Below are 49,030 nucleotides of genomic sequence, written 5' to 3'. Positions count from 1 at the left end.
ACGTCACTCGCATACAGGCGGTGTTTCACCTGCTAAGTTTGAGGAAGCGTATTTTTCTGAGTTAGAAACTGTCTAGTGAAAGCTGGGAAGTCCAAAGTAAGAAAAATTTAAGTCTGTTAAGGTAGCCGATAAAAGGAACTTTTTCTAATCCCCTTTCTATCAATAATAGATATTTCTTCAATTGAATTCCCATTTCTAAACAAAACTCTATTCATACTATCTAAATAACGACTCTATTGTCATTTAAAAAATAGTGGTTTAGTAAATAAGTATCTGACACATAGGATATGTATATTTAATTCAATTGGTATAAAGAGATAATTATCGTTTTAAGAAGGAAATGGATCCGTATATGATCCAAAGAAAAAGGCAAGTCAACCTAAATGATTGACTTGCCTCTATTTAATGTGGCGGTGAGATAGAGATTTGAACTCTAGAAGGGCTACAAACCCTTGCCGGTTTTCAAGACCGGTGCTTTCGACCACTCAGCCATCTCACCTGAACTCTAAAGCGTTGCTGCTTCAGAACGAGGCGAATATTAAAGGCTCGATATTGTCTTGTAAAGCATTTATTCTATAAAAAAGTTTGTTTGCTAAAAAAATCAACAATTTGCCAATTATTTAAACAAATAAAGGCGATTTTTATATTTAAGGAAAGTTTGTGAGTGAAGAAAAAACTTGCCGTTGCCCATGGCTTGATACATCAAAACCAGATTATGTTGCTTACCATGATAACGAATGGGGCGTTCCCGTTCTTGATGATAATAAATTATTTGAATATTTAGTGCTTGAATCTGCACAAGCGGGATTAAGTTGGTACACAATTTTAAAAAGACGCGATGGCTATCGAAAAGCATTTGCTAATTTTGAGGTTGATAAAGTAGCAAAGCTGACTTTTGAAGATGAAGCGCGTTTAGTTTTAGACGCTGCCATTATTCGCCATAAAGGTAAAATTGCCGCAACAGTCAATAATGCAAAGTGCTTTATCGCAATTCAACAGGAGTTTGGCAGTTTTTCTCGCTACCTTTGGTCATTCGTTGACAATAAAGTACAAGTTAATCGTATTAAAGAGACAGAGCTCTCCCCTGCTACATCAGCAATTTCTGATGCTTTAAGTAAAGATTTAAAGCTACGCGGCTTTAAATTTGTCGGTTCAACGATTATTTATGCATATTTACAAGCGGCAGGACTAGTGAATGACCATAGTAGTAATTGCTTTAGAAAGAAGGAAGTTATAGATAGCTATAAAAAGCTTGGACTTGCCTGGCAACAACGCTGATGAACACTATTTGAAAGGTTAACTGTTCGATTATTGCCGCTGTCATCAAACTTGAACATATATTTGCTATATAACATTGGCTGTTACAAACTTTGACAATTAATTGATCAATATCAGCTATGTTAAAGATAGTAATTAAAAATATAGCATGCCATAATATGTCAATATGGTTTGTGGTTAGTTTTAACTGACTGATCAATTTCAAGGTTAAATATTTGATTTACCCTTGAACTTTTGACATTCGACCATATCTAAAAAATATAATTAGCATACTTAGAGGAAATTTTATGCAATCAAATATTAGTTTAAATGCTAGTAGAAGTTCAGCGATTGAAATTAACAAGGTATTGAAAAATACTTATATGTTACTTTCGATGACTTTGGCGTTTAGTGCCGTAACTGCTGGTGTTTCTATGGCGATGGGCTTGTCTCATATGGCTGCCTTAGTGATGACCTTAGTTTCATTCGGTTTATTATTTGTTGTTAATAAGAATGCCGATAAAGCGAGTGGTATTTTTTGGATTTTTGCCTTCACTGGTTTAATGGGTGCCTCTTTAGGCCCAATGCTTAACCATTATGCGGCAATGCCTGGCGGTCCATCATTAATCATGCAAGCATTAGGTGGTACAGCGTTAATTTTCTTTGCACTTTCTGGCTACGCATTAACCAGTAAAAAAGACTTCTCATTTATGGGTGGCTTTTTAATGGTTGGTTTAATCGTTGCTGTAATTGCAATGGTAGCGAACATTTTCTTCCAAATTCCAGCGCTATCTTTAGCAATTAGTGCTGCAATTATCATGATTATGTCTGGTTTGATTTTGTTTGATACAAGCCGCATAATTCACGGTGGAGAAACAAACTACATTCGTGCAACCGTTTCTTTATACTTGAATATTTACAACATCTTCGTTCACTTACTAAGCTTGTTAGGTGTTTTCGGTGGTGATGATTAATTAACAGTTAAAAATCATTAAATGTGATTAGTAATTGTTTATACTCTACGTATAAAATATAAAGCCTCAATATTGAGGCTTTTTTATTACCTGTTTTCAAGTAAGGCAATTATGCAGAACACTTTAGCTTTGGTGGTAACTACTCCACCAAATAGTAACTTAACCACAAGCGCAATTAACCTTGTACATACGGCAGTTGAAAATAACATCAAAGTTATTGGGGTATTTTTTTATCAAGATGGCGTGTTAAATGCTGCTAAGCACTTATCAATACCTAGCGATGAGTTTCAAACCCTAGCGCGATGGCAACAACTGCGAAAAGACTTTGGTGTACCACTTTATTTATGTATTACAGCCGCAGAAAAACGAGGGTTGAGTGACGAATTAAGCCGCGATGATTGTTCCAATATTGATACGGCTTTTACGGTATCAGGTTTAGGTGAGTTAGTTGAGCTAACCAGTAACGCCGAGCGCGTGGTGCAATTATAATGACAGAGCTAACACAAACGACTAAATCCATTGCTATTGTTAATACACAAGCGCCCTTTTCAAGTGCTACCGGTAAAGAAGCACTTGATGCGGCATTAATATTTGGCTCATTTGAACAAGCTATATCATTATTTTTTATCGGTGATGGTGTATTTCAGGTGATCGGAAACCAAAATGCCAGCTCACTTGAAACGAAAGATTATTTAAAAACATTTTCAGCACTTACATTTTATGACATTGAAAATATTTATGTTTGCCAACAGTCATTAACCGAACGAAACTTACCAGCTAATTTTCATGTTGATAATATTCAAGTATTAACAACAGCAGAGTTCAGCCAACGCTTACATTCACATCAAGTGATTTACAGGTTTTAACATGGCAATGTTACATATAATTAGAAATTCAGGCTTTACCAGTAATACTTTATCGCAATGCTTAACTATGTGCTTGCCAGAAGATGCTATTTTATTGATGGACGACGGTTGTTATAATTTACAACATCCGTTACTACTCGAAGCACTAACAAAGCAAACAGCAATTGCGGTATACTACGTCAGCCTGCACGCAAGTGCCCGAGCACTTCACAATGAACACCCATCATTAACTGCAATTAACTTTGATGAAGTGCTTAAACTCATTTTTACGTTCGACAACTCAATTACTTGGTCATGACAATACTATATAACAACGCTGAATTAGCGACTGATAAACAAGGTTATTTACTCGATTTTACCCAATGGAATGAAGAGGTTGCCATTCTATTGGCTGAAACTGATGAGGTTGAGCTTTTACAAGCGCACTGGGAAGTGATCCGTTTTGTGAGAGAATTCTACTTAACGTACAACACATCTCCGGCTATTCGCGCGTTAACCAAAGCAATGAAAGCTGAGTTTGGCGAAGAAAAAGCCAGCAGCCGCTATTTATACCGCTTATTTAAAGAAGGCCCTGCAAAGCAAGCAACTAAATATGCCGGGCTACCTAAACCGGCGCGCTGTATTTAATAACATTACCGATCGATTATTATACAAACCACCTGAGTTTTTCGACTAAGCCCAGGTGTTATTATTTATACTTTTATATTGATATTTTGACCACTGTTACCCGTTGTTGGCAAGGTTGGAGTTGTAATTGCAGCAGTAGCAATGAGGTCTAACGCCATTTGCCCTTCCAGCTCAGTTTGAGACTTTGCTAAGTTAGCTGTTTTAACCGCGACCGACGTATCAGTGTGCTGCGTGATGGGATTATTTGCATTTATCTCTAATGACATTGTTCACCTCTCAATTGATTACCTAAACTACAAATCTATCTCGACCTGACACTATATCGACAGAAACCAAGTTAACTTAAGGGCGATCAAAAAATAAGCATAAAAAAAGCGCTTACCTCGTTGGTAAACGCTTTTAAAATTGGCCCAGTTTAAAAACTAGTCCTGTTTAATACCATGAAATTATAATGGTAGGGTTGGTACGTTGATATCAGCCATCGCTAACATAACACGCACAACCTGACAGCTGTAACCAAATTCATTGTCATACCATACGTAAAGTACAGCGCGATCGCCGTCTACAATAGTAGCTTGTGAATCAACAACACCAGCATATCGAGAGCCTACTAGATCAGTAGAAACAATTTCAGTTGACGCTGTGTAATCTACTTGGTTTTGAAGCTTAGAGTTTAAAGAAATATGACGTAAGTAATCATTTAAGGCTTCTTTGTCTGTTGCTTTTTTCAAGTTCAAGTTCATGATCGCCATTGAAACGTTTGGTGTAGGAACACGAATCGCGTTACCTGTTAATAAACCTTTCAATTCTGGTAGTGCTTTAGCTACCGCTTTAGCAGCACCTGTTGTACTGATAACCATGTTTAATGGTGCACTACGACCGCGACGAGGCGCAGGATGGTAGTTATCAATTAAGTTTTGATCATTGGTATAAGAATGCACTGTTTCAACGTGACCATTACGAATACCAAACTCGTCGTTAAGTGCTTTAAGTACTGGTGTAATAGCGTTTGTTGTACAACTTGCGGCAGAAACAATTTTATCTTCTGATAAAATCATGTCTTCGTTTACACCGTAAACGATGTTTTTGATGTCACCTTTAGCTGGTGCTGTAAGAAGCACTTTAGCAACACCTTTTGATTGTAGATGTTGGCCTAAACCATCTTCATCACTCCAAATACCTGTATTATCAACAACAAGTGCATTGTTTATACCGTATGCAGTGTAATCAATTTCTGAAGGTGATTTAGCGTAAATGATCTTAATAAAAGCACCATTGGCTTTAATAACGTTATTTTCTTTGTCAATCGTAATACTACCGTTAAAGGCACCATGTACTGAATCGCGACGAAGTAAGCTAGCGCGCTTTTCTAGGTCGTCTGCTTTACCTGGACGAATAACAATAGCACGTAAATTTAATTTAGCGTTTGGACCGGCACGTTCAATAAGTAAGCGTGCTAATAAACGACCAATACGACCAAAACCGTAAAGTACAACATCTTTAGATTCTTGTAGGTCAGTATCTTTGGCAATAGAGCTTAATTCTTTCTCTAAAAATTGTTCAATTGACAGGCCATTTGCTTCACCTTTAAATAAATAACGATAAGCTAACTTACCCACGTCAATGCGCGCAGGCGCCAATGACATGCTAGCTAATGCTTGCACAAATGGGAAACTTTCACGTAAGCGTAATTTATTTTCTTCGTGTAAAGCCACTGATTTATGTGCTTTAATAATGTCGATAGCAGAAGCATTAACTAGTGGGCGGCCATAAATAGAAATTTCAATTCCGTTATTTCTAAATAGTTGTCCGATGATCGGCTGCATGTTTTCAGCGAATGTTTGACGTTCTTGCCAACTAGTTTGATATTGTTCCTCAAGATGAGAAGTCATTGCGTAAACCTTTTATTTCAGTCAATTGAACGATGGGCTATTATTAATTTACATTAATTATAAGTAATAACTAAATGCGGCGCATATTGTAATCTAACACGAATTATTTCGCTACCAGTTACAGACGTTTTCCAGGGGATAATTAAGAAAAGTATGAAATTTTATAAAATTGCCAGTTTTTTACCTTTGTGCGCATTAATGGCTTGTGAAAAAGGTCCTAATTTTGCTGAATTGTGCGATCAAAACCCAGAAATTTGCCAAGAATTTCAAGAAGACACTTGGTGCAAGCGAGAGCGAATTGCAGTTGGTTTTGCCAATTTAGACCATAAAATAGAAGCAAGTGATGGCAATAAATTTCAACAACTTATTGCTTATGAAGGCTATGAAAAGTGTATGGCACATGCTTCAAAAATTGAGCACATTAAATTAAAGGTAAAAAAAACTAGGCGCATTAACAATGTTATGAAAGCGCAAGAACGGATCAAAGAAATATCGCTGGCAACTCAACACTCTGAACACCCTGACCTACTATATTTTCATTGGTCGCGTTATTTAAATGAGCAGGCTTTAAGTAAGTTTGTCGCTTTAGAAGGTAATGAATTACTTGAAAGGCCAAATAGACAAGTGAACTTAGCGAGTTATTACGCTAAACGTGATCCTAAAAAAACCTTAAATTTGCTTTATCATGCCCTTGAGTTGTATGAAAGCGATGACACACTTGATACTGAAATATTTAAATCAATCGCCAGTATCTTTGCCGATAAAAAAGAGTATAAACAAGCTTACATTTGGTCAAAAATATTGCACTCATATAATCCAGAAGATACAACTATCAGCGAAAAAAGCCTCGACAGTTATGCAAAAGCTAGTGGTTTAGATCGTGAGTTTTTAGACAAAGTAGCCAGCTCTACATTAGACAAAATTATTGCTGGTCGTTTTACCTCACCCCATACTTAATTTTATCATTCGAGTGTCGGTCTGGATTTGAATTTGGCTTCAAAAACAACCAGCAAAATAAAAACGCCACCTAAGCATATTACTTTTTTAGGTGGCGAATATACTTAATAGCAAATTTATATCTCTTGTTACATCCACTCAATCAAACCTACCCTATCTTGAAATGAATACAACACTGCACTGATAACAGTAAAAATAACTACCAAATAAAGCCTGCACAATGAAAGTAGCACATTAAAAGTGCACAGATTGACGATATTTGTCATACCTACCAACAAAAAATGTAATAAAACAAGAAATACTATAATAACACCTACTAAAATCAATATATCACTTGTAATTTTCTTTAAATGATGTAATTTTACTACATAAATAATTTTAAGGTATCATTATGACAATTAAAGTAGGTATCAACGGCTTTGGTCGTATCGGAAGATTCGTTTTTAGAGAAGCATTTGCCAGAGCAGATGTTGAAATAGTCGCAATTAACGACTTAATTGACGTTGATTACATTGCCTATATGCTTAAGTATGACTCTACTCACGGTCGCTTTAATGGCACTGTTGACGTAGTGAACGGCCAATTAGTTGTCAATGGCAAAAATGTTCGTGTAACGGCAGAACGTGACCCTTTGAATCTAAAATGGGACGAAGTCGATGTAGACGTTGTTGTTGAGTCTACCGGCTTATTTTTAACTGACGATACCGCCCGTAAACATATCACAGCCGGTGCGAAAAAAGTGGTTCTTTCAGCGCCATCTAAAGATGATACCCCCATGTTTGTTATGGGCGTTAACCACGCTGAGTATAATGGTCAAGATATCGTTTCTAACGCTTCATGTACCACAAATTGTTTAGCGCCTATTGCAAAGGTGCTTAATGACAATTGGGGCATTAAAGATGGTTTAATGACAACTGTGCATGCGACAACAGCAACACAAAAAACTGTTGATAGCCCTTCTGCAAAAGACTGGCGTGGTGGTCGCGGTGCAGGACAAAATATTATTCCGTCTTCTACTGGGGCAGCCAAAGCAGTTGGTAAAGTTATTCCGGCACTAAATGGTAAATTAACCGGTATGGCATTCCGTGTTCCTACGCCTAATGTATCCGTGGTGGATTTGACGGTAAATCTCAATAAACCAGCAAGTTATCAAGAAATTTGTGCCGCAATGAAAGCTGCATCACAAGGCGAACTCAAAGGTATTTTAGGTTATACCGAAGATGCTGTTGTCTCAAACGACTTTATTGGCGAGCAATGTACCTCAGTTTTTGATGCAACAGCAGGTATCGCATTAACTGATACTTTCGTCAAAGTGGTTTCTTGGTACGATAATGAAATTGGCTATTCTAATAAAATATTAGATTTAGCAAGTTACGTTTCAAGACAGTAAACTTTATTTATCCAGAGTTCAGGTTATTTAAATTTTAAATGAAAAGCAGTGTTGTGAGAAAGTCAGAATTTATTCTGACTTTTTTTGTTTTTGTATTTGTTTACGGGGTATTTTGTGCGAGCTTGTGTAATTACTTCAATCAGCCAATGAGTGACTCACTATTTCAATAATATTTTATCAATACTTCCTGTGCTTAGCGTTACATAACTAGTTAGACTTCTCTGCTTAGCTAGCTATTTAAAAATAACTCAGCTTGTAGCAATGGGTTTTTAATCGTCAGTAGCGTCATTCAGGCAATAAAAAACCAGATAGTTATCTGGCTTTTATGATCTATTTACTCGATTGAATGTTACGCGTTAAACAAGTGGTAAGGTTTACGCTGTTTTGTCATTTACTTTACATGTGCTAGTGCTTGTTTAGCTAAGCGGGTAATTTCTTGCCAATTACGTTGTTTGATAATTTCATCAGAGACTAGCCAAGAGCCGCCACAACATGCCACATTAGGTAATGCTAAGTAATCTCTAACATTGTTTAAATTGATGCCACCCGTTGGACAAAATTTAATATCAGGAAATGGCCCACCAATTGATTGTAACGCTTTTACGCCGCCAGAAGCCTCAGCAGGGAAAAACTTCAAATGGTCATAGCCACAGTCAATGCCGGTCATTAATTCTGAAATTGAAGAAATACCAGGGATCAGGGCTAGCTCATTTTCCTTACCTGCTTGTAATAAATCGGTAGTTAAGCCTGGGCTGATTGCAAATTTAGCTCCCGCATCAGCTGAACGTTGTAATAACTCTCTATTGGTGACTGTACCAGCCCCAACAACAGCTTCGGGTAAATGCTTCGCGATTGTACTGATCACCTCTAAAGCCGCCGGTGTGCGCAAAGTCACTTCCAAAACTTTAACATCTGCTGCTAAGAGTGCTTCTGCAATAGGTAGTGCATCTTCAACATTTTTTATCACCAACACAGGAACTATTGGGCCCATGGCAAAGAGATCCGCTGGCTGCATTTGCCAATTATTTGATAACGTCATAATTCCTCTTAATTTTTAATCATGTTAATTTGAGCAACTCGGCATTTTTCATAGAAAAATATATGCCGTGTTGCTGAGTATACTTAAGTAGCACAAAGGTGGTTTTCATCAAATAGTGAGCATGCACCGGTTTCAGCTGAACTTAAATTACGACGCATAAAGCCAAACAATTCACGCCCCATACCTTGATGATGACCATTGACTTTAAAGGTAGCGCTTTCGCGTTGTAGGAGTTCAGCTTCATCAACTAGTAACGTTAACTGCCCTGTTTCACCATCGAGTAATATCATATCGCCGGTGTTAATTTTCGCGATCAAACCGCCGTCTAAAGCTTCAGGGCATAAATGAATTGCCGCAGGTACTTTACCTGACGCACCTGACATACGACCGTCAGTAACTAACGCGACTTTATAGCCTTTATCTTGTAATACGCCTAACGGCGGTGTCAGTTTATGTAGCTCAGGCATACCACGGGCTTTTGGCCCTTGAAAACGTACCACAGCAATAAAGTCTTTATCTAATTCACCTGCATTAAAAGCGATATCAAGTTCATGTTGATCCTCAAATACCACGGCTGGTGCTTTAATAACAAAACTACCGGCTTGCAGTGACGATGTTTTTAATACCGAAACGCCTAAGTTGCCTTTCATAACTTTTAAGCCACCATCGGCTTTAAAGGGTTTTTCAGCCGTTGCTATGACTTCTGGATCGCCTGATGATTTAGCTCCGTCAATCCATTTTAATTGGCCATTTTCAAGAATAGGCTGTTGGGTATATCGCGTTAAACCACGTCCGCAAATTGTTTCAACATCTTCATGAACAAGACCCGCTTCAATCAGCTCTTTAAAAAGTAGCGCCATGCCACCGGCTTGTTGGAAGTGGTTAATGTCGGCGTGACCATTTGGGTATATACGGGTTAGTAACGGCACCGCATCAGACAAGTCATTAAAATCTTGGAAGTTGATAATAATACCAGCGGCTTTCGCAAATGCGATGATGTGCATAGTTAAGTTTGTCGAACCACCTGTTGCTAATAAAGCAACAATCGCATTCACAATCGAGCGCTCATCAATCATTCGCCCTACTGGCATATAATTGCCTGATTGTTGGGTCAAACGTGTAACTTGTCGCGCTGCAGCTTTAGTTAATTCTTCACGTAACGGGGTGTTAGGAGCAACAAATGATGCCCCCGGTAAATGCAGCCCCATGACTTCTACAACCAATTGATTTGAGTTTGCTGTCCCAAAGAAAGTACAAGTACCTGCACTATGATATGAAGCAGATTCTGCTGCTAGTAACTCTTCTTTGCCCACTTCGCCTTGAGCGTATTGTTGGCGAACACGGGCTTTTTCTTTATTCGGAATTCCTGATGGCATTGGACCTGCAGGTACAAATACGGTTGGCAGATGGCCAAAGGTCATACTAGCGATCATCAAGCCTGGGACTATTTTATCGCATATGCCAAGCATCAAAGCGCCGTCGAACATATTGTGTGAAAGCGCTACCGCCGATGACATAGCAATAACATCACGACTCATTAAGCTCAAATCCATACCAGGCTGACCTTGGGTTACACCATCACACATGGCAGGTACACCACCAGCGAATTGTGCCACGCCACCCGTTTCTTTAATTGCAGCTTTGATAATCTCAGGATAGGTTTGATAAGGTTGATGTGCAGAAAGCATGTCATTATAGGCGGAAATGATAGCAACATCAGAGTGATTAACACCGCGTAATGTTGCTTTATCATCTTTACCACAGGCGGCGAAGCCATGAGCTAAGTTACCACACGATAAGCTTGCACGATGTACCGTTGTTGATTTTTCAGCCGCTATCTTTTCAAGATAAGCACGACGAGTTGCTGCACTTCTGTCAATGATACGCTGTGTGATTTGTACAATATTTTTGTTCATAACATTTTTATTCATTATTATTCCGCCCAATAAACTTGTGTATTAACGTCTGGCGTTTGTAGAAAAGCCCTAATTGGCATTTCTGTTGGTTCTTGTCCGGCGACCGCTGTAGCTAACACCTGCTTTTTGCTAAAGCCGGTAATATGTAAGAAAGTATGCTTGCTTTTTACTAAAGCAGCGAAACTAAAGCTAATGCGCTGATGCGGCGCAGTTTTCGGTGTAACCTTTAACAATGTAGGGCTATCTGGCGCTAAACATTGCGCTATTTCATCACTACACGGAAATAGCGAGGCGGTGTGGCCATCTTCACCCATTCCTAAAATAAGTACATCTAAAGGTAAAAGTTGCTGATCAGCGGCCAGGTTTAAATCCGCTAAAGTCTCATCAGTAAGAAGCGCACCTTGTTTTAAATGAAAGAATTTGCCTTTCACGGCTTCGTTTTGTAATAAATGTTCGTGTACTAGCTTAGTGTTACTGTCTGCTGAGTCAATATCAACCCAACGTTCATCGGCTAAGGTAATAGTAATGGCATGCCAAGCCAGTTTTTTCTTCGATAAGGCGTGAAAAAAGCCTTTTGGCGTAGAGCCACCAGAAACAGCTAAACTTGCTTTGCCGTTGCTTTTTAATGCCTTAGTAAGTAAGTCGGCAACTTTATCTGCCAGTGCGTTATCCAGAAGCTCGCGTTGTTTAAATTCATTAAATTTATACATTATTCCACCCACTGACGATCATCACGTGCAATTAAAGAAATCGATGAAACCGGTCCCCAAGAGCCTGCTGCGTAAGGTTTAGGTGCATCATGAGTTGCTTTCCAGGCGGCAATAATGCTATCAGCCCATTGCCAAGCGGCTTCAACCTCATCACGCCTTACAAATAATGACTGATTGCCATTAATAACTTCCAAGATCAAACGTTCATATGCATCAACAACCCGTTGGTTATCGTAAGCTTGTGAAAAACTTAAATCCAATTTGTTTTCATGAATTTGCATTTGTGAAGAAATACCCGGAATTTTATTCATCATTTCAAGCTCAACGCCTTCGTCAGGTTGCAAACGAATAGTCAATTTATTTGATGGTAAATCGGTATAGCTTTCGCTAAAGATATTATGTGCTTGTTGCTTAAAGTGCACGACAATTTCACTGTGCTTTTGCGGCATACGCTTACCCGTACGAAGGTAAAATGGCACACCAGCCCAGCGCCAATTATCAATTTCAGCTTTAATTGCCACGAAAGTTTCTGTCGAGCTGTTAGTTTTCGCCCCTTCTTCATTTAAATAGCCCGGCACAGCTACACCATTTAAATAACCATCAGCATACTGTCCTCTGACCGTTTTTTCTTTTACGTTTTGACGCGTAATAGGTTTAAGCGCTTTAATGACTTTTAACTTTTCATCACGAATACTATCAGCACTTAAATCAGCCGGTGGCTCCATGGCTAATAGCGATAACACTTGTAGCAAATGGTTTTGTACCATATCTCGCATTTGCCCTGCTTCGTCATAAAACCCCCAACGACCTTCGATGCCAACACTTTCTGCAACGGTGATTTGCACATGGTCAATACAGTTTCGGTCCCAGTTGTTGGTAAACAGTGTATTGGCAAAACGCAATACTAATAAATTTAATACGGTTTCTTTACCTAAATAATGATCTATTCGATAAATTTGTTGCTCTTTAAAATAGCGAGACACTTGATCATTAATCACTTTTGATGACTCTAAACAATGACCGATAGGCTTTTCCATCACGACTCTGTCGCTAGCGTGAATTAATTTTGCTGACTTTAAACCTTCACTGATATCGCCATAAATGGCCGGTGGTGTAGAAAAATAATAAACACGGGCGCTTTGGCTTTCGGCTAAGGTTTTTGCTAATTTGTCGTAAGATTTAATATCTTTAAAATCAAGCTGTTGATATACCAGTTTAGCTAAAAACTTTGTCACTGTACTGTTATCTAATGCTTCAGTGATAAATTCATTTAAACTCTGATCAACTTGTTGGCAAAATTCTTCAAGACTGAGTTCGTCTCGTGCAACAGCGATTATACGTGCATCGTCGTTTAGCAAACCTGCTAACTCTAATTGATATAAAGAAGGCAGAAGCTTACGGCGAGATAAATCTCCAAGTGCTCCAAAAATAACAATTTCGTTTGCTAACGGGCAATCTATGTTTTTCATCGCATCTGTTCTCAATTATTTTTTATATTAGTTTCATTGTAACTAAACTACATTTACAGTTAATCTAACGACTATATCATCAGTAGTAAAGTGATTTTATGTAATTTTACTACATTAAAGAGGTTTTCCTCACTATGTAGCCAAACCAACTCTATTAAACACTCTTATTTGATTAAGTATTTGCTAATTTTATCTCTTTAACCTTATATTAGGCATAATTATGAAATAAATTTACATAATTTCTGTTATTAAAGCAGAAAATAAATTACAGTTATAGAATATTTGGTCAGTATAGTACCAGTTAAGTAATCCGTTAAGGCTCAATCGCAATGAATATATTAGAAAAGATCGCCAACGAGTTAGATACTTTCAGTAAATCTGAGCGTAAGGTGGCTGAAGTTATATTATCATCGCCCAGTACTGTCATTCATGCCAGTATCGCTGCGTTGGCAAAACAAGCTAATATCAGTGAACCAACAGTAAATCGCTTTTGTCGACGTTTAGATACTAAAGGTTATCCAGATTTTAAGCTACATTTAGCGCAAAGCCTAGCCAATGGCACCCCTTATGTTAATCGTCATGTTGATGAAAATGATTCGGCGGAAGAATATACCTCAAAGATTTTCGAATCGACTATGGCCAATCTTGAACTTGCCCGTAAAAGTCTTGATACCTCAACAATCAATCGCTCCGTTGACCTACTAACACAAGCAAACAAAATTTCATTCTTTGGTTTAGGTGCTTCAGCGGTTGTTGCCCACGACGCACAAAATAAATTTTTTCGTTTCAATGTGCCTGTGGTTTATTTTGATGACATATTAATGCAACGTATGAGTGCTATAAATAGTCGTCAAGGTGATGTAGTTGTGGTTATTTCCCACACGGGAAGAACAAAGTCGTTGGTAGATGTTGCCAGCTTAGCTCGGGAAAATGATGCCACCGTTATAGGTATAACCACAGCGGGTACGCCATTAGCAAAAGAATGTAATATCGTATTATCAGTTGATGTTGCCGAAGATACGGATTTATATATGCCGATGGCATCACGAATTGCTCAGCTTACCTTAATCGATTGTTTGGCTACCGGTTTTACTTTACGCCGCGGCACAAAATTTAGAGATAATTTAAAGAAAGTTAAAGACAGTTTACGTAGTTCACGTTTTGAACGTAAAGATTAGTTACCTGCTATTGATAGCTTATCCATAGTGGTTTTAAAGTAAAACATTGCATAAATTTAAGGATTATCATGCCTAGAAGAACCAAAATTGTCGCAACCTTAGGTCCGGCAACTGACGAAAGAGCTGTACTCAAACAAGTACTTGCTGCAGGTGTAAATGTTGTTAGATTAAACTTCTCTCACGGCATTCCACAAGATCATATCGACCGTGCAAATACCGTGCGTGAATTAGCGAAAGAGCTTGGTATTTATGTTGGTATTTTAGGTGATTTACAAGGCCCTAAAATTCGAGTTTCAACCTTTAAAGATGGCCCAATAAAACTAGCTATTGGTGATAAGTTTGAATTAGACGCCACCTTAGCTAAAGGCGAAGGTAACCAAGAAAAAGTCGGTATTGATTACAAAAAACTGCCACAAGATGTAACACCAGGCGATATTTTATTGCTCGACGATGGTCGTGTTCAGTTACGTGTACTAGAAACTAAAGGTCAGTCTGTTTTTACTGAAGTCACTGTTGGTGGCCCTTTATCGAATAATAAAGGCATTAACCGCCAAGGTGGTGGCCTTACAGCCCCGGCTTTAACTGACAAAGATAAAGAAGATATTAAACTAGCCGCAAAAATCAATGTTGATTTTCTTGCTGTTTCATTTCCTCGTGATGCTGCCGACATGCGTGAAGCGCGTTTGTTAGCACAAGAAGCCGGTTGCGATGCTCGTTTAGTTTCAAAAATTGAACGTGCAGAAGCCGTTAATGATGACAAGATTTTGGATGGTATTATTTTAGCTTCTGATGTCGTTATGGTTGCCCGTGGTGATTTAGGTGTTGAAATTGGTGATGCAGCCCTCGTAGGAAAGCAAAAACATATTATTGCCCGTAGCCGCCAGTTAAACCGTGTAGTTATTACAGCGACACAAATGATGGAAACTATGATTGAACAGCCTATGCCAACACGTGCTGAAGTCATGGATGTTGCTAATGCCGTTCTTGATGGCACTGATGCTGTCATGCTTTCAGCTGAGACAGCAGCCGGTAAATACCCTGTTGAAACAGTTAAGGCGATGGCCGCTGTATGTATTGGCGCTGAACAAGAAAATTCAATTACCACCTCTAAGCATCGTGTTGAAATGATTTTTGCTGAAGTTTCTGAAACTATTGCTATGTCGGCGATGTATGCGGCGAATCACTTAGATGGTGTTAAAGCTATTATTGCCTTAACTGAATCAGGTCAGACGAGTAAGATCATGTCACGTATTTCATCTGGCTTACCTATTTACTCTTTATCACGCCATAGTAAAACGCTAACAAAAACGGCGATTTATCGAGGTGTTTATCCAGTATCTTATGATTCAACCCGTTGTGATAATGATGATAAGTTAGCCCAAGACGTGTTAGCGCTTGTAGCTAAAGGCTCTGAATTGAAAGTGGGCGATAAAGTGATTTTAACCCATGGTGACTTAATGGAAACGGTTGGCGCAACCAATACTTTGAAGATATTAACATTAGCGAAAAAGCATTTCGCTTAATCGGCTAATACCAAGCCGTTCTATACCGAGTAAGGTAAGTAAAAAGGTAGCATTTATGCTACCTTTTTAATTTTTCGTTTTTCATTTTTCGTTTTTCAACGTTAGTACTTCAGCAGTAACACTATACAGCAGACACTTTACTACTGACTAAGTCAGTCATTAGCAATCAAGTACTTTAAATCACCTACAAGCTTATTAATTTTTTTATTAATACGTTTACGTTGCTTGTCTGTTGCTGAGGTGGCCATGTAAACAAAAATGCGGGCAAATACCTGATTATTATTTTTAGTAATAGCATTTAAATTATCATCTCGTAAACTGCGACCATTTACGAACAAGCGATAGAATTCAAACTTGAATTGGTGCTCTGGTAGCTCCGCATTTAGCAGTTCAGCAAATTGATTAGTCCAATGTTGGCGATAGTTCATTCTAGGTTCGAACGAACGCTGATAAGATTGACTTAGCAAATTAACTTGTTGTTTTTGTTTTGTGCTTAACCTACCAAACCAGGCTTTAAGTTGATCTGTTTGCTGCTCAGCTCGTACTTCGAACCATTGTTGTTGAGTCAGTATTTCATTATCGTCGATTTGCTCTTGCTGGGCGGCTTTTAATGCCAAAAGTAATTGTTGTTTTTGTTTAGCTGATAAACTAAAAGCTAAAGGTTGTAGTTTAGGTTCAACAGCCATTAAAATATTTTGCCAATGTTCAAGTAATTGAGTTAAGTTTTCTGTAACTTGCTGATCACCTAGATCATTATTGATCGAAAATTGTAGTGCCTTTAGCTGTTTAACATAAAGAGGTAGTTGTGTTGTACGATGCCAGTCGTGTAACGCTTCGAAAGACCTATCAAAAGCTTGCTGTTGTGATTCAGTCAAGGTGACATAGTCATCAAGATACCAATTCGCCCACCAATCTAAATGATTATAAATAAAACGAAAACCACAACCAGAGACAAAAATTGCCAATATACATGCCAATAAATGAGTTCTGAAATTATTCATCAAAGTCCTATATGGTAAATTTTACCCACTTTATGTCGCTTAATTATATAAAATGATAAATCGGTTATTGACTTACATTAAGATAAGCGCGCTTTAAAAGAAAACTATTTTTACTTTTGCTCAACAATTGTTAGTTTAGATAAACTTGTTAAATTTTAGTTATCGGTTCAGTCATCAGCAGGAAGTTATGCAAAAAAATATTCAAACTGTTAAGAAAATTGCCATTTTAACCAGTGGTGGTGATGCACCAGGCATGAACGCGGCCATTCGAGCTATTGTTATTGCTGCGCAGCATTATCACTTAGAGGTTGTAGGATTTTATGCCGGTTATAATGGTTTAATTGACGATGTTTCAACACCATTAGGGCTTACTGATGTTAGTCATATTATTCACCGAGGTGGCACAATATTAAAAAGTGCCCGCTGCCCTGCCATGGAAACAACTTTAGGTATAGAGCAGGCGACTAGTACCTTACTAAAAGCACAAGTAGATGCCTTAATTGTTATTGGTGGCGATGGATCATTTGCGGGGCTTATGGCACTGCAAAAACAGTGGTCTGGGCAAGTCATTGGCATCCCCGGTACAATAGATAACGATATCGATGGTACTGATTTCACGATTGGCTTTTCTACGGCTATTAACACAGCAATTGAGGCAATTGATAAAATACGTGACACGGCAGAAGCTTTCGAGCGAATTTTTATTATTGAGTTAATGGGCCGACACAGCGGCCATATCGCCTTCAATGTTGGTATTGCTTGTGCTGCTGAGCAAATCATTTCATTCGAAAACTTTGTATCTAACAGAAATACTAACCATCATGAAGCTGATAAATTAAAAACGCTTGCGAAAGAAATTAAGCAAGCACAAGCTAATCGTCATGCGAGTTATATCATCGTACTTGCTGAAAATTTATGGCGTGGTGGCGCTTCTGCACTAGCTCAACAATTACAGACTATCGCTGAAATAGACTGTACGCCATGTATTCTTGGCCACATACAGCGTGGTGGCTCTCCAGTCGCTAAGGATAGGATTTTAGCAACCAAGATGGGGGTTGCTGCTGTGCAGGCCATCATTTCAGGGCAATCCAATATTATGATCGCTGAGCAAAGCAATAACATTGTCCATGTAGCTTTATCTACCGCCATTATGCATCAGCAAGGTGTCAGTGAGAGTTTAGTGCAAGCACAAGATAATATTTTAGCCTTAACAGCACAGCATTTATCTTAACAAGTTTTAAAAAAATGATTGATAACGCCAGCTCTAACCGAGAAAAAACTTACTTAACAACGCTAAGCTCAGCACATCAAATTGTTGCTAAATTTGCCTGTTGCTGAGTAAAAAACTGGCTAAGAAAGTCGATTAATAATCTCAACCTTTTTGAGTTAGCAGCACCAGGTGGAAAAACACCATAAACATCAATTGCTTTTAATTGATAATCGGTTAGTACAGATTGTAAACGCCCTGCTTTTATTTTCTCAACAGCATCATACAGTGGAATGCGCCCTAAACCCTGCCCACCCACAACAAAAGCGGTACGTGCTGCGGCATTATTAGTGGCAATAGAGCCCTTAACATCAACAGTATAAGTTCGTCCTGCCTTTTCTAAGCTGATCTTATTACTGGTTAATTTATAAATAACCCAGGTGTGATGTTTTAATTCTTCAGGTGTGATCGGTTTACCATAGCGTTCGAAATATTCTGGTGAGCCACATAAACAGGTTTCTAATACTGCAAGTTTGCGCGCTTGTAGGCCAGAATCAATTAAAGGAGCACCACGAATCGCTAGGTCAATACCCTCTTTGACAATATTTACCACTTCATCGGTCAACATAAGATCGAGTTCAATTTTCGGGTAAATTTTACGAAATTTATCTAAGGCTGGTACTATGGTATGAAGGCCAACACTGACGGGGCAAGTAATTTTCAATAAGCCTTCCGGTTCATGCTTAACATTCTCTATTTGTTGATTAGCCGCACTGGCTTGCTGCGCAATAATACGGCAGCGTCGATAATAGTCCTTTCCAGCTTGTGTTAGTGCTATAGAACGCGTCGAGCGATTTAGTAGTATAACTCCGTGTTGCTGCTCCAATTTTTTTATGTGATAACTTACAACCGCTCTTGAAAGCCCAATATGCTTGGCCGCTGCACTAAAGCTGCCTTGTTCAACAACATGTGAAAAAACCACCATACTTTTTAATTGCTCAAAGGAAATATCCACCTGATCACCTTGGTATATTGACGCTCAACAATAATTGTATCAATTATTTGAACAAAGATATCAATTTTATCTGCATTGTATTAACAATGACTAAGCATATACTTGATGTCATAGGCACAAAGTAAGAATATATATTTTCATCAATGGAAGCATTCACTTAGGATTATTAAAATGACGACAACAAATGTAAATCAAGCAGCAAACAATAAACAAGTTTTGATGGTATTAACTTCACATGATCAATTAGGCGATACTGGCGAAAAAACGGGCTTTTGGCTTGAAGAGTTCGCCGCTCCTTATTATCAGTTAATTGACGCAGGCTTTACCGTAACGTTAGCTTCTCCTTTAGGTGGACAACCGCCTTTAGATCCAAAAAGTGCTGAAGCAGATTTTCAAACTGATGCTACACGACGCTTCGAGCAAGATACGGCAAGTCAGAAAATATTGGCAACAACCACTGAGTTATCGTTAATTAATGCCAGTGAGTATGCTGCAGTATTTTACCCTGGTGGTCACGGACCGCTATGGGATCTAACCAATAACCCTAAATCAATTGATTTGATCGCTAGCTTTATTGAACAAAACAAACCTGTTGCAGTGGTCTGTCATGCCACAGCTGTGCTATTAAACGTCAAAGATAAGGCTGGGAATGCCTTAGTTAAAGGTAAAAAAATTGCTGGATTCACTAACAGCGAAGAAGCAGCTGTGCAATTAACGAATATTGTGCCTTTTTTATTAGAAGATGAGCTGATCAAACAAGGAGCCGATTATCAAAAATCTGACGATTGGTCATCATTTGTCGTTGAAGATGGCAATATTATCAGTGGTCAAAATCCAGCTAGTTCAAGTGAAGCCGCTAGCCGACTCATCAAACGTTTACGCTAAAATATTAGTACATAATGCGCTAAAACTTTCGGTTAGCGCATTAAATAGCTCATTAGGGTGATAATTCTCCCCCACTAAAGATAAGCAAAATTCAAGTTTGGAATAAAATGACATTACCCTCAAAAAACAAGGCCGACAATAGCGTAGCTTTGCAGCAAAATTGGCAAGTAAACCGTCAAATTACCTTAGCTTCACGACCCGTTGGTGCGCCAAGCATGGAAAATTTTAACCTGACGGAAACACAAATACCGACCCCCAACCAAGGAGAAGTGTTACTACGAACGATTTACCTTTCATTAGATCCATACATGCGTGGCCGTATGAACGACGCTAAGTCGTATGCTGAGCCAGTCGCTATTGATGAGGTTATGGTCGGTGGTGCAGTATGCCGTGTTGAAAAATCACTAAACGATAAATTTAAAGTCGGTGATTTAGTGGTTGCTTATACCGGCTGGCAAGACTATGCAGTGACCAACGGGGAAGAATTATTAGCGTTACCCAAAACGTTAACAACCCCCTCTTATGCTCTTGGAGTGCTTGGAATGCCGGGTTTAACGGCTTATATGGGATTACTCGACATAGCACAACCAAAAGCCGGTGAAACGGTCGTCGTGGCTGCGGCAAGTGGCGCTGTCGGCAGTTTAGTTGGGCAAATTGCTAAGTTACGAGGTTGTCGTGTTATTGGCATTGCCGGTACTGAAGATAAATGTCGTTATGTGATCGATACCTTAGGCTTTGATGCTTGTATTAACCATAAACATCCAGATTTAACACCACAACTTGCTGAACAATGTCCCAATGGTATTGATGTTTATTTTGAAAATGTTGGCGGCGCGGTATTTGACGTTGTCATGCCATTACTTAACCCTTGTGCTCGTGTGCCCTTATGTGGTTTGATTTCACAATACAATGCCACGGCTTTACCTGATGGCCCAGATAGACTGGCACAACTTATGGGGCTGCTTCTTGTTAAACGTATTAAAATGCAAGGTTTTATCGTTTTTGACGACTATGGCCACCGTTACAATGAATTTAGTCAAGCGATGGGACAATGGCTTGTTGAAGGAAAAATTCATTACCGTGAAGATAAAGTCATCGGGTTAGCACAAGCTGCTAAAGCATTTATGGGTTTATTAGAAGGTGAAAATTTTGGTAAATTGGTGGTTGAAGTGGGTCCACTGACTTTAGCAAACTAGTTTAACTTATCTTTCTAGGTAAGCAGTCTTATCAGTTGTTTGTTTGAAACCGTTTAAAGCAAAAGAGGTAAATAAAGTAATATTTACCTCTTTATCATGTTTATTTCATGAGATTTAATATCATAGTAATACCTGCGTGTTGTGATCAGCAGACGATATTATTTAATGACCCAGCTGCAACGTATAGCTCAAGTTCAAACTCAAGTATGAAAACATGAAACAATCACACACTAAGCAAGCCAATAAAGAAGCCAGTTAAAGCGTGTTAAAACGGTCTAACCAAGCACTAAAAGTATCAGCAACTTGAGTAACCGTACCTAAGTTATGATTAAAAAAATACACTGGAAGGTCTTTTTTCTGGCTTTGACAATCACTGAGTTTAAAACAAAACATATTACCTTTACAATCTGAGGCAAACAAAATATGGCCTTTGGGCATCCCTGTCATTTCATAAAGTTTAGATAATGAATAAACATCTTCAAGGCTCAAAAAGTCTTGAACTTCGCTGATATCAACACCCAAGTCACATATTTTAGTGAGCACGTTTGGTGAATGAACTAAACCATAATGTAATAATAAATATTTATAAGATTCTGGTAATGTTGCTGTTAATTTTGATTCAAGTGTTAAAATATCGGCAGACGCTATTGGGCTCATCACTTGTTTACTTGCCCAGTTTTTTACAAAGAGATCAATACTGTTCATTCAAAAAACTCCAGGCGATAACTTCAAGGTAGACAAAACCACCCTGGTAAATTTATTGATAGGGTAATCTTTTTAAGCCACTACTGCCTTTTTGACTTTTTCTTTATAACTGCGGCTAACTTTCAATTCTTTACCATTTGACATGACAAGGTAATATTCGCCATTGAGTTGACTACAAAACTTGTCAATGTAACTTTTGTTGACGATAGTTGAACGATGGCTACGTAAAAAGCGTCGAGGATCTAAAATTTCTTCTAACTGCTTCATGGTTTTTCGCAGGATATGCGTATTATCGTGGGTGTGCACACACATGTAATCACCCGCAGCGTCAATCCATAAAATATCTTTAACTGGCACTCTACTAACTTCACCAGCATCTTTTATCGCTAACACATCAGAATAACTTGAGAGACTAACGGGTTCATTATTCTCTAATTCCTGCAAAATTTTATCGCAGTCATTACCAGTAACATCACTGACTAAGCGTATCAGTTTAGATTTATGTATCGCATTGACTTCACTGTTGATGCTTAAGCGAATTTTATCTAAGGTTTGTGCTAGGCGTTGCTCGTCGGCAGGTTTAAGCAAATAGTCTTGTGCATGTACTTCAAACGCTTGCATAGCATATTGGTCGAAAGCAGTAACAAATACCACCATAGGTAACGACAATCCTTGCTCGATAATGGCCTCAACGACTTCAAAACCGTTTAGACCTGGCATTTGTATATCAAGAAACATCAAATCAGGTTGATAAGCCCTAACGGCTTCAACCGCTTCTCGGCCATTAGTGCACTGCGCAATAATGTCGATATCTTTATGATCTTCCAAACGAACCGCAAGGCCTTTTCTTGCCAGGGGTTCATCATCAACAATAATGGTAGAGAGCTGCTTGCTCATACTTGATGGCCAACTTCATAGGGAATTCGTATACTGATTTTAACACCAGTTGGTATATTGTTGGCAACCACTAAAGAAAAATCATTCTGATATAATGCTTGTAGCCGCTCACGGGTATTAACTAAACCGACACCATTCTCACGAAATAAGTTACCATTTTTAATTTCTGCGCCAGGGCCATTATCTGATAATTCAATCAGTAAATCATTGGCAAAACGATAAACAGAAACCTTTATTTCTCCGCCTTGTTCTTGAACGGCTACAGCATGCTTAATGGCATTTTCTGCCAACGGCTGCAATATCATGCTTGGCACTAATGCCAATTTACAATCGCCAGCAATATCAAAATTGACTTGAAGACGCTCTTCAAAGCGAACTTGTTCAATATCTAAATAAAGTCGTAATGCCTGTAGCTCACTATTTAGAGATACACGTTTCATTGGATCTTTATCTAAAGAGTAACGTAAAAATTCGCTTAGTTTAGTTACCATAGCGTTCGCAGTTTTATTCTCTTTAACCAAAATCAAAGTAGAAATAGCATTTAAGGTATTAAATAAAAAGTGTGGATTAAGCTGATAGCGCAACATTTTTAGCTGCGCCTGATGAGCAACGGTATTGGCACGCAACACGTTTTGTTTTTCTTTTTGCAGCATTTGGTAATACTTAGTACCAAAATACAAGCCACTCCAACTTAAAATGATGAAAAATGATAGCAAACTATTTTTTGTATAGTACAACCAGAAATCAGGCCGGTAGCCATGTTTATAAATTTCCCAGTAATTAATATTTTTTACTACTTGCCACAATACGCCCGTGAAATATGAAGTTAAAATAACAACAAGTGCAATTTTTAACGGGGTAAAATTCCAAATTCGACGGTAAATATATCTTAATGGTGCGGTAAACAACCAACCGGCATAGGCATTTAATAAAATGATGACCAGAAAAATATCACGTAAATCGTGCAGCAAAGAACCTAAGTAATGGACTAAGGCAAAACCACACCAGCCAGCGGTATGCACCAACCAAAATAAGCGATTTCTGTTTTCAACAAACTCTTTCCAATTCACACAATATAACCGTTTAATAACCTTAGGTTAATTATGCGCTAAGCACGCTATTCTAGCACTACCACTAATCGTAGGATCTAGACACCTTATCTCATTTCGAGTACGAGATTATGTAACTCAGGGTAGCGCTGAGCAAGTAGTTGCAGCTGTTCAAGTGCCAAGTTTTTGTAATCTAGTTGCTTTCTGGCTTGATATTCAACAAAATACCACAAGCAATTGATTAAAATAGATATTTCATAGTAACGCGTAACCAAGTCTATAGATAAATACACAGAATCTATCGCGTTAACGCTGGAATTTTCTACAGTTTCACTGCAATTATTTTGCTTTTTAAACCGACCTAGACAGCGTAAATAATCTTGACAAATTTTCCGAATTTTATTCGCTTCAATACCGTTAACAGCCATCATCATGGCTAGGTCATATTCAGCAGGTGCGATACAAGCACACTCAAAATCTACTAAGAAACAATCATCATTATTTAGCGATAACAGGCCATTGTTAGCAATCAACACATTACTAAAATTCGCATCTCCATGACAAAATACTTGTGTAATATCAGTTGATTGCTCATCAAGAATATGCCGCAAGTTTTGCTGTAAGTGTTCAGATAACTGTGTCATTTGCTGATTTTGCAAATGGCTAAGATTAAGCTGCTGTATTAAAGCATTGATAACAGCAAAAATATTAAGCACTGGTAAAGTCGATAACGCGACTTGTTGCCCTTTCATTGGCTTAAGTCGCTCAGCTTCTGCTGCATTGTTTTTTTCGCTAGCGATAAACTGACTTACTTGCACATGCCCTATATCAATTTGATGACATTGCATTAACAAATTGAGTGTCTGTGTTATCTTTTTATTTTTTGCTAAGTCTACTTGTTGCAGTCCTTGAGCGGCTATAAATTCGGTTATTAGCCAATGTTTACCTGCGTAAAGCACTTTCGGTGATATGCCATAGCCTGAAGCTAATTCACTGGCAGTCACTTCAGCATAGTTATCTGCAATATACTTGGCAAAATAACGCTGTTTTGCGGTATCAACTTCAAAACAAGTTTGGCTTAAACCCGCTTCAATCACTCGAATATTGCTCACGGTTAGTGAATTAAAACAAGGCAACTGGCATAGCGCTATTGCCAGCTCTTTATGTTTGTTGCCTAATGACATTATTCTTGCATGATCTAGGCTCAAAAATGCTCCTTTAAACGTTGATTAAATATTACAGTAATAGCGCTTTATCCGGTTACGGACTGATGACGATAAAGCTCAGTAGTATTCTGATTTAATTGTTCTTTATATTTTTTACGCCATTGCCAATAACCATAACTGGCTAAAACAACATAAGCAGCAAACAGTGCCGCGGTAGGAATCAATGACTTTTCGATATAAAGATAAATTGAAACAAAATCTATGACAATAAAATATAACCAATTTTCTAGTACTTTTTGGGTCACTAAATAAGTAGCAAATACCGCAAAAACCGTTGTTGCACTATCAAGATAAGGAAAATGTGTTGGTGTATAGGTTGCCATTAACCAACCAAGCATTATCGACAATAAAGTTAGTACCAGAATTGCTATACTATGACGTTGCAGCGACCATTGACTATAAAGGAGTACTTTAGCGGCTGTACTTTTACTCTGGGTGTTTTTCTGCCAGCAAAACCAACCATAAACGGCCATCAATAGATAATACAATTGCAGTGCGCTATCCATCCATAAATAGACGTCATAAAAAATTACTGTGTACAAGACTGTACTCAATATAGCGGCAGGCCAACACCAGATATTACCTTTTGCGGCTAACAGAACGTACAACAAAGATGCGGCAACAGCAATCAACTCTAATGCGGGTAACGTAGTAAAATAAGTCATTATTTCACTGGCTGCACTGGCGAAATTAGCCATTATGATTCGGCTTCAACAACTGAGCGATCACCGCCAATAAATTTACAAACAAATACCGCCGCATTTAAGGTTTGATGTACGTGTTTAATTTCAGCCATGACATGACTAGTCGCTAAGTCATAATCGCCAAAAACTTGTGTACTCATCCCATTAGTGACCACATCTAAGCCTTCAACTAATCGTAAGCGTTTAATAAACGACCAAATTTCAGTTTTAAACTTTTCTTCAGCTAATGGATACAAACTAATTTCAATAGAGATTTTCATATGGCTATTTATTTCCAATGATTTGGTTAAATTAACAAGCCTTGTTGAGTATTTACTGTCAACAAGGCCGTATTTCATCTAATTTGTAGGCAAATTAGAAATTATAATCGACCGTTAGTCCTACTTGTCTCGGTGCTCCGTAGCGAACATACTTCTTGGCTTGCCAGTCTAGATCGGGTTCATTACCAAAGAAAAAGCCACGGGTAGCCACTTTTTCATCTGTTAGGTTTCTCGCCCAAAGTGAAACTGACCAATCAGCAAACTCATAGCCTACTTTCGCGTTCAACAAGTTTGAGCTTGTTGATTTTTCGCTATGGCTATCAGAAAAATAAAAATCGTCCTTACCTGACCACTGAAAATTGGCCATCAAACCGTCATCATTGCGATATGTTGCCCCTAAGCTAAAAGTATAGTTTGGCGCATGTGCCAATTCACGGCCTGAAATATCAATAGAACTTCCGTATTTATCCATATAAGCATAATTGTCATAACTGGCGTTTAAATAACCCACCGTTGAGTCAATGGTTAAATTATTAGTGACTTGATAGTTCAATTCAAGCTCTAAACCATAACTGTTTGAACTAGTAGCATTTGCAGTATAGATAGTAAATTGCTGTGGCTTATCAGGGTTTTGTTGAGACGCGTTAACTTGTTGATCTTTACGGTCCATATAAAATAACGCTAAGCGAGTGTTTAATGTATTATCTAATAAGCTCGACTGCAATCCCAACTCGTAGTTGATCAATGTTTCAGTATCAAATTCTTTATATTGGCGTAACGGTTCAGGCAATCCCATATTAAATCCGCCCGCTTTATAACCTTTCGCTAAACGAACGTAGGCAGAATGCTGACTGTTGATGGCTTTACTTAATGCAATATGTCCGCCCCACATGGTTTCCGACGGATCAAATTCATCACCAATACTGTCGGTATATTCTACTGAGCGCCTTTCTACACGTAGACCAAAAGAAACTTGGTGACCATAGGCTAAAACACTGTCTAATTGGGTAAAAATGGCGTAGTTGTTAGCCGTGTACTCAGATGTTAACACTTCATCAGGCCAACCATTATATGATGAGTCTAAATCATTGCTCTCATCGAGCTCACTAAGATAGCTACCTACTAACCATGCGGTTGTATTATCAAAGATACGAGATGATTCGTTAGAAATTAATCGAAACTCTTGTGACCAAACATCCCTTTCAGCTTTTTTATCCCATAAATAGTTGTAATCACAAGGTACAATAGCATCATCGTCAGCACATGATTTACTGGCCCAGTATTCATCATTTGCCCAGTCACCGTCATAGGCATGTTGATGGTTAGTTGTGGTATAGCTACCAATGGCTTCAAAAGTCGCAAACGCAAAACCTTGATAGCTAAATTTTAATGCCGTACCGTGTGATTTTTGCGTATCTTTACCTGGATCATCAGTTAAGGTGTCAAAACCATTATTATCTAATGTCCAAGCATCAAAGCCATTATCGTTATCGGCAAAAAGGTAAGTTAAGTCGATTGTTAAATCGTCATTTGCCAGGTAACGCAGTTTAAATTTACCTGAAAACTCGTCAATAGCATTGGTATCATCTTGACCGAGGTAGATATTATCACGGTAGCCATTTTGTTGATGTTGCTCTAGCGATACACGATAGCTGAGAGCATCACTAATAGCCCCTGAGCTATAACCGGCAAGGGTAAATAAATCGTCATTTCCAACCGTCGCCTTAAAGCCATGCTCGGGTGTTTGGCTTGGATCGTTTGATTTGATATACACTAATCCTGCGAGTGCATTAGCACCAAAACGCGCGCCTTGTGGACCTCTCAACACTTCAACTTGTTGAACATCATACATAGAAGCCGCCATGCCTAAACCTGAAAGGTTTATATCATCAACAATAAAGCCCACTGAAGCATTTGGAGCACCACGATATTCTGAACGCTCACCAACTCCCCTTATTTGCAGGTATTTAGGCCGTGAAGTACCACCAGAGAAATTTAAGTTTGCGACACCTGTAATTAACTCTTCAAAGTGCTGAATGGCTTGATCATTAATTTGTTGTTGATCAATAACAGCAACGCTCGTGGGTACTTGCGCTAGCGATTGTTTTTTGAAGCTCGAGGTGACAGTGATATGTTCAATATCATCAGATGTATTAGCCTGAGATAAATTTGGCAAAGAGCATAAAGCAGTGGTTATGGCAATTGATAAGGCAGATTTACAAATATTCATTATGATCTCATAGATTCGATTAAGAAGTCGTTATGGGATCCGGCATGTGGGAAGTTAGAGAGCTGTTCGTTAACAAACTGTATCATCATAGCTGTCGCACAAGCTAACAGTAAAATGTAATGATACAGAATGGAAGGCGATTAGCGTAACCATTCCTACGCCGGTACTATCCGGTTCAGGTTCTAAGGGTTCGCTTCGCATCTCAGCCATCAAAATCATTAACGATTTCAAGGCACCCCTTGGTTCGGTGTGCATACTAACAATATTTATTTAAATGTACAGTGGAAAAGCTTAATTTTACGGTATAAGTTAGATTGGATTATCTTGACTTAATTACTTTAGCATTAAATCACCGTGTTACATGCAAGTTTACTTCGGTGCTAGCATACGCCCTAATGGTTGTCCGCCAACTAAATGCATATGGATATGATAAATTTCTTGGCCGCCATGCTCTCTACAGTTCATGATCAAACGATAACCATCTTCAGCTATTCCCTCTTCTTTTGCCAATTTCTTTGCGACGGTAAACATCCGGCCAATCGTTAATTCGTCTTCTGTCTCGATATCATTAACCGTTGGTATAAGTTTGTTGGGTACAATTAAAATGTGGCTCTTCGCTTGCGGGGTGATATCACGAAATGCAGTAACAAGCTCATCTTGAAAAAGTAACGGTGCTGGAATTTCTTGGCGAATAATTTTGGAAAATATGGTTTCTTCTGGCGCGTGATTATCTGCCATTTTTTTTGCCTTATATTTTGATTGTATTTAATTGATAGTTTAACGATTGTTAAGCGAATGACAATGTAAAATGTCACTCGCTTAAACTCTGTGCGTTATCGAAAGCTAGCCATAAGTTAAGTTAACTGTCGAACTAACTTTTCTTTACCGCGCGACGTAAGCCTTTTCATATCTTCAACCAATAAATAATTCACTGGGACAAGTATTAAAGTGATAAACGTAGCGAATATAATGCCAAAACCAAGTGAAACCGCCATAGGTATTAAAAACTGTGCTTGTGTTGCCTTCTCAAATAATAAAGGCATTAAACCAATAAAAGTTGTTAATGAGGTCAACATAACAGGTCGAAACCGTGATTGCGCAGCCATTAATACCGCATCATGGGCTTTCTCACCTAAACGTACTTTGGCATTAATAAAATCAACCAAAACTAAACTATCATTAACCACCACTCCTATTAAAGCCATCAAGCCTAATAAGCTCATAATGGTTAAATCCATCCCCATGATCCAGTGACCAACAATTGCGCCAATAGCACCAAAAGGGATCACTGACATCACAATTAACGGTTGAATATAAGATTTAAACGGTATCGCCAATAAACAATAAATAATAAAAAATACAAACACTAATCCCCAAGCAAGGCTGCTAAATGAGTCTGCTTGTTCTCGAGCCTCACCTTCAAGGCTATAAGTTACTCCCGGATATTTACTCATCAATTCAGTTAAAAATTGATTAAGATCGGCGTTTAATATCGTCATATTTGTAGTGTTTTTATCAATATCAGCCGTGACATTAACCGTGCGATATCGATCAATACGTTTAATAGCTGATGCACTTTTACCCGGTTTTAATGTCGCTACATGTGACAGCGGCACTTTGCCACCTGTAGGTGTATTAATTAACATATCATTGAGCTTTGAAATCGACTGCCGCTCCGATAATGGAAAACGCAACATTACTCTTACATCATCACGCCCACGCTGAATACGCTGTATTTGTGAGCCAAAGTAAGCGTCACGTACTTGTCGCGTTACCGATGCATTGCTCATTCCCATGGCATAGCCTTGCGCCGTCAATTCAATTTGTAATTCCTCTTTACCGTTAGATAAACTGTCAGCAATTTCAAATGCCGTTGGATAAGTACGGATCCGTGCTTTTACCTCTTCAGCAACTTTCTCCAATGTTTTTAAGTCTGTCGCTGAAAGTTGAATATCGATTGGATCACCACCCCGGCCAATTTCGGCTCGAAAGGTAACGCTTTCAGCACCAGGCAGTGGACCAATTAACGCTCGCCACTCTTTGACTAATTGTGCAGTACCAATTCCACTGTCATTTTCATCTGCAGGTAATATTTCAAAACGTACACGACCTTTCGCGTCGCTCGTGATCGCTAAGGTATTTAAGATAATACTGTCACCGTTTTCATCACGGTATTTATCTTGTAAGGTTTTAGCAGCTTTAGACATTTTATCAACGTAAGAATCAACCACATCAAAACTTGTTCCAACTGGCATGGTAATATCACCACGAGCAGTTTCGCTCGCTATGCGAGGAAAAAACACAAAGCGTGTCCAACCACTCATAATAAATGCCAAGATTAAGATAAACACACCGACAAATAATGCGATAGTGGTTAATCGGTTTCTGATCGCTATCGCTAACAAGGGTTTGTAATATTTAAGAATAGCGTTTTCAAAACCATCAGCAAAACCTTGTTGCCAAACGCTAAACCTTGATTGTTTCGTGCTTTCGCTTCGTAGCCGTAATGACTTTAAATGTGAAGGCAAAACAAATTTAGATTCTATTAAACTAAACAACAAAACAGGAATAACAATAACGGGTATTTGCGCAAATAAGGCGCCACGTTGTCCTTCTATAAATGCTAACGGTAAAAATGCGGCAACCGTGGTTAAAATACCAAAGGTGACGGGAGTTGCGACTTCTTCCGTGCCTTTGATTGCCGCTTCAATACCACTAGATGCGGTTTGGCTATGACGGTAAATATTTTCGCCGGTGACTATGGCATCATCTACCACAATACCTAGCACTAATATAAAGCCAAATAAGCTCATAATATTTATCGAAATATCAAAAAATGGCATAACAATAAACGCGCCCATGAAACTCACCGGTATACCAATTGATACCCAAAATGCGATAGATGGACGGAGAAATAGCGTCAATAATAGCAACACCAAAAATCCCCCTTGCAAGGCATTCGTGATCAAAGTATTTAGACGGCTTTTAACAATTTCAGAGTTATCATCCCAGTAACTTAATTTAAACCCTTGTGGTAAAGTGTCTTGACGTTCATCAATATAGTTTTTTACCGCATCAGCGACATCAATAGCGCTTTGATTTCCAATACGGAAAACATCAATCAATGCCCCTTGCTGACCGTTGAAGCGCGCCCTTAAAGGTGTTTCTTCGAAGCCATCAGTTACTTGCGCAATATCTTCTAAATATAAAAAGGTGCCGTCAGTATTGGTTTTGATCACCACTTTTTCAAATTCATCACGTCGATAAGCTTGGCCAATATTTCTAACTAAGACATCGCCACCGTCAGTACGCACATTACCGGCTGAAATATCGACAGAGCTGTTACTAATAGCCGTCGAGATTTCCGCAAGGGTCAGCTGATATTGCTCAAGTTTGCTTTGGTTTACGTCAATACTAATTTCATAGTCACGCACAGCGTCAAGCGACACTTGGGTGATCTGCGGTATACGTAACAAGTCATCACGAACTTGCTCTGCAAATTCACGTATTTCTTTTTCACCATATTCCGATGAAATGGTAACTGAGATCACATCACGAATTCGCTGAGCGATTGCAATAACAGGCTTCTCTGCGTCGACTGGAAAAGTATTAATCGCATCTACACGGCTTTTTATATCAGCAAGTAAATCACGAACATCCGTTGATGAGTCAGCTTCGATTCGAACCGTTGCAGCCCCTTCAACTGAAGTACTGGTAATTTTTTCAATACCTTCCAAGTCTTGTACGGCTTCTTCAATTCGAATGGCAACACCTTGCTCTGCATCTTCAGGAGTTGAGCCGCGCAATACGACAGTGACATTAACGATTTCAGATTCAAATGAAGGGAAAACTTCTAACGGAATACTGCTTTTTATTGAAAATATACCCGCCAACAAAATGCTGATCATCAACAGGTTTGCCGCCACATGATTTTTTGCAAACCAAGCTATCATGACTCAGCTCCTTTAGCTTTTTTAGTGCGATCTTTGCCTTTATCAGCAGCATTATTTTTACCTTGTGTTTTTTTGCCCTCATTCATTCGCTTTTTAGGCTTACCCTGATTTGTGAGCGCTTTACCATCAATACTGCTAACGTTGACAATAGTCCCTGAGGTCACTTGACCTAATGGCGTGAGTACTAATAACTGGTTTGCCTCTAAACCTGATTTTATCATGGCTACGTCATCATTTTGCCATGCAATAACAATATCCTTTCTTTTTAGTATGTTATCTTCTACAACATAAACATAAGTACCTTGGTAAATAGCGCGATTTGGGATAGTTAATGCTGCTTTGATAACCTTACCGTCAATCTTTGCACTGACATATTGCCCAATTTTCAATGGCATACTATCGCTATCATTTTTACCATATGGATCATCTATTTGTGCCACAACAAATAACTGCTGCGAAGCTTCATCAAAAGCACCTTCGGTACGAACCACTGTCCCAAACCAACTTTGACGTGTTGCAAGATCAGAATAAATGGTCACTGCAGGTTGCTCTTGAACAGACTCTTCTTCAAAGCGATTGCTTTCCGGCAATATCATGTAAGGCAAGTCTTTATTTTTTAATGGCAGACGAATTTCAACATAATCAATAGCATATATTTCTGCTAACTCGGTACCAACACTAACTACTTGCCCAACATCTACCGATTTACTTAAAATTCGGCCAGAATAAGGTGCAACAATATTACTGCGTTCAAGCGCGAGCTTAGCCTTTGCTAAACTTGCTTCGGCAGAAAAGACCGTGGCTTGTGCTGCTAGCAATTGAGGTTTACGCAATACCAGGTCAGGCGCTTGCTCACTGTTACCTAAGCGTTGCCAGTCTTGTTTAGCTTGTTCAACACGTGCTTGCTCTTCACTTAGGTTTTGTTTAGCACTAAATAAGCTTGCTTGAGCTATTTTCACTTCAGCAAGTAGATCACGTTGGTCTAATTGTACTAAAACATCACCTTGCTCGAAAAAACCACCGGCTCTAAACTTTGGACTAATACGAATAATTTGTCCTGACACTTGAGGTAATAATTTACTTTGCGTACGCGGTTGAATGGTGCCATAGCTATCAATGGTTAGCGCCAAATCACTTCGCGTAAGTTTTTGCACTTGTACACTCAATTGTGGTGTAGAACTGGGTCGTCCACGTTTCGCTGTTGGCGGGTTACTGGTAACGATATATGCTGCGAATACCAACGCAGATAAAACAATAATTGGGAGTAGTTTTTTTATTTTTACTGACATCATTTATCCATGTTTATTGGCTGAGTTAACGCTGCTTGTAATAAGCTATTTTCACTCTTAGATTGTTGTTGTGCTTGCAGGCTTTCATCAAGGTAATTGCCCCCTAGTGCACGGTAAATTTCTACACGATTTTGTAATAACTGATTGGTAAGTTGTATCACTGTGGTTTGCGCGTCAAAAGAGCGTCGTTGTGACTCAAGCACTGTCGTGTAGGTCACTAATCCACGCAAATATTGATCAAATGATAGTTTTTCTGCTGCTAAAGCATTTTCTTGCGCGGTTACATAATAAGCATAGCGCTGATTTAGTGAATCTCGTTCACTGATGCTATTTTCAACTTCAGCAAAAGCTTGATAAACCTGCTGTAAATATTCTTGCTCTTTTTGTTCTACGGTTAATCGGGCTTGATACTCAAGTGACTCAAGACGGCCTGCATTAAATAAAGGACTTGTGATACTACCGATAAGTGACCACGCTAAAGCGCCACCATTGAGCAGATCACTAAGTTCATCTGCACCATCACTAACACTGGCATTTAAATTAAAGCTTGGGAAGCGTTGTTTGTGTGCAACAGCAAGCCCTGCATCTAAGGCCAATAGCGCTAGCCAATCAGCTTGTATATCAGTTCGCCGGGTTAATAATTGAGCAGGTAAACCTAGTGCAATCTCATCATTAATCACGGGCAGACTTTGCTTCGTCACTTGTTTAGCCAGTGGATAATTACCTAACAACAGCTCAAGTGCCCTACTCGTTGATTGTAGTGTTTGTTGTTGCTCTGCAACACGTGCAAGTTCTTGGTTAACGGAGTTTTTGGTCAGATAGACATCGAGTGCATCATTTAATCCAAGTTGGTATGACGATTGGATCATTGCCAAATTACGTTGCAAATTTTCTGCGCGTTCTTGATATAAATTCAGCAGTTGTTGTGCTTGAATAAAATCAAACCAAGCTTTACTGATATTCGCGACGAGGTTAAGTTTGCTTTCCTTGAAATTGGCTTGCGCTGCGGCATAATTTAATCGGTCTTGGTTTTGTTGATCGGATAACTTACCCCACAAATCTAATTCATACCGCAGATCAATACTAACATCTGCGCTAGTTTGATAACTGGTTGTAGTATCAAGTACCTGTTTACGTCTTGCATTATCCAATGACAACGATAATTCTGGAAAATCGGTTGTCATGCTAACCTTTAAACGCGCTTTAGCAAGTTGCACATTATAACGTTCAGCGTTTAATTGAAAATTATGCGTTAATGCGTGTGTGATCATGTGCTCTAAGGCTTGATCACCAAAGCTTTTTATCCAATTGTCTGACACAGCACTCACGGGATTAGCTTGTGGTGCCTGTGCTTGCCATTGTGCTGGCATATTTTCCTTAAGGCTGTTTTTGGCCTTATTATCAGATAAGCCGCTAGGCGTACTGCAAGCGCTGAGCAATACGGTAAGTATAGTAACCGTAACGCTATTATGCTTGAGCAGCGGAATTTTCCTTAACTTTTGGCTAGATTTTCTTATCTTATCTAGCTTGTTAGTAACGCTATTAGAACGAACTTTCAAAATCTTTCCTCACAGATACAAACAACGTCATTTTACCAGTCGACACTTAAGGCAATTGAGGTTTGAAAAACTACAGTCGAGCCTTATGGGTTATGCAAATAACGGTAAACAACTTAAATGCTAATATACTTAATTTATCAATGATTAAAATATAATTGATATCATGTATTTAGCATTGAACATTGGTTAACTATAATATGACTCGGCATTAAGGCAAACAATGTTCTTTACACTGCTTTACATTATTTTTTGCAAGCAACGATGAATAGCAAGTTTTCTACGATAAACGGTGACATTGCCGATAACACTATGGGCTAACGTCAAGACAATGCAGATAACCTTGCTTTATAAATACAGAATTTATATTACTTAATTAGGGGTGCTGTAAGCTCTGCAAGATTGAGTAATTAAGGTGAGTAATGTCGATAAGCGTAAAAGTAGAGACAGTCAACTATTTTTACGCTTTATAAAGTTATGAGGCAGGCACTAATATTAGTGCCCTTGATGGTTTTGTTTAGGATTTTTCTCGACGCTGCACAACAGCCTGGTCAAGTTCAGCCAACAAGGTTTCTGTGTCTTGCCATCCAATACAAGCATCAGTGATACTTTGACCATAAGTAGGCGCTTTACCTTCAATTAAATCTTGACGCCCCTCAACTAAATGACTTTCAACCATCACACCAAAAATATCATGATTACCCTCAGCCATCTGTTGGCATACGTCTCGACAAACTAGCATTTGATTTTCAAACTTCTTACTACTATTGGCGTGGCTAAAATCAATCATTATATGAGTATTTAGCTTTGATTGGCTTAATTGTTCAGTCACACTTTTAACACTTTCGGCATCATAATTTGTTGTTTTACCACCACGTAAAATAATATGGCAGTCTTCATTACCTGTTGTTTCCACAATAGCGGAATGACCATACTTTGTTACGGATAGAAAATGGTGAGACGCACTGGCTGCGCCAATAGCATCAATCGCGACCTTAATCGTTCCATCAGTACCATTTTTAAAGCCAACAGGACAAGATAAACCAGAGGCAAGTTCACGATGTACTTGGCTTTCAGTGGTACGTGCGCCAATTGCTCCCCAACACATAAAATCAGCCATATACTGGGGAGTGATCATATCTAAAAACTCGCCCGCCGTTGGTAAACCTAGATTATTTAAATCCAATAATAACTTACGACCAATACGCAAACCATCGTTAAGCTTAAAGCTATTATCCATATAAGGGTCGTTAATAAGTCCCTTCCAACCAACCGTTGTTCTGGGCTTTTCAAAATAAACACGCATAACAATTTCGAGTGTATCTTGATATTTTTCACGTAATTTAACTAAACGCTGACCATATTCTAATGCCGCTTCAGGATCATGTATCGAACAAGGACCAATAACCACGAGTAAGCGATCATCTTGATTATTAAAAATTTTACTGATGGCATTTCTGCCAGCAAACACCGACTTTGTTGCTTGTTCTGATGAAGGAAATCGCTCTAATAAAGCGATAGGAGGTAAAAGTTCTTTGATTTTATTAATACGAACGTCGTCGGTTTGTGCAACCATAATATTTTCTCTTTATACTGCGAATAATTTTTATTTACGTCTAGACACCTAGATGATCAATCCCAAATATAATTTATCAGTGTTGTCAGCCTAATAGCAACATAAAATACGAAAAAAGCGGTATAATAAAATTACTCGACAAATGAGTAAAGTTAATCAGCTTAGTTCTATAATACTTTGGTCGATTTTTCATAAAACACATTCATATAGGTTGCCAATAACTATGACCCATTCTCACTTACCTTTAATTGATTTACACCGTCATTTGGACGGTAATATTCGCCCAAAAACTATTTGGGCATTAGCACAACAACATAATATTGTTTTGCCTGAAACAAATTTTGAAGCCTTTATTCCACATGTACAAATTCAAGGTAGTGAAAGCGATTTACTGGCTTTTCTCAGTAAACTTGATTGGGGCGTAGCGGTTCTCAAGACCTTGGATGACTGTAAGCGTATCGCCTATGAGAATGTTGAAGATGCTTTTCATGCGGGTATTCATTATGCCGAGCTGCGCTTCTCGCCTTATTATATGGCAATGAACAATAATCTAGTGGTTGCAGATGTTGTTGCCGCGGTTGTTGATGGCATTAATGCAGCATGTAAAGTATACGACGTAAAAATTAATCTTATCGGTATTTTAAGTCGTACCTTTGGTGTTGAAAAATGCCAGGCCGAGCTTGATGCACTCCTTACTCATAAACAACATTTAATTGCCATCGACCTTGCAGGTGATGAATATAACTTTCCTGGTGAGTTGTTTGTTGATCATTTTAAACAAGTACAAAAAGCGCAACTCAATGTTACCGTACATGCAGGTGAAGCTGCTGGGCCAGAGAGTATTTGGCAGGCAATCAACCAATTACATGCCAAGAGAATCGGGCATGGTGTAGCTTGTCATCAAGATGAAAAGTTAATGGATTTTATGCGAGTAAATAACATTGCCATCGAGTCATGCTTAACGTCAAATTTTCAGACCGGTACAATAAAAGACTTGTCACAGCACCCTATTAAGCAGTTTTTAGCCAAAGATCTATTAGTTTGTCTAAATACAGATGATCCAAGTGTTCAAGGTATTGAACTTAAAAATGAATATCGCCTCGCTCGTCAAACGCTAGGCTTTAATGACAAAGAAATACAGCAACTACAAGAAAACGCTCTAACTGCAAGCTTTTTATCACCGAGCGAAAAAGCAGCATTAAAGCAAAAAGTACAAGATAACGCTTAGTACTGATTGTTGCGCTTGTTAATATCAGGTTAAAATATGCGATTAACAATCAACGAGGAGTACACGTGTTTGAAGTTATTATTGCGACAATAACGGGCATTGTTGTCGGTTTAGTATTTTCATTACTCAAATTGCCAATCCCTGCACCACCTGTTTTATCAGGTATTGCTGGAATTTTCGGCATTTATATAGGTAGTGTCGGTTATCACTGGATCATAGAGCGCTTTTTCAGTTAGAATTCAACTTTAAAAATTTAAAAGACATATCAGTAAAACACCCTTGATAGCGGCTGAATGCAAAATTATCAGCAATGGCTAGAAACTTACTGTGATTGAAACACCATTAACAAAGGTTAACACTCATGGCAACAGCACATATAGAAGCAAACAACGGCGATTTCGCCAAAACGGTACTTATGCCGGGCGATCCATTACGCGCAAAATATATTGCAGATAACTTTCTTGAAGACGTAAAATGCGTAACACGTGTACGTAATATGTTTGGTTATACCGGTACCTATAAAGGTAAACCCGTTTCAGTAATGGGCTCAGGTATGGGCATCCCTTCTATCTCAATTTACGCGACAGAACTTTATAAAGATTACGGCGTAGAAAGTATTATTCGTATTGGCTCTTGTGGTGCAGTACGTGATGACATAAAAGTTCGTGACATTATTATTGGCATGTCAGCAAGTACCGATTCAAATGTTAATCGTTCACGCTTAAATGGTTACGATTTTGCTGCCACCGCCGATTTTGATTTATTACACAAAGTAGTTAAAACAGCCGAAAAAACGGGTAAAGACGTACGTGTGGGTAATATTTTTACTGCGGACTTATTTTATACACCGCAACCTGAAATGTTTGCTTTAATGGAAAAATACGGCATTTTAGCTGTTGAAATGGAAGCCGCTGGTTTATACGGTGTTGCAGCCGAGTATGGCAAAAAAGCGTTAACGGTTTTGACTGTCAGCGATCACATCAAAACAGGTGAGCAAACAACAGCAGATGAACGTGAAACGACCTTTAAAGGTATGATGGAATTAACTTTAGACAGTTTGTTATAGGTTTTTACTACCCCATAACAGGTGCAGTCTAAAAAATGTAAAAAGCCAGTTAATTAACTGGCTTTTTACATTCTAATATAACAATGTGTTTAAAAAATTAAACTTAAAATACTTAAGCTTTATTGGCACTTATAACAAACAATCTAAATTATTTTTGTTATTTACACATCTTCCAGTGGGGATATATAGCCTTGATAACCATCAGCTTTTAATGAACTAAAATTAGTTAATTGTGCTTCGTCTTCTATGCCAGTAATTATCACTTCAATTTTTAAACCTTTAGCTACATTTAATAATGCACGGCATAGCTCTTTACTCTGATTTAATTTTTCATAATAAGCAAATGACTGATCAAGTTTAATATAATGCGGTTGTATTTTTTGTAAGTACTCCAAAGAGCCGATTTGGCGACCACATTGATCAATACCTATTTTCGCACCAGCGGACCGAACTATTTCGGCTAATTGAGAACAGTTTTCAAACGAGTTTATTGCTGCAGACTCTGGAATTTCAAATAATATACGTTCCGGGTATGCTGATCGCTTTAAGAAATCATCAAGCCAATAAATAAATTCTGGATCCTGTAGGCTGTCATGAGTTAAATTGATCGCCACCCCCTGTTTAGCTAGCCCGAGAATATTTTTCTGCTCAATGGTATTCAATAAACATCTATCAAGTTGCGAACCTAAGGATAAAAGCTCAATAAAAGGCATAAACTCAGATGCTGTGACAATTTGCTCATCAATATTTAACCGACAGTAAATTTCTCGTTGTAAGACCTTTTTATTATTTATATTTAAAATAGCTTGCCATTGGAAAATAAAATGGTTGTTATGAATTGCATCAACAAGCTTGCTGCGCCATTGTTCACGACTATATTTTTGTGGTTGATCAGCATCAATCCAATGACTTATTTTATTTTCTCGTTGTGCTTGTTGTAACGCGTTATCTGACTGCGACAGTAAATCTGAACTATCCATGTTGTCTATTCGCTGACTTACGCCCAAGGCAAATCCAGTGTTTGCTGGACAGCCTGCTTTTATAAGCTCCTGATTAACTATTCTAATCAATGACTGTAAATAAACACCTATTTTATGGTGTTCTGCTTTAGTGATCAAAAAAGCAAATTCAGTTTTTGTAATACGCGCAATAATACTTTCAGTAATCTCAGGCAACTCTGTCTTCATTCTATTAGACAACACCCTAATAACTTCATCTCGACCTTGGTATCCATATTTATTATGAATATCTTCAAGCCAGTCAAACTTTGCTAGAATAAGACCACCAAAGCCGGGCTCATTTAGCCAATTATTAATTTGCCCAGATAAATATTCTCGGTTAGGTAATGCGGAGACTTGGTCAATGAGTTTGTCTTCTTTTAATTCATTGACTTCTTCGTCTAATCTAGTAAATATTTGCTTTAACTGACCAGACATTGAATTTATAGCCCCCACCACATCTCTCAATTCTGTTGTTTTTGGCAGGTCAATATCATGTCCAAATTTACGCTGTGCAATTTCTTTGGCTTGTAGTGCGACTTTATGTAGTGGTTTTAAAATACGATTTAATCTAATTCTGATAACAATAATTGAACAGATAAACAGAAACGATAACACCATTATAGTATCGTTCATTACTCGCCATAATTCTTGGTAGCCAAGTGCTGGATGTCCGGAAACTTCTAATGTTGCTAATTGCATCCAACCGGAGGTAATTAAGCTTTGTTTAGATTGCTCTTCAAATAAATCTAAATTAATAAACCATTGAGGTACATTTTGAATAATAACAGGGTTTTCCCAAACCTGTTCCTTACCGTCAACTAACCATTTCAAGGTAACTTTTCGATAAAATCCACCTTCAAAAATAACATTAACTAACGTTTCAGCAGTCGCCATATCGCCAGTCTCTATATGTGGTTTTAGCATCAACCCCAACGATGTTATCGTGTTATTTAAGTCAGAGGACATTTGTTGCTTCATAAAATCACGAGTTTGTGCAAATTGAAAATAAACTAGACTTGACATTACTAATAAAAATAGTCCAAATAGTAATGAGTTTATTTCTCTAGAGAGGGTCATATTCTTAAAACTCCGTTTTTAACTTAGGTTGTTTCAGTTTTGCACTGTTTATACGCTGTCTCAAGTTTTGCCAAAGCTTGAGTTGTGAAGAATTTCCGCTAAGGATCCCACGTCCTTTTTCTTTATTTAGCCAAAGCTGACTTGCATTAAAGCTATAGATGGGGATCAAATCGTTACGCTCACTCGCCGGTTTAATATTGCCATCAAGATTATCTAAGATTAATGGCATGGCACTTGGTGTTTCATAATATGCTAGCACCATATGATACTGATTTAGTTCTATCGCTTTAACCATAGTGATCCTCATCTTTTCATCTGGTATACCTAGTTCCAATAATGTGAAGTATTTGGCAATAGAGTAATCTTCACAATCTCCGCCATTAACACCAATAAACTCAATAGGGGTCGCCCAATAATTACTGACCCCCCAAAGTTTACTGTCATCAATAAACCTAAACATATTGAAAAATTGATTTACTTTCGATAAGTTCTCTTGCGCTGAAGTATCAATGTTATTTCGCATTAATTTAAACCAAGCCTTTCCTCTTTTACTCGCCCTTTTACCATAATGTTCTTCTAGCGATAAAATGATTTTTTTCTCATCGAGGGTTTGAGTAGCTTGAGCAAAAATATCCCTTGCGCACAACAGCGTTATCAAAAGCATATAGCTAGACAACATCAAGCTTAAGGTTTTTTTTGCTTTTATATCAATCATTAAAAGTTAATTAGTTTCATCTACCGTATAGATGGTCCATTTAATTTCATCAACATTTTTCGTATATGATAAATTGGCCATAATACGACGATTTTCTGCATGCGATTCTTCGCTGTCTCCAACTTTTTTCAGACGTTCATAACCATAACCAATTGAAGAAACTCGTGCCTCATCAATATCAAAGTCATTTATCAAAATGTTTGCCACAGCTTTTGCACGATTTTCAGATAAAGTTTTATTAACTAATGCACTGCCTATCTTACTACTATGTCCTTCAATTAAAATATTAATGTCTTGTTGTTCATTCAAGATTTTAGCTAATTTTTGTATTTCTATATAAGCTGAATTCGGGATCACAAAAGAATTATTAGCGAATTTGATATCGACTTCAAAAGGAACAATTTGAGCATTTTTGATACCACAACCATCATTATTGATAGCTGCTCCCAGTAGAGTTTCAGCACATTTATCACGCGCTTTAATAACTCCATCGTTATCATAATCATCCAAATTTTGTAATTGCTCAACAGGTGCCTTTAAGGTCACGATATGAGTATCAGCACAACCAATAATAAATATTGCGCTAAATATAATTGATAAATATTTACACCGGGTTATTTGCTCGGTCAATGCAAGTTTATTCATGGTATGCTCCTTGCCCATATTCATGTTCGCCTTTCCAAGCCGATGATCGCGTTACTCTTAATGAATCGAGTAACTGCCCTGTTGCATTTAATAAGCGATACCTAGCACTTAATTCATTAAAACTAGCATCTAAATAGTCTTTACGTGCTTGAAACAATTCATTTTCTGTATCAAGTAAATCCAATAGGTTTCGTTGGCCAATATTAAACTGCTGCTTATAAGCCACTTGGGTATCTTTAGCTGTAATAACGTGTTGTTTAATATATTTTTTTTGTAAGGCTAACATTTCAAAAGCATTCCATGCTAAACCAAAACTTTCAGTGACTTGACGATGAGCGCTATAATTAATTTCTTTAGCTTCTGATACTTTATAGGCTGCACTTCGTTCATTAGCGATGTCTTTACCTCCAGAGTAAAAGTTATACCTTAATCGCACCATTGCAGTGACATCATTTCTGTGTCCTCCAACATCGGGGCCAAGTCTATTTATACCGCTCTCTCCGGCAATATCATTATCAGAATTAGCTGCTAACTCTAATGATAATTTTGGAAAATAATTAGATTGCACTGCGGTTTTAAATGAGCTTGCTGCTTTAATATCTTGTTGAGCTGATTTGATCACAGGATGAGTCTTAATCGCTAAACTTAAGCCAGTGCTTTTATCTTTTGGTAACATATTGGCATCAGGTACTGGTAACACAAGATTTTCTGGTTGTACGTTAGTTAAACGGATAAATTGTGTTTTGGCATCAAGGTGATTATTACGCGCTGATATCATATTCGACTGAGCTCGTGCTAAACGACCAGTTACCTGCGACAAGTCAGCAATATTACCTAACCCAGAATCTGTTCGTTCTTTTATTTGCTCATAAATTTCTTGATGCGATGCAATGTTGTTTTCTGATAACTTAATCAACTGATCTGTTTTGAGGTAGTTCAAATAGGCTTTACTTACTTGTAAAGCAAGATCTTCAGCACTAGCGAGTAATGTCCATTGCTCTGCGCTTGCTTCAAACATAGTACGATCGACTTCACTACTGGTATACATACCATCAAACAATATTTGCTTAATACTCAGACCAAATTCACCACGGGCTAATTCTGTTTTTCCAGTATCGTTAGATCTTCTATTTGAAGGGGTATCTGTATACTCATAGCCATAGCCTGCCGTTAGGTCAATAGTCGGTAAATAACCTGCAGATGCGCGATTAACATCTTCTTCTTTCGCTTTAAAGCGTGCAAAAGCTTGACGTATATCAGGATGACTATCGAGTGCACTAGCAACGGCTTGTTCTAAGCTCTGCGCATTGAGATTGACAGAGTAGAATGAGGATAAAGCTAACACACTCAATATTGTTTTTTTATTTAAAATAAACATAAAGCTATTCATAAATGTTCCATACTTTTCTTATTATTAATTAAGCGTTATCGTTCTCTTAGCGCGGCTTCATTCGCCCTTAATATAGGATTTAAGATATATTCCAAAATTGTTCGTTTACCTGTGATCACATCAACTTGTGTTAACATACCTGGAATAATAGGCATTTCTTCCCCTTGCTTATTTTTAATGCTTGATGCTTGTGTACGAACCCTTATCAAATAAAAACTGTTACCGTCTTCATCAAGTGTTGTGTCGGCACTGATATGTTCAACTTTACCCGTTAAACCGCCATAACGTGCAAAGTCATAAGCAGTGATTTTTACAACTGCAGGTAAACCAGGATAAATAAACCCAATATCACGTGGCTTTATTTTTGCTTCGATCATCAGTTTATCTTCTGTTGGAACAATTTCAGCTATTGTTTCTCCAGGCTTTATAACACCACCTAAGGTATTTATTTTTATTGTTTTAATTGTCCCTACAACAGGAGATAATATTAATGCTTTAGTAACCTTATCCTGTGCACCGACTTGTGATTCATTAATTCGCGATAATTTGTTTTGTAATTCATTAAGCTCAGCTCTTGTTTCCGATCTATACACCAGCACTGTTTCTCTGCGATTTAATATCGACTCTTGCAAAGCTGATTTTAACTTAGGAGATAACAATTGTACGGCACTTAACTCGCCTTTAAGATCATTGACACTACGTTCTAATTTATAAAGTTCAATTTTTGAAACTATATTCTTCTCTGCTAACGGCTTAGTCAAATCAAGTTCTTTATTAGCTATTTTATAACTAATCTGTAGTGTACTAATTTTTGAGTTTAGTTCTTCTACTTCTTGCTCTTTTTGTTGTATTTTTTGCTCTTGAATAGCGAGTTGGTTAATTAAATTATCAAGTCTTTCAGAGTATTCTTCTTTTTGTCTTACCACCAGCAATTGTGCGTTTTGTTCCAAGTCTTTCGGATAAACTGGAATATTTTTTTTGATTTCTATTTGTCGCTGCCATTGGGTATTATTACCTATTAAGATACTCGATAGTTCAGCTCGAAGTCGAATAACATTAGCTCTTAAACTATCGACTTCTTGCTTTTGTTCTGCAAAATCAGATCTGAAACGCGTGTCATCAATACTAGCGATTGGTTGATTTTTCTTGACCTGCATACCTTCTTGCACAAAAAGTTTTTGCAATACTCCACCATCTAGACTTTGAATAATTTGTACTTGTGTAGAAGGGATTACTTTTCCCGTACCTGAGGTGACTTGTTGTAGTGCCGAAAAATATGCCCAAATCAAAAAACATATAATCAACGCGGCCATTGCCCAAATCGTTAAACGATGCAAACTTGGTACTTCTGTTAACAGAGCCCCATAAACATCATCAGCCATTTCTAGATCTTGTTGACTAACTTTCATGTGTTTAACTCTTGATTAAATTTACCTGCTTTTAGTTGCGTTAACACGGCATCTTTTGGACCATCAATAATTAACTTTCCTTTTTCTAAAACAAGTATACGATCAACTAACTTTAACAGATCCATTTTATGTGTAATTAACAACATCGTTCTATTTTGAGCTGTCGCATTGATAGATTGAATAAATTGCTTTTCTGCCCGTGCGTCGAGGCTGGCTGTAGGCTCATCTAATAGTAAAATTTGAGGCGAGTTGAGTATCGCCCTTGCTAAAACAATCGATTGTCTCTGACCACGAGATAATGAACTACCACTTTCTCCTACTTGTTGATCGAGTCCTTGGCTATCATTGTCTGTGAACACACTAACACCCGAGAGCTGCACAGCTCTTATCAATTGATATTCAGTGACTTGTCGGGTACCAAAAAGAATATTATCACGTATAGTGCCGTGAAATAGTGTTATGTCTTGGGGTAAATAGCCAACATTACGGCGCAAATCACTGGGATGAATTTGATGATGATTTAAACCATCAAATTGTATTGTACCTTTCGTTGGCTGATATAGACCTAACAATAACTTTGCTAAAGTAGTCTTACCTGAGCCATTATGACCAACAATTGCTATTTTTTCTCCCGGTTTGATGTTTAGTGACATTGAGTGTAAAGAGCGCTGATCGCTACTGGGGTAGGTAAAACTAATATTATCTGCACTTATACTGCCCGACAGTGTTGTACGACTAACTAAGTGCGCTTTATCTTCAAATTCACCTTCTTGAGCCATTAATGTATCAAGCTGCTTTAGTGCACTGAAAGTTTGATTTGAGCGAGTCATTAGACCTGCAAGTTTTGCAATAGGTGATATCGCTCTGCCAGTTAACATCACTGCAGCAATAATTCCCCCCATTGAAATTAAGTTATCTGATACACGGTAAACCCCCAAAACTACAACACAAATGATAGATATTTGCACAATAAAACTAGCAAAATTTAATACTGAGTTAGTGATCATTTTAGATTTAAGTAACCAGGTTGCTGTATGCCCAATCATCTGTTGCCATGCATTTTGTACAACACCTTCAGCACCATTTGCTTTAATGGATTCTAAGGAACTCAAACATTCAATTAGATGCCCATGTCGCAGGCTAGAAAAGCGGTTACTTTCATCTATAGCTTTACGCAACTTAGATTGATTTAGTAAGGTGTAACCGATGATCAAGACTGAAGCTATGAGTGGGAACATCACAAGATCACCAGAAACTAACCAAATACATAGCATAAAAAGAATAGCAAAAGGTAAATCAACTAAAGCACTGATTGTCGCAGAAGACAAAAATTCTCTGATACTATCAAACTCGCTGAGTTGTTTCGCCATACCTCCAACACTTAACGATCGCTTTTCAAGTGGAGCGCCAATGACTTTAGAAAACAATTTCGAAGATACTTCAATATCAATTTTCTTTCCTGCCACATCAATCAAATAAGCGCGTAATTGTTTTAAAATCAAGTCAAATATGTAAGCGATAGTGGCACCAACAGCTAATACCCAAAGTGACTCGAAAGCTAAGTTAGGTACTACTTTGTCATAAATATTCATGATAAAGAGAGGTAAAACTAACGCAAATAGGTTTATCATTACCGATGCAATGATTACATCACGGTAAATTGATGATGTATTTTTAATTTTTTGCCACAACCAATGTTCATTGGAGTTCTCAATATGAACGTCAAAGTTTCTGTCACCTCTGTATTGCTGTTTAATTAAAAATAAATAGCCTACAAAGTTTGATTCCAATTCTTCAATAGTCAGTTGCGCTTTACCTCCTGTTTCAGGTAAAGAAACAATCGCTTCATTTTTTTCACTATCGAGCTCTTGAAGAACTAAGGCTTTTTTATTTTTTAGCATTAGAATGCAAGGAAGGAGCATGGAAGGTAATTCATTCAAACCTTTACGCACAAGTTTTGCACTTAAACCAGCACGAGATGCTGCTTGTGGTAAAAGCTCAGGTGTTAAGTTTGTACTTGTAAGAGGCAAGCCAGCAGAAAGTGCATCAGCAGAACATGGATTACCAAAATGCTCAGTTAGCAGTACAAGGCTATCTAATAACGGATCGACACCTAATTTTTGAGAAGCGTGAATTTTCCATTGACTTGATGGTGATACAGTTGATTGCACGAATTATTTGATCCTTTAAAACAAACGACAGTCTAATGACATATTAATATACTATATCATTAGACCATTGAAATCATTTACAAATATTCTCTTTTCGATTATAAAGTATCTATAGGGTCAAGATCAATTGGTAATGGTGTAGCCTCTGGAGGTGTATCACTGATAAGTGTTGCACCTTTGTCTAAGAAACTATTAGTTACAATAGGAACAATATCAAACTCTCCTACAATATTCTCCACGCTCTCTACTTCGATTAAATCGTCAATAGGCAAATCAATACTCTCATTGCCTCCAGCTAAATCTAACCCGCTATCTGCTGAAGTATCGACAATCGTTATAGACTCCTCAAAGTTGATATTAGTTTCTTCGATTAGTAAATCATCTAAGTCATATTCAATGACATATTCATCATTAGTATTAACTAATACTATCTCAGGATTGAGTACAACGTCAGCATTATGTTCACTGGCAGATAAATCAATAAGTGCACCATCAGAAGATGTGGGATCTTCTAGGTTATTGCTAGATACTCGATGAGTGAGGTTGATCGTTAGTGTTGCTTCATCAGTTTCAGGGCTTAACGCATCACCATCTTGTATGGTATAGGTAAATTGTAACAATGGAGGAATAATATTAATATCTATACCTGATGCTAATCTGAAGGTATAAGCTCCAGTATCATTAATAACTAACGTACCAAAATCAGTCACTATTGTAAAAGACGTATGATTGGAATCAAACACATACATCTGCCCTTCATATTCAATTTGTGTCAAAGTAATAGTACCATCGTCGGATGAGTCCGACCTATCACCCGAACTAGCTCGGTTAATTATATTGCCTCGAACGCCGCGGCCAATACTTAAGCCATTATTGTCGTAGTATGAAATATAATTATTATCATCTACAGCATCAGGTGACGTATCACTCACCGTAATAGTCACTGTGGCAATATCAATATCTGTTCCATCACTTAAAGTATAATCAAAACTAGGATAACTAGAGTTGTTAATAAAACCTTGACTATTCTCATATGAGAAGTCACCTTGTGCATTAATAATTAAAATGCCACCATCAATACTAATTGTTGCATTACCATTAGCATCAAATACTAGATCTACACCGTTAACTTGCGTTATTAGCAATACTGAACCATCACCACCATCATTATCAATTATACCGTCACCATCATCATGACTAATAATATTACCCGTTACGATACCTCCTTCTTCAACAACAAAACTATCATCTGTTGCTAATGGTGCGTCGTTGATCGGTGTCACTGAAATAGTTAACGTCGAATCTGTTGCATCACCGACACCATCTAGCACCGTATACGTGACGACCGGTACGGGGCCATTGTAATTTGCATTTGGTACGAAACTGTAACTACCATCAGCATTTAAGGTTAACTCACCTTCCGCTACTACCGCAGTTGAGCCAATAGTATAAGTCACACCACCAATACTGAATTCGGTGATCGACAATGGGCCATCAGTGCTACTCGCATTATCTAAGACATTACCGGTGGCTGTTGTATCTTCTGCAACACTGACCACTTCACTATCATCAAGTAAATCAGACACTGGCGTCACTGAAATAGTTAAGGTTGAATCTGTTGCATCACCGACACCATCCACCACCGTATAGGTGACGACCGGGACTGGGCCGTTATAATTTGCATTCGGTACAAAACTGTAACTACCATCAGCATTTAAGGTTAACTCACCTTCTGCTAATACCGCGGTTGAGCCGATCGCATAGGTTGTGCCTGCAACAGT

At 38.1% G+C, this 49,030-nt stretch carries 43 protein-coding genes, 1 tRNA gene and 1 riboswitch; of the genes, 16 read left to right on the top strand and 28 right to left on the bottom strand.

Annotated elements, in window-relative coordinates:
• Positions 1 to 408: 408 nt before the first annotated feature.
• Positions 409 to 499: transfer RNA gene (locus B0169_RS18600), tRNA-Ser, on the bottom strand.
• A gap of 161 nt (positions 500 to 660) precedes the next feature.
• Between B0169_RS18600 and B0169_RS18595 the strand changes: the two genes are divergently transcribed.
• The 6 genes from B0169_RS18595 (at position 661) to B0169_RS18570 (ending at position 3,724) form a co-directional block, all read left to right on the top strand.
• Complete coding sequence (locus B0169_RS18595; RefSeq protein WP_077288407.1) at positions 661 to 1,278, top strand: DNA-3-methyladenine glycosylase I; 618 nt, start codon at positions 661 to 663, stop codon at positions 1,276 to 1,278.
• A 287-nt stretch (positions 1,279 to 1,565) separates the two neighbouring features.
• The gene (locus B0169_RS18590) at positions 1,566 to 2,231 is read left to right on the top strand and encodes a Bax inhibitor-1/YccA family protein (protein ID WP_077288406.1); all 666 of its coding nucleotides are present in this window, start codon (positions 1,566 to 1,568) and stop codon (positions 2,229 to 2,231) included.
• Positions 2,232 to 2,342: 111 nt separating this feature from the next.
• Positions 2,343 to 2,720 (top strand): sulfurtransferase complex subunit TusD, encoded by a 378-nt coding sequence (gene tusD / locus B0169_RS18585; RefSeq protein WP_077288405.1) that lies wholly within the window; start codon positions 2,343 to 2,345, stop codon positions 2,718 to 2,720.
• Positions 2,720 to 3,097: a sulfurtransferase complex subunit TusC gene (tusC, locus tag B0169_RS18580; RefSeq protein WP_077288404.1), complete on the top strand. Its 378-nt coding sequence runs from the start codon at positions 2,720 to 2,722 to the stop codon at positions 3,095 to 3,097. Before tusD ends, tusC begins: the two co-directional genes overlap by 1 nt.
• Before the next feature lies 1 nt (position 3,098).
• Positions 3,099 to 3,395: a sulfurtransferase complex subunit TusB gene (gene tusB / locus B0169_RS18575; protein WP_077288403.1), complete on the top strand. Its 297-nt coding sequence runs from the start codon at positions 3,099 to 3,101 to the stop codon at positions 3,393 to 3,395.
• On the top strand, positions 3,392 to 3,724 hold the full coding sequence (locus B0169_RS18570) for a TusE/DsrC/DsvC family sulfur relay protein (RefSeq protein WP_143323606.1): 333 nt from the start codon (positions 3,392 to 3,394) through the stop codon (positions 3,722 to 3,724). The genes tusB and B0169_RS18570 overlap by 4 nt, the downstream gene beginning before the upstream one ends.
• A gap of 65 nt (positions 3,725 to 3,789) precedes the next feature.
• Here B0169_RS18570 and B0169_RS18565 read toward each other — a convergent pair whose 3' ends face one another.
• Together B0169_RS18565 and B0169_RS18560 are read right to left on the bottom strand one after the other, a co-directional pair.
• Entirely contained in the window at positions 3,790 to 3,990 is a 201-nt protein-coding gene (locus tag B0169_RS18565) for a hypothetical protein (RefSeq protein ID WP_077288401.1), read from the bottom strand.
• A gap of 180 nt (positions 3,991 to 4,170) precedes the next feature.
• Positions 4,171 to 5,616 carry a glyceraldehyde-3-phosphate dehydrogenase gene (locus B0169_RS18560; protein ID WP_077288400.1) on the bottom strand — a complete coding sequence of 482 codons (1,446 nt, stop codon included), beginning with the start codon at positions 5,614 to 5,616 and terminating at the stop codon, positions 4,171 to 4,173.
• Positions 5,617 to 5,769: 153 nt separating this feature from the next.
• Between B0169_RS18560 and B0169_RS18555 the strand changes: the two genes are divergently transcribed.
• A complete protein-coding gene (locus tag B0169_RS18555) occupies positions 5,770 to 6,573 on the top strand; it encodes a DUF2989 domain-containing protein (protein ID WP_077288399.1) in 804 nt (267 codons plus the stop codon).
• 391 nt (positions 6,574 to 6,964) lie between these two features.
• On the top strand, positions 6,965 to 7,963 hold the full coding sequence (gene gap / locus B0169_RS18550; RefSeq protein WP_077288398.1) for a type I glyceraldehyde-3-phosphate dehydrogenase: 999 nt from the start codon (positions 6,965 to 6,967) through the stop codon (positions 7,961 to 7,963).
• 391 nt (positions 7,964 to 8,354) lie between these two features.
• On the opposite strand, the gene B0169_RS18545 is transcribed toward gap, so the two are convergent.
• From B0169_RS18545 to zwf, 4 genes are all read right to left on the bottom strand, one after another.
• On the bottom strand, positions 8,355 to 9,002 hold the full coding sequence (locus B0169_RS18545) for a bifunctional 4-hydroxy-2-oxoglutarate aldolase/2-dehydro-3-deoxy-phosphogluconate aldolase (protein ID WP_077288397.1): 648 nt from the start codon (positions 9,000 to 9,002) through the stop codon (positions 8,355 to 8,357).
• Positions 9,003 to 9,085: 83 nt separating this feature from the next.
• Positions 9,086 to 10,918 (bottom strand): phosphogluconate dehydratase, encoded by a 1,833-nt coding sequence (gene edd, locus B0169_RS18540; protein ID WP_077288411.1) that lies wholly within the window; start codon positions 10,916 to 10,918, stop codon positions 9,086 to 9,088.
• A gap of 17 nt (positions 10,919 to 10,935) precedes the next feature.
• Positions 10,936 to 11,628: a 6-phosphogluconolactonase gene (gene pgl / locus B0169_RS18535; RefSeq protein ID WP_077288396.1), complete on the bottom strand. Its 693-nt coding sequence runs from the start codon at positions 11,626 to 11,628 to the stop codon at positions 10,936 to 10,938.
• The gene (zwf, locus tag B0169_RS18530) at positions 11,628 to 13,097 is read right to left on the bottom strand and encodes a glucose-6-phosphate dehydrogenase (RefSeq protein WP_077288395.1); all 1,470 of its coding nucleotides are present in this window, start codon (positions 13,095 to 13,097) and stop codon (positions 11,628 to 11,630) included. The genes pgl and zwf overlap by 1 nt, the downstream gene beginning before the upstream one ends.
• 329 nt (positions 13,098 to 13,426) lie before the next feature.
• Between zwf and B0169_RS18525 the strand changes: the two genes are divergently transcribed.
• Together B0169_RS18525 and pyk are read left to right on the top strand one after the other, a co-directional pair.
• Entirely contained in the window at positions 13,427 to 14,275 is an 849-nt protein-coding gene (locus B0169_RS18525) for a MurR/RpiR family transcriptional regulator (protein WP_077288394.1), read from the top strand.
• A 68-nt stretch (positions 14,276 to 14,343) separates the two neighbouring features.
• Complete coding sequence (pyk, locus tag B0169_RS18520; RefSeq protein ID WP_077288393.1) at positions 14,344 to 15,798, top strand: pyruvate kinase; 1,455 nt, start codon at positions 14,344 to 14,346, stop codon at positions 15,796 to 15,798.
• A 152-nt stretch (positions 15,799 to 15,950) separates the two neighbouring features.
• Here pyk and B0169_RS18515 read toward each other — a convergent pair whose 3' ends face one another.
• Positions 15,951 to 16,799, bottom strand: a complete 849-nt coding sequence (locus B0169_RS18515; RefSeq protein ID WP_077288392.1) for a DUF6279 family lipoprotein — start codon at positions 16,797 to 16,799, stop codon at positions 15,951 to 15,953.
• Between the two features lie 187 nt (positions 16,800 to 16,986).
• Between B0169_RS18515 and B0169_RS18510 the strand changes: the two genes are divergently transcribed.
• Positions 16,987 to 18,030 (top strand): ATP-dependent 6-phosphofructokinase, encoded by a 1,044-nt coding sequence (locus B0169_RS18510; protein WP_077288391.1) that lies wholly within the window; start codon positions 16,987 to 16,989, stop codon positions 18,028 to 18,030.
• A 76-nt stretch (positions 18,031 to 18,106) separates the two neighbouring features.
• Here the strand turns inward: B0169_RS18510 and B0169_RS18505 are convergent, their stop codons facing one another.
• Positions 18,107 to 19,021 carry a LysR family transcriptional regulator gene (locus B0169_RS18505; RefSeq protein ID WP_077288390.1) on the bottom strand — a complete coding sequence of 305 codons (915 nt, stop codon included), beginning with the start codon at positions 19,019 to 19,021 and terminating at the stop codon, positions 18,107 to 18,109.
• A gap of 171 nt (positions 19,022 to 19,192) precedes the next feature.
• On the opposite strand from B0169_RS18505, the gene B0169_RS18500 reads away from it, so the two are divergent.
• Positions 19,193 to 19,906, top strand: a complete 714-nt coding sequence (locus B0169_RS18500; protein WP_077288389.1) for a type 1 glutamine amidotransferase domain-containing protein — start codon at positions 19,193 to 19,195, stop codon at positions 19,904 to 19,906.
• Between the two features lie 107 nt (positions 19,907 to 20,013).
• Positions 20,014 to 21,102, top strand: a complete 1,089-nt coding sequence (locus B0169_RS18495) for an NADP-dependent oxidoreductase (protein ID WP_077288388.1) — start codon at positions 20,014 to 20,016, stop codon at positions 21,100 to 21,102.
• A 255-nt stretch (positions 21,103 to 21,357) separates the two neighbouring features.
• Here B0169_RS18495 and B0169_RS18490 read toward each other — a convergent pair whose 3' ends face one another.
• The 12 genes from B0169_RS18490 to aroG form a co-directional block, all read right to left on the bottom strand.
• Complete coding sequence (locus tag B0169_RS18490; protein ID WP_077288387.1) at positions 21,358 to 21,807, bottom strand: SMI1/KNR4 family protein; 450 nt, start codon at positions 21,805 to 21,807, stop codon at positions 21,358 to 21,360.
• Positions 21,808 to 21,879: 72 nt separating this feature from the next.
• Positions 21,880 to 22,704, bottom strand: coding sequence for a LytR/AlgR family response regulator transcription factor (locus B0169_RS18485; protein WP_077288386.1), 825 nt, complete (start codon positions 22,702 to 22,704; stop codon positions 21,880 to 21,882).
• The gene (locus B0169_RS18480) at positions 22,701 to 23,774 is read right to left on the bottom strand and encodes a sensor histidine kinase (RefSeq protein ID WP_077288385.1); all 1,074 of its coding nucleotides are present in this window, start codon (positions 23,772 to 23,774) and stop codon (positions 22,701 to 22,703) included. The genes B0169_RS18485 and B0169_RS18480 overlap by 4 nt, the downstream gene beginning before the upstream one ends.
• Before the next feature lie 86 nt (positions 23,775 to 23,860).
• Positions 23,861 to 24,961 (bottom strand): phosphotransferase, encoded by a 1,101-nt coding sequence (locus B0169_RS18475; protein ID WP_143323605.1) that lies wholly within the window; start codon positions 24,959 to 24,961, stop codon positions 23,861 to 23,863.
• Positions 24,962 to 25,005: 44 nt separating this feature from the next.
• Entirely contained in the window at positions 25,006 to 25,677 is a 672-nt protein-coding gene (gene pnuC, locus B0169_RS18470; RefSeq protein WP_077288383.1) for a nicotinamide riboside transporter PnuC, read from the bottom strand.
• The gene (locus B0169_RS18465; RefSeq protein ID WP_077288410.1) at positions 25,677 to 25,943 is read right to left on the bottom strand and encodes a hypothetical protein; all 267 of its coding nucleotides are present in this window, start codon (positions 25,941 to 25,943) and stop codon (positions 25,677 to 25,679) included. The genes pnuC and B0169_RS18465 overlap by 1 nt, the downstream gene beginning before the upstream one ends.
• Before the next feature lie 94 nt (positions 25,944 to 26,037).
• Entirely contained in the window at positions 26,038 to 28,173 is a 2,136-nt protein-coding gene (locus tag B0169_RS18460) for a TonB-dependent receptor (RefSeq protein WP_077288382.1), read from the bottom strand.
• Positions 28,174 to 28,308: 135 nt separating this feature from the next.
• Positions 28,309 to 28,423, bottom strand: a riboswitch (TPP riboswitch).
• A gap of 119 nt (positions 28,424 to 28,542) precedes the next feature.
• On the bottom strand, positions 28,543 to 28,911 hold the full coding sequence (locus B0169_RS18455) for an HIT domain-containing protein (RefSeq protein ID WP_077288381.1): 369 nt from the start codon (positions 28,909 to 28,911) through the stop codon (positions 28,543 to 28,545).
• A 116-nt stretch (positions 28,912 to 29,027) separates the two neighbouring features.
• A complete protein-coding gene (locus tag B0169_RS18450) occupies positions 29,028 to 32,126 on the bottom strand; it encodes an efflux RND transporter permease subunit (RefSeq protein WP_077288380.1) in 3,099 nt (1,032 codons plus the stop codon).
• Positions 32,123 to 33,415, bottom strand: coding sequence for an efflux RND transporter periplasmic adaptor subunit (locus B0169_RS18445; RefSeq protein ID WP_077288379.1), 1,293 nt, complete (start codon positions 33,413 to 33,415; stop codon positions 32,123 to 32,125). The genes B0169_RS18450 and B0169_RS18445 overlap by 4 nt, the downstream gene beginning before the upstream one ends.
• Positions 33,415 to 34,974, bottom strand: a complete 1,560-nt coding sequence (locus B0169_RS18440; protein WP_158077130.1) for an efflux transporter outer membrane subunit — start codon at positions 34,972 to 34,974, stop codon at positions 33,415 to 33,417. Before B0169_RS18440 ends, B0169_RS18445 begins: the two co-directional genes overlap by 1 nt.
• Positions 34,975 to 35,488: 514 nt before the next feature.
• Positions 35,489 to 36,547: a 3-deoxy-7-phosphoheptulonate synthase AroG gene (gene aroG / locus B0169_RS18435; RefSeq protein ID WP_077288377.1), complete on the bottom strand. Its 1,059-nt coding sequence runs from the start codon at positions 36,545 to 36,547 to the stop codon at positions 35,489 to 35,491.
• A gap of 223 nt (positions 36,548 to 36,770) precedes the next feature.
• On the opposite strand from aroG, the gene add reads away from it, so the two are divergent.
• The 3 genes from add (at position 36,771) to deoD (ending at position 38,841) form a co-directional block, all read left to right on the top strand.
• Complete coding sequence (gene add / locus B0169_RS18430; protein ID WP_077288376.1) at positions 36,771 to 37,775, top strand: adenosine deaminase; 1,005 nt, start codon at positions 36,771 to 36,773, stop codon at positions 37,773 to 37,775.
• Positions 37,776 to 37,840: 65 nt separating this feature from the next.
• On the top strand, positions 37,841 to 38,011 hold the full coding sequence (locus tag B0169_RS18425; RefSeq protein ID WP_077288375.1) for a XapX domain-containing protein: 171 nt from the start codon (positions 37,841 to 37,843) through the stop codon (positions 38,009 to 38,011).
• Between the two features lie 125 nt (positions 38,012 to 38,136).
• Positions 38,137 to 38,841 carry a purine-nucleoside phosphorylase gene (gene deoD, locus B0169_RS18420; protein ID WP_077288374.1) on the top strand — a complete coding sequence of 235 codons (705 nt, stop codon included), beginning with the start codon at positions 38,137 to 38,139 and terminating at the stop codon, positions 38,839 to 38,841.
• A gap of 161 nt (positions 38,842 to 39,002) precedes the next feature.
• Here deoD and B0169_RS18415 read toward each other — a convergent pair whose 3' ends face one another.
• The 7 genes from B0169_RS18415 to B0169_RS18385 form a co-directional block, all read right to left on the bottom strand.
• Positions 39,003 to 40,919 carry a bifunctional diguanylate cyclase/phosphodiesterase gene (locus B0169_RS18415; RefSeq protein ID WP_077288373.1) on the bottom strand — a complete coding sequence of 639 codons (1,917 nt, stop codon included), beginning with the start codon at positions 40,917 to 40,919 and terminating at the stop codon, positions 39,003 to 39,005.
• 4 nt (positions 40,920 to 40,923) lie between these two features.
• Entirely contained in the window at positions 40,924 to 41,634 is a 711-nt protein-coding gene (locus B0169_RS18410) for a transglutaminase-like cysteine peptidase (RefSeq protein ID WP_143323603.1), read from the bottom strand.
• Between the two features lie 6 nt (positions 41,635 to 41,640).
• Complete coding sequence (locus B0169_RS18405; protein WP_235838637.1) at positions 41,641 to 42,279, bottom strand: OmpA family protein; 639 nt, start codon at positions 42,277 to 42,279, stop codon at positions 41,641 to 41,643.
• Positions 42,272 to 43,669, bottom strand: a complete 1,398-nt coding sequence (locus B0169_RS18400; protein ID WP_077288372.1) for a TolC family outer membrane protein — start codon at positions 43,667 to 43,669, stop codon at positions 42,272 to 42,274. The genes B0169_RS18405 and B0169_RS18400 overlap by 8 nt, the downstream gene beginning before the upstream one ends.
• A gap of 35 nt (positions 43,670 to 43,704) precedes the next feature.
• The gene (locus B0169_RS18395) at positions 43,705 to 45,078 is read right to left on the bottom strand and encodes an HlyD family type I secretion periplasmic adaptor subunit (RefSeq protein WP_077288371.1); all 1,374 of its coding nucleotides are present in this window, start codon (positions 45,076 to 45,078) and stop codon (positions 43,705 to 43,707) included.
• Positions 45,075 to 47,249, bottom strand: a complete 2,175-nt coding sequence (locus tag B0169_RS18390) for a type I secretion system permease/ATPase (RefSeq protein WP_077288370.1) — start codon at positions 47,247 to 47,249, stop codon at positions 45,075 to 45,077. The genes B0169_RS18395 and B0169_RS18390 overlap by 4 nt, the downstream gene beginning before the upstream one ends.
• 98 nt (positions 47,250 to 47,347) lie before the next feature.
• A partial coding sequence (locus tag B0169_RS18385) for a tandem-95 repeat protein (protein WP_143323602.1) occupies positions 47,348 to 49,030 on the bottom strand: 1,683 nt, incomplete at its 5' end.

Source organism: Cognaticolwellia aestuarii, assembly GCF_002000025.1.
Classification (GTDB): Bacteria; Pseudomonadota; Gammaproteobacteria; order Enterobacterales; family Alteromonadaceae; genus Cognaticolwellia; species Cognaticolwellia aestuarii.
This window is presented reverse-complemented; position numbering and strand designations above follow the sequence as displayed.

Excerpts from the sequence above, each read along its gene's own strand:
- pgl (WP_077288396.1), bottom strand. The coding sequence starts at position 11,628 with ATGTATAAATTTAATGAATTTAAACAACGCGAGCTTCTGGATAACGCA.
- B0169_RS18460 (WP_077288382.1), bottom strand. The coding sequence starts at position 28,173 with ATGAATATTTGTAAATCTGCCTTATCAATTGCCATAACCACTGCTTTA.
- zwf (WP_077288395.1), bottom strand. The coding sequence starts at position 13,097 with ATGAAAAACATAGATTGCCCGTTAGCAAACGAAATTGTTATTTTTGGA.
- B0169_RS18400 (WP_077288372.1), bottom strand. The coding sequence starts at position 43,669 with ATGAATAGCTTTATGTTTATTTTAAATAAAAAAACAATATTGAGTGTG.
- B0169_RS18465 (WP_077288410.1), bottom strand. The coding sequence starts at position 25,943 with ATGAAAATCTCTATTGAAATTAGTTTGTATCCATTAGCTGAAGAAAAG.
- B0169_RS18455 (WP_077288381.1), bottom strand. The coding sequence starts at position 28,911 with ATGGCAGATAATCACGCGCCAGAAGAAACCATATTTTCCAAAATTATT.
- B0169_RS18565 (WP_077288401.1), bottom strand. The coding sequence starts at position 3,990 with ATGTCATTAGAGATAAATGCAAATAATCCCATCACGCAGCACACTGAT.
- tusB (WP_077288403.1), top strand. The coding sequence starts at position 3,099 with ATGGCAATGTTACATATAATTAGAAATTCAGGCTTTACCAGTAATACT.
- B0169_RS18490 (WP_077288387.1), bottom strand. The coding sequence starts at position 21,807 with ATGAACAGTATTGATCTCTTTGTAAAAAACTGGGCAAGTAAACAAGTG.
- B0169_RS18485 (WP_077288386.1), bottom strand. The coding sequence starts at position 22,704 with ATGAGCAAGCAGCTCTCTACCATTATTGTTGATGATGAACCCCTGGCA.
- pnuC (WP_077288383.1), bottom strand. The coding sequence starts at position 25,677 with ATGGCTAATTTCGCCAGTGCAGCCAGTGAAATAATGACTTATTTTACT.
- B0169_RS18405 (WP_235838637.1), bottom strand. The coding sequence starts at position 42,279 with ATGAATAAACTTGCATTGACCGAGCAAATAACCCGGTGTAAATATTTA.
- deoD (WP_077288374.1), top strand. The coding sequence starts at position 38,137 with ATGGCAACAGCACATATAGAAGCAAACAACGGCGATTTCGCCAAAACG.
- edd (WP_077288411.1), bottom strand. The coding sequence starts at position 10,918 with ATGAACAAAAATATTGTACAAATCACACAGCGTATCATTGACAGAAGT.
- aroG (WP_077288377.1), bottom strand. The coding sequence starts at position 36,547 with ATGGTTGCACAAACCGACGACGTTCGTATTAATAAAATCAAAGAACTT.
- B0169_RS18500 (WP_077288389.1), top strand. The coding sequence starts at position 19,193 with ATGACGACAACAAATGTAAATCAAGCAGCAAACAATAAACAAGTTTTG.
- B0169_RS18590 (WP_077288406.1), top strand. The coding sequence starts at position 1,566 with ATGCAATCAAATATTAGTTTAAATGCTAGTAGAAGTTCAGCGATTGAA.
- B0169_RS18510 (WP_077288391.1), top strand. The coding sequence starts at position 16,987 with ATGCAAAAAAATATTCAAACTGTTAAGAAAATTGCCATTTTAACCAGT.
- B0169_RS18525 (WP_077288394.1), top strand. The coding sequence starts at position 13,427 with ATGAATATATTAGAAAAGATCGCCAACGAGTTAGATACTTTCAGTAAA.
- tusD (WP_077288405.1), top strand. The coding sequence starts at position 2,343 with ATGCAGAACACTTTAGCTTTGGTGGTAACTACTCCACCAAATAGTAAC.
- B0169_RS18545 (WP_077288397.1), bottom strand. The coding sequence starts at position 9,002 with ATGACGTTATCAAATAATTGGCAAATGCAGCCAGCGGATCTCTTTGCC.
- tusC (WP_077288404.1), top strand. The coding sequence starts at position 2,720 with ATGACAGAGCTAACACAAACGACTAAATCCATTGCTATTGTTAATACA.
- B0169_RS18415 (WP_077288373.1), bottom strand. The coding sequence starts at position 40,919 with ATGACCCTCTCTAGAGAAATAAACTCATTACTATTTGGACTATTTTTA.
- B0169_RS18560 (WP_077288400.1), bottom strand. The coding sequence starts at position 5,616 with ATGACTTCTCATCTTGAGGAACAATATCAAACTAGTTGGCAAGAACGT.
- B0169_RS18450 (WP_077288380.1), bottom strand. The coding sequence starts at position 32,126 with ATGATAGCTTGGTTTGCAAAAAATCATGTGGCGGCAAACCTGTTGATG.
- pyk (WP_077288393.1), top strand. The coding sequence starts at position 14,344 with ATGCCTAGAAGAACCAAAATTGTCGCAACCTTAGGTCCGGCAACTGAC.
- B0169_RS18570 (WP_143323606.1), top strand. The coding sequence starts at position 3,392 with ATGACAATACTATATAACAACGCTGAATTAGCGACTGATAAACAAGGT.
- B0169_RS18515 (WP_077288392.1), bottom strand. The coding sequence starts at position 16,799 with ATGAATAATTTCAGAACTCATTTATTGGCATGTATATTGGCAATTTTT.
- B0169_RS18410 (WP_143323603.1), bottom strand. The coding sequence starts at position 41,634 with ATGATTGATATAAAAGCAAAAAAAACCTTAAGCTTGATGTTGTCTAGC.
- B0169_RS18495 (WP_077288388.1), top strand. The coding sequence starts at position 20,014 with ATGACATTACCCTCAAAAAACAAGGCCGACAATAGCGTAGCTTTGCAG.
- B0169_RS18395 (WP_077288371.1), bottom strand. The coding sequence starts at position 45,078 with ATGAAAGTTAGTCAACAAGATCTAGAAATGGCTGATGATGTTTATGGG.
- B0169_RS18555 (WP_077288399.1), top strand. The coding sequence starts at position 5,770 with ATGAAATTTTATAAAATTGCCAGTTTTTTACCTTTGTGCGCATTAATG.
- add (WP_077288376.1), top strand. The coding sequence starts at position 36,771 with ATGACCCATTCTCACTTACCTTTAATTGATTTACACCGTCATTTGGAC.
- gap (WP_077288398.1), top strand. The coding sequence starts at position 6,965 with ATGACAATTAAAGTAGGTATCAACGGCTTTGGTCGTATCGGAAGATTC.
- B0169_RS18445 (WP_077288379.1), bottom strand. The coding sequence starts at position 33,415 with ATGTCAGTAAAAATAAAAAAACTACTCCCAATTATTGTTTTATCTGCG.